This is a genomic window from Catellatospora sp. KI3 (assembly GCF_029948125.1).
GTDB lineage: Bacteria > Actinomycetota > Actinomycetes > Mycobacteriales > Micromonosporaceae > Catellatospora.
In genome coordinates, this window is record NZ_JASAMB010000001.1 from 684769 (window position 1) to 742439 (window position 57671).

Consider the following 57671-nt stretch of genomic DNA (forward strand, 5'->3'; position numbering starts at 1 on the left):
CCTGGACCCGGCCCGCATGCGGGCCTACTGTCCGCACTCCCCCATGGTCGGAATCGGCTGGTTGGAGGACTGGCGGCTGACCTTTGCCGGTGAGGACACCGTCGGCTGGGAGGGCGCGGTCACCACGATCGTCGAGTCCCCCGGCGACCGGGTCTTCGTCGCGCTGTACGACGTGCACCCGTGGGACGAGGCCGCGCTCGACGAGGTCGAGGGCGCCAACGCGGGCACGTACGCCAAGCTGCACGTGCGGGTGGCGACCCTGGACGGCGACATCCTCGCCTGGGTCTACGTCTTCCGGGGGTACGAGGGCGGCCTGCCGACCGCCTGGTACCTGTCGGAGATCGCCAACGCGGCGGAGAAGGCGGGCGCCCCGGACGACTACGTCGCCGGGCTGCGGTCCCGCCCGACCCGCACCGTCCGGCCCTAGAGCTCCCGCTCGTACACGTTGGCCTGGTACACCGGCCGCATGCCCACGCCGGTGTAGAGCCTGATCGCCTCGGTCGGGTTGGCCAGGTCCACACCCAGGCCCGCCCGGCTGCGGCCGTTGGCGAGGTAGCGGGCGAACGCCGCCGCCAGCAGCGCCCGGCCCACGCCCCGCCGGCGGTGCTCGCGCCGTACCGCGAGGTGCTTCACCCAGCCCTCGTCGGCGGCCTCGCCCGACTCGGCGGACTGCAGCACACCCGCGATCCGGCCGTCGACCTCCGCCGCGAACCACTCGTCGAACCGCACCGGGTGCCCGTCGACGAACCGCTCCCGCCAGCGCGGGTAGCCGCTCGGCTGGTAGTCGGGGGTGTCGCGGAACGCCGCGTCGAACACCTCGAAGAACTCCGGCAGGTCCGCCTCGGTCACCGTGCGCACGGCCACCCCGGGCACCGGATCGCCGACCGGGGCGGGCAGATCAACACCCATCCGGGCGTACTGCTTGACGAAGGCGAAACCCGCCGCGGTGATGGAGTCGATCAACTCGTGCTCGGACGGGATCGACGCCGTGCGCACCGAGGCCGCCCCCTGCGCGCGGGCGGCGGCCACGGCGCGGGCCAGCAGCGGGCGCTGGGCGGGCAGGCCGCCTTCAGGGTGTACGTACACCTCGGCGAACTCGCGGCCGCCGCCGCTGCCCGGATCGAGGTACGCCCAGCCCGCGACGGCACCGTTCGGCGCGACCGCCACCTCGCTGTACGCCCCGGACATGCCGTCGGCGACGTCCTCGGACGTGAAGTCGGCGAAGCCGATCGCGGACATGTCGCTGGCGTGCACCAGCGCCAGCAGATCCGCCGCGTCATCGGCGGTGGTGGGCCGCCACATCCAGCCCTCGGGCAGTCGCTCGTCGCTCACGCCGCCATCCTGACCCCCACCCCACCCCTCAGCCAACCGTTTTCCACCCACCCACCCACCCGCCCGCTCACCCGCTAACCTGCCCACCTGCTCACCCGCCCACCCGCTAACCTGCCCACCCGCTCACCCGCTCACCCGCCCACCCGCTAACCTGCCCACCTGCTCACCCGCCCACCTGGCGCTCGCTCACGCTCCCGCTCGCCCGCCAGCCGCTCGCCCGCCCACCAGCCGCTCGCTCGACGGCCCGCTCACCCGGGCGTCTGGCCTTGATCAGCGTTTGCGGTCGGAACGTGGCGCCAGACCGCACTTCGTGACCGCGGACGGCGATCATCGCGAGCGAACGAACGCGCCCACTAGCCTGCCCGCCGTCCGGCCCACTGGCGGTGATCAGCGTTCGCGGTCAGAACGTCACGCCGAACCATGCTTCCCGACACCGAACGGTGATCATCGCAAGGAGATCACCGCCTGCGGGCGCTTCCTCGGGCGCACATCGCCGCCCGCCCGCCGGAGATGATCACGGCGCCAGGGTTGCGACACGCCGTCGAACCCGGCCATAAGTTCATGTTCAACGGGTGGCGGGGTGGGGGGCCTGGTGGCCGGGGGGTGGGGGGGTTAGTGGGGGAAGGTTGTGGTGATGGTGGTGCGGAGGAGGGTGGTGAGGTCGGTGCGGTCGGGGGTGGAGAGGGCGGCGAGGGACTGGCCGGAGATGCGGTCGGCGACGGCGTCGGCCCAGGCGCGGCGGCGCAGCAGCGGGCCGATCGGCGGGTACGGCGGCTGCCAGCCGAACGCGACCGCGGCCGCCTCCCCCTCCGGCCCGGCGACCAGTGCCTGCACCGGGCTCAGTCCGGCCGCCCGCACCCCGAGCAGCAGCGCCCCGGCCCGGTGCTCGCGCAGCAGGTGCAGCGCCACGGCGGCGCGGGCGCCCGGACCGTCGTCGGGCACCGGCATCGCCCGCCAGGCGGCGAACAGCGGCAGCCCCGACGCGTCCGCGGCCAGCACCGCCTTCTCGGCCAGCTCCACCAGCCGGTCGATCTTCGGTGCGTCGTCCAGGTGCTCCGAGCCCCACCGGCAGCACTCGGCCAGCATGTGCGCGGCGACCTCGCGCGGCGACAGGGCGCGCCGGGCCGCGTCCCACCCGTCCCGGACCGCCTCCGGGGCGATCAGCCCCAGCGCCGCGGCGACCGTGTCGGGGCGTACGTCGCCCAGCGCGCCGCCCCGGCCCGCCACGTAGCTGGCCCAGCCGGTGAGGCCGAGTTCGCGGGCGCGGCGCAGCGTACGCGGGCACTCCAGGAAGGCGCCGCCCAGGCGGTTCACCGCCGGAGCGATCATCGCGGCGGTCTGCGTGGTGGTGGCGGTCGATGTCACATGTGGATTGTGCCGTGTCATACCACCGCGCGGCATCCGCGCACACCCCCGGGCGACAGGCCCTGTGGACAACCCGTCCCCTGTGGATAACTCGTCGGCGGATGCGGCCGCCGCACGTAACCTGAGGCGATTCCCGATTCCAGAAGGGGGCGCACGATGCGTCAGGACATGTACTTCTCGGCCGATGTGGAGGCCGACGGCCCGATCCCGGGGCCGTTCTCGATGGTGAGCGTGGGGCTGGCCGTGGCCGGAACCAGGGCACACGCCTTCAGCCGGGCCGATCCGACCGCGGCCACGTTCTACCGAGAGCTGAAGCCCGTCAGCGACGACTTCGTGCCGGAGGCCATGGCGGTGTCGGGGCTCGACCGCGCCGCGCTGGTGCGCGACGGAGCCGACCCGGCCACCGCGATGCGGGAGCTGACCGATTGGGTCAAGGAGACCGCCGCGGGCGCCAAACCGATCTTCGTGGCGTACCCGGCGAGCTTCGACTGGATGTTCGTCTACTGGTACCTGATCCGCTTCACCGGCGGCAGCGTCTTCGGCCACTCCGGCTGCCTGGACGTGAAGACGGCGTACGCGGTCAGGGCCGACGTGCCGTTCAGCCGGGCCGTCAAGGGCCAGATGCCCCGGCACCTGCTCTCGCGCCGCCCGCACACGCACAACGCGCTCGACGACGCGATCGAGCAGGCCGACCTGTTCGCGAACGTGATGGAGTGGCGGCCCGAGGCGGCGGGGCGGCCCTAGACCTCCACCGTCGCCCCGGCGGCCAGCCGGGCGTAGTCGGCGCCGGAGCGCGCGGTCAGGTGGGCGTCGGTCAGCGCCAGCCCCTGCTCGTTGTAGAGGCAGTCGTGCAGCGCGTACGCCTGCTGCGGCTTGACCGCCCGGACGAAGTCGATCGACTCGCTCAGCTTGAGCCAGGGGCCCGACACCGGCACGAACAGCGTCCGTACGTTCGCGTCGGCGGGCACGTCGAACGAGTCGCCCGGATGGTAGAGCGTCTCGTTGACCAGGAACCCCAGGTTCGGCACCCGTGGGATGTCGGGGTGGATCACGGCATGCCAGCCGCCGTACGCCTTCACCAGCACGGTCGCGGCGGTGAAGGCGTGCCCGGAGGTCACCGGCACCGCGGCGCCCTCCCACTGCGCCGCGAACTTGTCCACCACGTCCGGGTGGGCGTAGATCTGCGCCGACGGCCGCTTGGCCAGCGCCTCGGCGAGCTGGTCGGCGTCGACGTGGTCGGCGTGCTCGTGCGTGATCAGCACGGCGTCGACCCCGTCCAGCGCCTTCTCGGACTCGCTCCACACGCCGGGATCGATCACCACGACCGCGTCGTCGTGCTCGATGCGCAGGCACGAGTGGGAGTACTTGGTGACGCGCATGGATGTCCACCCTTCCGATCCCCGACCGTATTCCTACCGTGACCAGTCTGCCGGAACCTGAGGGGTCATGAGACGCGTCCGCTCAGGCATGAAGAAGACGTTCCCAGTATTGACGCTGGTCGGCCTGCTCGCGCTCGCCGGATGCTCTTCGTCCGACAGCGCCAGCGACAGCGAGAAGCCGGCCTACGACGGCGCCGCCGCACCGATGGCCCCCGGCGACGCCCAGCGCGGCCTCAACTCGGCGGAGGGCGGCAAGGGCACCGGCAACGGCTACACGACCGCGCCCGAGGGCGTCACCGCGACCGGCGGCCCGGTCGACGCCCGGTCGATCATCTACCGGGGCGACATCACGGTGCGGGTCGAGAAGGTCGCCGAGGCCGCCGACCGGCTCAAGGCCCTGGTCGGCACGGCCGGGGGCTTCCTCGGCGCCGACAAGCGCACCGCCGACTCCGGCGAGGCGCAGGCCTGGCTCACCATCCGGGTGCCCGCCAAGGAGTTCTCGTCCGTGCTGGAGCAGGTGGCCAAGCTCGGCACCGAGGTCAACCGGAACACGAACACCGAGGACGTGACCGAGGCGGTCGTCGACCTGGACACGCGCATCGCCGCGCAGAAGGCCAGCGTCGACTCGGTGCGCCGCATGTTCACGCAGGCCAAGGCCCTGTCCGAGGTGGTGCTGCTGGAGCGGGAGCTCAGCAACCGCCAGGCCGAGCTCGCCTCGCTGGAGGCGAAGAAGCGCAACCTCGACAACCTGGTCAGCCTGTCCACCATCAACGTGGTGCTGATCGGCCCGGACGCCCCCGCGCCCGAGCCGCCGAAGAAGAAGGCTCCCGGGTTCCTGGGCGGGCTGGAGTCGGGCTGGGACGCGTTCGTGAGCACCGTGCAGCTCGCGCTGGCGGTGCTGGGCTTCCTGCTGCCGTTCCTGGTGGCGCTGGCGATCCCGGTCACGCTGCTGGTGCTGTGGCGGCGGCGCCGCCGCCCCACCCCCACCCCGCCCGCCGCGTAGCGAGATGAGGAAGGGCCCCTTCGTCGACTCGCGTGGCGAGGCGAGCAGCAGCGCGGCTCGCTTCACGTGGGAGAAGGGGCCCTCTCAACCCCGGTTCGCCGGCGATCAGGAGCGGCGGGATCGCGGCTGCGGGTCGGGGACCGGGTCGTCCTCGTCGATCATGTCGAGGGCGGCCTGCTCCTCCAGGACGGTCTCCTGCAGGGTCGGCTCCGGGTGTTCCGGGCCGGCGAAGGCGGTGCCCCGGGCCTGGCCGTCGTCGCTGCCGCCGAAGACCCGGTCCGCCTCGACGGGCTCGTCCGGCACCTCGCCGCCGGCATCGGCACCGGCCGCCGCCTCGGTGCCGGGCGACCAGCGCCAGGCCGCGGGCTCGGCGGCGGCCACCTCGGCCCGGCGGCGGGGCAGGGCGTCGGGGCGGTGGTCGCGTACCCAGGCGATCAGGTGTTCGCGGACCAGGCAGCGCAGGTCCCACAGCCGGGGCGCGTCCCCGGCGCTGACCAGCGCGCGCAGCCGCACCAGCCCGCCCACCGCGTCGGTCACCTGCAGCACGCACACCCGCCCGTCCCACAGGTCGCTGCCCTCGACCACGCGGCGCAGCTCGTCGCGCAGCGGCGGCACCGGCGCGGTCCAGTCGACGTCGAACTCGACCGCGCCGAGCACCTCGGCCTTGGTGCGGGTCCAGTTCTGGTACGGCTTGGTGGTGAAGTACGACGTCGGCAGGATCAGCCGCCGGTCGTCCCAGATCTGCAGCACCACGTGGCTGAGCGTGATCTCCTCGACCCGCGCCCACTCGCCCTCGACCACCACGACGTCGTCGAGCCGGATCGCGTCGCTGAACGCCAGTTGCAGCCCGGCGATGACGTTGCCGAGCACGCTCTGCGCGGCCAGCGCCGCCACGATGCCGATGACGCCCGCCGACGCGAGCAGGCTGGCTCCGACGGTACGGACCTGCGGGAACGTCATCAGGACCAGGCCGAGGGTGACCACCACGATGGCGGCGATGGTGACCCGGCGCAGCAGCAGGATCTGGGTGCGCACCCGCCGGGCCTGCCGGTTGTCCGGTACGTCGATGCGGTAGCGAACCTCGATCGCGTCCTCGAGCGCCAGCAGCACCGTCGCGGTCAGCCACGCTCCGGCGAGGATCACCCCGATGCCCATCACGTGCAGCAGCTCGGGCTTCATGTCGAAGTCGAACCACAGCGGGGTGGCCTGCAGCGCTATCCGCAGCGCCAGCAGCGCCGCGAAGACCTGGAACGCCCGGTGCGAGTGTGACGCGAGTTCGGCCATGGCTACGGAGCGGCGGCCGAGCCGTACCACGATCCGGTGGATGATCTCGACGGCGGCCAGCGCGACCAGCGGCGCGGCGAGGACTATGGCGAGCGGCCAGGGAACATGCTGCACGGCGGGCTCCTTCCCCGCCCAGCCTGGCGCAAACAGTTAAGAAGGGCCCCATCTTCTACGGAAACCGATAAGAAGGGGCCCTTCCTTGCGCGCTGAGCGCTAGAACGACGGCGACGCCAGGGCGGCGAGCGCCGTGTGCACCATGGTGCGCACGCCGTAGCCGATGGCGCGCTCGTCGACGTCGAAGCGCGACTGGTGGATGTCGAGCACCTCGGTCGAGCCGGGGATGCCGGTGCCCAGGCGGATCATCGCGCCGGGCACGTGCTCGAGGTAGTACGCGAAGTCCTCGCCGCCCATGCTGATCTCGGCCTCGACGACGCGCTCGGCGCCCAGCGCCGCTCCGGCGGCGCCCGCGACCACGGCCGCGGCCATCCGGTCGTTGATCACCGGCGGCACGCCCCGGATGTAGTTCACGTGCACGTCTGCCCCGGTGCCGGCCACGACGTCGTGAATGAGGCCGGTGACCAGGTCGGGTGCCTCGCGCCACGCGTCGCGGTTGAGCACCCGGATGGTGCCCTTGGCCGAGCCCTCGTTCGGGATGGCGTTGGACGCCTCACCGGCGCGGATGGCGCCGAAGACGAGCGACAGCCCGGCGCGGGGGTCGACCCGGCGGCCCAGCAGCGCGGGCACCTCGGTCACGACCTTGGCCAGCGCGTACACCAGGTCGGCGGTCAGGTGCGGGCGGGCGGTGTGGCCGCCCCGGCCGCTGAGCTTGACCTCGACCACGTCGCAGGCTGCCGTGAACGGACCCGAGCGCACCCCGACCAGCCCGACGGGCAGCTGCGGGGCGCAGTGCAGCGCGTAGATCGCGGCGACGTCCTTGAGCGCTCCGGCGGAGACCATGTCGGGCGCGCCCGAGGTGATCGACTCCTCCGCCGGCTGGAAGATCAGCCGCACCCGGCCGCCGATGCCGCCCTGCGCCTCCAGCTGCGCCAGCGCCAGCCCGACGCCGAGCAGCACCGTGGTGTGCACGTCGTGGCCGCAGGCGTGGGTGACGTTGGGCACCGTCGACCGGTACGGCACGTCCTTGACGTCCTGCAGCGGCAGCGCGTCCAGGTCGGCGCGCAGCGCGATGACGCGGTCCCCCTCGCCGATGTCGCACATGACGCCGTTGCCCCGGGGCAGGAACTTCGGCTGCAGCCCGGCCGCGGACAGCTCGCGGGCGACCAGCGACGCGGTCTCGAACTCCTGGTGGGAAAGCTCCGGGTGCGCGTGGATGTGACGTCGTACGGCGACAAGATCGGCCCCCCGGGCGGCGAGCCAGCGGTCGAGCTGGCCGGGCAGGGGGTCGTCGTCAGGCACGAACGACGTCAATGAGCCGCCCTTGGGCAGCGTCAGCGCACTCGTCACGGCAGATTCTCGATCTCGGTCGATGGAAAAAACATCGTCAACCTTAGCCCCGGCACGGTGACTCTGCGCAACTGCTGTTTAGTAGCAACGGCGTTGCACAGAGTCACGTTCGGGCAGCTAGCGCCCGTTCCGGGACTGTCTGGCGCATCAGTTGCATGCGTCTTCACCTCTAACAACGTGTGACGACGCGCCGAGAAACGCACCGGAAGAGACTCACATCACCCCTCGTGAGTACGTCAGACATCCGGTGCGCGGACGATGTACTTCTTACCTGCCGTTCACATTCGGCCGGGGTAACCCGGTGGGATTAGCCCGGCCGGACGATGATCACCCGGCCGGACGGCGCCGCTCAGAACGTCTCGCGCGGCTGGTACACGCCCCAGACCTTGCGCAGGGTGTGGCAGACCTCGCCCACGGTCGCCCGCAGGCGCAGCGCCTCCCGCATCGGGTAGAGCACGTTCTCGCTGCCCATGGCGGCCGCGCGGAGCTTGTCCAGGGCCGCCTCGACGGCCGGGTTGTCGCGCTCGGCGCGCAGCGCCGCCAGCCGGGCCGCCTGCGCCTGCCCGATCGACGGGTCGACGCGCAGCGGCTCGTACGGCTCCTCGACGTCGACGGTGAACCGGTTGACGCCGACCACCACCCGCTCGCCCGAGTCGACCTCCAGCGCGGTGCGGTACGCCGAGGACTCGATCTCGCGCTTCTGGAACCCCGCCTCGATGGCGTCGACGGCCGAGCCGTACTCGAAGACGCGTTTGATCAGCGCCTGGGCCTCCCGCTCGATCTCGTCCGTCATCGCCTCCACCACGTACGAGCCGGCGAACGGGTCCACGGTCGCGGTCAGGTCGGTCTCGTACGCGAGCACCTGCTGCGTGCGCAGGGCCAGGCGGGCCGCCTTCTCGGTCGGCAGCGCGATCGCCTCGTCGTAGCTGTTGGTGTGCAGCGACTGGGTGCCGCCGAGCACCGCGCCCAGGCCCTGCACCGCGACCCGGACCAGGTTGACCTCGGGCTGCTGGGCGGTCAGCTGCACGCCTGCGGTCTGGGTGTGGAAGCGCAGCATCCACGACTTGGGGTCCTTGGCGCCGAACTCCTCGCGCATGACCTTCGCCCAGATGCGGCGGGCGGCGCGGAACTTCGCCACCTCCTCCAGCAGCGTGGTGCGGGCGACGAAGAAGAACGAGAGCCGGGGCGCGAAGTCGTCCACGTTGAGGCCCGCGGCGACCGCGGTGCGGACGTACTCGATGCCGTCGGCCAGGGTGAACGCGATCTCCTGCACGGGCGTGGCCCCGGCCTCGGCCATGTGGTAGCCGGAGATCGAGATCGTGTTCCACTTGGGGATCTCGGCGCGGCAGTAGGCGAACGTGTCCGCGACCAGCCGCAGCGACGGCTTGGGCGGGAAGATGTACGTCCCCCGGGCGATGTACTCCTTGAGGATGTCGTTCTGGATGGTGCCGTTCAGCTTGTCGCCCGGCACCCCCTGCTCCTCGGCGACCAGCTGGTAGAGCAGCAGCAGCACGCTGCCCGGCGCGTTGATCGTCATCGAGGTGGAGACCTTGTCCAGCGGGATGTCGCGGAACAGGACCCGCATGTCCTCGATCGAGTCGATCGCGACGCCGACCTTGCCGACCTCGCCGTAGGCGATCGGCTCGTCGGAGTCGTACCCCATCTGGGTGGGCAGGTCGAAGGCGACGGACAGGCCCATGGTGCCGGCGCCGAGCAGCTGGTGGTAGCGAGCGTTCGACTCGGCCGCCGTGCCGAACCCGGCGTACTGCCGCATGGTCCACGGGCGCGAGGTGTACATGGTCGGGTAGACGCCCCTGGTGAAGGGGTACTCGCCCGGCCGCTCGCCGCCCTCGGGCCCGTATACGGACGCGATCGGGAAGCCGGATTCGGTGAGCCGCTCTGAACGCTCGTTCATACCGGCGATGTTAAGTGGGCGGGGTGCCGGTCGGGGTGAGGGATTGCGCACATCACGTACACCCAGCGTAGTGCCATCGAAACTCGCTGGTGAATTTCCAGCGCAGTGTGCGCCCTCGGCTTTCCCTTCCGCGCGGAGTGGGACAGGATAGGAGGGCGCGTGCGCTCGTACCGAAAAGACGAATCCCCTCTCCCTTGGCGGCTCAGCAGTGACCACCCATGCATCCACCTGGAGCGGCAGCCCCACCCCCGGCCGGGCGGCTCCGGGCACCGTCATCGGCGGGCGCTACTCCCTGCGCACCGCCATCGGGCACGGCGGAATGGGCACGGTGTGGCGTGCCGCCGACACCGTGCTGCGCCGCGAGGTGGCGGTCAAGGAGGTCGTGCTGCCGCCGGGCCTGGCCGCCAGCGACGCCGCCTCGATGTACGAGCGGACCCTGCGCGAGGCCCGCGCCGCCGCCAGCCTGTCGCACCCCAGCGTGGTCCAGGTCTTCGACGTGGTGACCGAGAACGGCCGCCCCTGGATCGTGATGGAGCTGCTCGACGCCCGCGGCCTGGCCGACATGGTGATCGAGGACGGCCCGCTGGCGCCCCGCGCGGTCGCCAAGATCGGTATCGCCCTGCTCGGCGCGCTGGAGGTCGCGCACGCCGCCGGAGTGCTGCACCGCGACGTGAAGCCGGCCAACGTGCTGATCACCACCGACGGCCGCTGCGTGCTCACCGACTTCGGCGTGGCCAAGCTGCCGACCGACGTGCAGCTGACCACCCCCGGCATGGTGCTCGGCTCGCCGCACTTCATCTCCCCTGAGCGCGCGCTCGGCCACCGCTTCGGCCCGCCCAGCGACCTGTTCTCCCTGGGCGTGACCATGTACACCGCCGTCGAGGGCCGCCCGCCGTTCGACAAGGGCGACCCGCTGGCCACCATGCACGCCGTGGTCGAGGAGGAGCCGGTGCCGCCGCAGCGCTGCGGCCCGCTGCGCGACGTGCTCTACGGCCTGATGGAGAAGAACCCCGACCGCCGCTGGGACGTCGCCCGCGCCCGCGCCGAGCTGCGCGACCTGCTGGCCGGGTCGCTGGCGCAGAACCCGACCCCGCAGCACGTGACCGACCCGTACGCGGTGGTCGCGCCGCAGCCGTCCACCACCGCCTGGGTCCAGCCGCAGCAGCCCGCCGCCCCGGCCAAGCCCATCGGCGGCCGGGCGATGCTGCACACCGGCGAGACCCCCACCAGCCGCGGCGCCCGCCGCGCGGCCGAGCCGTCGCCGGTCGACGTGCCGACCGGCGCGCACCCGTCCGCGGTCCCGACGGGCGCCATGCGCACCGTCACCCCGAGCGCCAGCCCAGCCGCCGCGGCCGGGCTGCTGGACCAGGTCAAGAACGCGCCCAAGAAGCTGCGCCTGGCCGTCGGCGCCGGGCTGGCCAGCGTGGTGCTGATCGCCACCGTCGCCTGGGCCGTGCTCGGCGGCGAGGACGAGCAGCCCCCGGTCAACACCGGCAACGGCACGCCCGCCCCCACCACGGCCGCCTCAGCCGCCGTCCCCGACGGCATGCAGCGGGTGACCTTCAAGGGCGTGACCGTGCTGGTCCCGGCGGGTTGGAAGGCGAGCAAGCCCAAGACCGCCAGCTACATCGACTACCTGGACCCCGCCGACAAGGAACGCTGGCTGCGCATCAACGTGTACGACGGCCGCTCGCCCCGCTCGGAGCTGACCGGCGCGGAGAACACTTTCAAGACCAGCTCCAGCAAGTGCGTGAAGGACAGCTACCAGCGGATCTCGCTCACCGACGAGAAGCTGGGCGAGCTCGACGCGGCGCAGCTTGAGTTCCAGTGCACGCCGCCGGGCAAGGACCAGCGGCACGCGGTGTGGCGCATCGGCCTGTCCGGCAAGACGGCCTACCACGTGTATCTGTCCACCTGGGAGAGTTCGTTCGCGCAGGACAGGGGCATCTTCGACACGGCGGTCGGATCGTTCACTCTCGCCACGACCTGACGCTTTTGTTCGGCAAACGGGTGTTGCGCGTGTTATGAAACTCCGATGAGCGACAACCTCGCCGAACGCGCCCGTAACTGGATCTCGGAAGACCCTGACCCCGACTCGCGTAAAGAGCTGCAACAGCTGCTCGACGCGCTGCCCGCGACCGAGGCCGAACTCGCCGACCGGTTCAGCGGCCCGCTCACCTTCGGCACCGCCGGGCTGCGCGGACCGCTGCGGGCCGGCCCCAACGGCATGAACCTGGCCGTGGTGCGCCAGGCCGCCGCCGGGCTGTGCGCCTGGCTCAGCCGCCACGAGCCCGGCGAGCTGCTGCTCATCGGGTACGACGCCCGTCGCGGGTCGCACGAGTTCGCCAAGGAGACCGCCCGCGTCGCCACCGGCCTCGGCCTGCGCGCGGCCCTGCTGCCCCGCCCCCTGCCCACCCCCGTGCTGGCGTACGCCGTGCGGCGCCTGTCCGCCGTCGCCGGGGTGATGGTCACCGCGTCGCACAACCCGCCGCAGGACAACGGGTACAAGGTGTACCTGGGCGAGCGGCTGGGCGGCGCGCTGGGCGCCGGGGCGCAGATCGTGCCGCCGGTCGACACCGAGATCGAGGCGGCGATCCGCGCGGTCGGGCCGCTGTCGCAGGTGCCCCTCGGCAGTGACGGCGAGGTGCTCGGCGAGTCCATCGTCGAGCAGTACGTCGCCGCCGCGGCCGGGGTGGTCAGCTCTGACGAGCCCAAGGAGCTGGTGGTGGCGTACACACCGCTGCACGGCGTGGGCGGCGCGGTGCTGCGGGCCGCGTTCGAGCAGGCCGGGTTCGACGCTCCGGCCGTGGTCGCCGCGCAGGCCGAACCCGACGGCGCGTTCCCGACCGTGGCGTTCCCCAACCCGGAGGAGCCCGGCGCCATGGACCTGGTGTTCGCGCTGGCCCGGGACCGGGGCGCCGACATCGCCATCGCCAACGACCCGGACGCCGACCGGTGCGCGGTCGCCGTCCCGGTCCCGAACGGCAACGGCAACGGCAACGGCAACGGCAACGGGCGCAACGGCAACGGCTGGCGCATGCTGCGCGGCGACGAGGTGGGCGTGCTGCTCGCCGACCACCTGATGCGCTCGGGGCGCGGCGGCACGTACGCGACGACCATCGTGTCCTCGTCGATGCTCAAGGCGATGGCCGCCAAGCGCGGGCTCGGCTACAACGAGACGCTGACCGGGTTCAAATGGATCGCGCGGGCCGCAGAGGACCTGGGCTACGGCTACGAGGAGGCGCTGGGCTACTGCGTCGCCCCGGACCTGGTCCGCGACAAGGACGGCATCACCGCGGCGCTGCTGGTGGCGGAGCTCGCCGCCGGGCTGAAGGCGGAGCTGCGTACGCTGCCCGACCGGCTCGACGAGCTGGCCGCCGAGTTCGGCCTGCACACCACCGACCAGCTCTCGGTGCGGGTGGACGACCTGGCCGAGATCGAGCAGATGATGGCGCACCTGCGCGCCAAGCTGCCCGCGTCGCTGCTGGACGAGCCGGTGCTGTCGACCGAGGACCTGCTCGACCGCGAGGGCCCGCAGCGCTCCGACGTGGTGATCCTGCGGACCGACTCCGCCCGGGTGGTGGTGCGCCCGTCGGGCACCGAGCCGAAGCTGAAGGCGTACCTGGAGGTGGTCGAGCCGGTGGTCGACGGCGACGTGGCCGCCGGCCGCGAACGCGCCGCCGCGACGGTCCGCGCCCTGCGCACCGAGGTTGCCGCCGCCCTCGGCATCTGGTCCGTCAGCCCCTGACCTGGGGAAGGAAGGGACCCTTCTTATCGCTTCGCGTAGAACAAGGGACCCCTCTTAACGTGCCCGCAGCGCCACGACGCTCGCGTTAAGAAGGGGCCCTTCTACCTCGGAAAGCGATAAGAAGGGTCCCTTCCTTCGCACTAACCCGGGGGGTCGACGGGCCAGACGGTCACGCCGCCGGTACGGTCGCCGGGGCCGATCAGGTCGGTCACCAGGCGGCGGAGCACGTCGGCGCGGGGTTCGCCGTCGGGTAGGACGAGCGCCCCGGCGCGCCAGAAGCGCAGGTCTGCGCGCAGGCCGTCGCGCATGCGGCCGGTGACCTTCGGCGGCTTCGCACCCTCGGCGACCGCGGCGAGCAGCAGGTCGGTCGGGCGCTGCGGGGGGCCGAAGGCGGCCGTGCCGGGTTCGCGGCCGGGGCCGATGAAGTAGCCGCCGGGGAAGGCGTACCGCTGGCCGGACTGTGCCCACCAGCGCATGCCCTCGCTGTGCTTGGCGCTGGTCACGGGGATGGTGACCAGGGTGCGGCCGGGCGGGACGTACCGCTGCCAGGTGCCCTCGGTGATGAACTTCGGCACGGCCGGACCGCGTACGGTCAGCAGCGGCAGCGGCACCAGCGGCACGAGGGCCAGCACGACCAGAGCGGCGCCGAGGCGGCGCGGGGCGAGGCCGCCGGCCTGCCGGGGCAGCGACCGCACCAGCTCCACGGTCAGCGCGAGCAGCGCGCCGAGCACCGGCAGCAGCACCAGCCCGAACCGCACCGGGACGACGGACTCCAGCAGCGGCAGGACGCCCAGCGGCCGCCACAGGCCGGGCAGCGCGGTGCGCTCGCCCCCGGCGAACACCTGCTTGCCGAGGGCGAAGAGGGCGAAGACGGCGGCGGTGAGCAGCAGCGCGCGGACCAGCACCCGCTGCCAGAGCCGGGCCACCACCGCCAGCGCCAGCAGCACCAGCAGCGGCCAGCCGAAGAAGGTGTTCTGCTCGGCGTCGTTGGGGGCGAGCACCTTGGTGAGGTCCGGGTTGCCGCCCAGCGACAGGCGCGGGAACGCGGTGAAGCTGGCCAGGTCGGCGCCGAAGGCCGAGGCGCCGGGCGGCAGGCCGCGGAAGCTCTCCGGGCCGAAGAACTGCCGGTACAGGGGGTACGCCAGCAGCACGCCGCCCACGGCCGCCGCCACCAGCGCACCGCGCAGCACGGGCCGCAGCCCGGCCCGGCGGGCGTCGGCGTCGTAGGCCGCGTACGCGGCGAGGAAGACGGCGCAGCCCAGCGCCGTGTAGAGCAGCACCTCCTCGTTGACGAAGGCCTGCGCGACCACGAGCAGCCCGAGGACGGCCCCGTTGCGCAGCGCCCGGCCCGGCTCGCGCAGCCGCAGCGCCGCGTGGACGAGCAGCGGCACCAGGAACTGGGCGGTCCAGTTCGGGTGCCCGTTGGCCTGGCTGATCATGCCGGGGCCGAAGCCGCACAGCGCCCCGCCGACCGCCGCCGCCAGCGGGCTGGTGACCAGGTGGCGGCGGAAGAACCAGAACCAGGCCGCGGCGGTACCGGCCAGACCGGCTACCACCAGCACGGAGAACGAGATCTGGGTACCCCACAGCAGCGTGATCGGGGCCAGGGGCAGGCCCAGCCCCAGGATGACCGTGTTGGCCATCAGGTTCACGCCGTACGGGGTGTTCATGTCCGCGGTGAGGAACGGGTCGGTGCCGTCGCGCAACACGCCGACGGCGTGCTGGAGCACGAACTGGAAGAAGACGTGGTCCTGGGGGTTGGCGACGAGTACCGCCCGCGCCCCGTCCCGCCACAGTCCGAACGTCACGAAACCGGCCATGACCAGGTACGCCGTTGCCGCGAGCGCCCCGGCGCGGTCGACGCGGCGGGGCGCTCGAACCCTGGCCGGGTGCTCGGACGGGGTGGTCGGACGGGGCGGAGCGTGCGGCGACTCCCGAATTTCGGTCTTCACGACGGTCGAATGTACGGCATTTATGTACTCTGTCCTGATTAGCCCTAGGCAAATGGGACATAGAAGAAGAATGCTCACATTGGACGGGACTGGACGGGACATGACGTCGTACGCCACCGAGGGGCAGCTCAGCGGCGACCAGCGGATCCAGGCGGCGGTGCTGGAGAGCCTGGCCGAGGCGGTCAACCACCGACGCTGGTTCGCCGGGTTCGCCGTGCCGTACCTCGGCGAGCATCCGATCGAGATCGGCAGCGGACTCGGCGACTACGCCGCCGAGTGGCTGCCGCACGTGCGGCGGTTCACCGCCACCGAGGCCGACCCCGACCGGCTCATCGAGCTGAAGTCGCGGTACGCCGACGACGTGCGGGTGGAGGCCCGGCAGATGCTGCTGCCCACCGACGAGCGCGGCGACCACACCGCCCTGGTCAGCTACAACGTGCTGGAGCACATCGAGGACGACGTCGAGGCGCTGCGCAGCATGGCCCGGCTGGTCCGGCCCGGCGCGCCGCTGGTGCTGGTGGTCCCAGCGTTCCCGATCGCGATGAGCCGCGTCGACGTGGCCACCGGCCACTGGCGCCGCTACACCCGCCGCACCCTCACCGAGGTGGCGCTCGCCGCGGGCCTGTCCGTCGAGCACACCCGGTACGTCAACTCGCTCGGCTTCATCTGCTACTTCCTGACCGCCCGGGTGCTGGGCATGGCCCCCCAGGGCGGCGCCATGATGCGCGTGTACGACTCCGTCGTCACCCCGGTCACCCGGGCCCTCGAAGCCCGCCTGCGCCCCCCGTTCGGCCAGTCCGTCCTGGCCGTCCTCCGCCGTCCCCACTGACCCGCCCCCGCCCTTGCCACGGCGGGGGCGGGGCCGGGGTCAGAAGCGCGGCATGCCGCCGAACTGGCGGTCGCCGGCGTCGCCGAGGCCGGGGACGATGAACATATGCTCGTTGAGGTGGCTGTCGATGGAGGCGGTCACCAGGCGCAGCGGCAGGCCGGAGCGCTCCAGGCGCTCTACCCCGGCGGGGGCGGCCAGGACGCAGAGCACCACGATGTCGGTGCAGCCGCGGTCGGCCAGCAGCCGGCAGCAGTGCTCCAGCGAGCCGCCGGTGGCCAGCATCGGGTCCAGGACCAGGACCGGGATGCCGGTCAGGTCGGCGGGCAGCGACTCCATGTAGGCGCGCGGCTCGAAGGTGTGCTCGTCGCGGGCGAGGCCGACGAAGCCCATCGAGGACTCGGGCAGCAGCGCGAGCGCGGCGTCGGCCATGCCGAGCCCCGCCCGCAGCACGGGCACGATCAGGGGCGGATTGGCGATGCGGGTGCCGACCGCGGTCTCCACCGGCGTCTGCACCGGGAAGGTCTCGGCCGCGAAGGTGCGTGAGGCCTCGTACGCCAGCATGGTCGTGAGCTCGTGCAACGCGGCCCGGAAGCTGGCCGAGTCGGTACGGGCGTCGCGCATGGCGGTGAGGCGGGACTGGGCCAACGGGTGATCTACGACGAGTACGTCCACGAGCCAAGAAGTTACCCGCCCGCGACGGCCTCCAGTGGGCTGACTCGCGACCGCCGCCGCACGGCCTCGTGGTACACGCCGAGCACCGTGTCGGCGTAGCGCTGCGGGCAGTGCGCCGCGGCGGCGGCGCGGGCGGCGGCGCCGAGGCGGTGCGCGGCCCGCCGGTCGCGCAGCAGCCCGAGCACCGCGTCGGCGAACGAGTCCGGCTCGGGTTCGGCGAGCACCGTGCTGCCCGCCAGCACCCCGTGGCGGTGCAGGGACGGATCGGCCAGCACCGCGGCCAGCCCGGCCAGCGCGGCCTCCTGCAGCACGAGGGCCTGCGTGTCGGTACGCGACGGGAACGCGAACACGTCGGCGGCCGCGTACGCCTGGGCCACCACCTGCGGCGGCTGCTGGCCGGCGCAGACGATCCGGGCGGCGGCCGCGGGGCCGACCGAGCGGAGCAGGCGGTTGAGCCAGCGGCGCTCGTACACCGCGCCGATCAGCACCAGGCGCGCGGACGGCAGCCGGTCGAGGATCCGCGCGAACGCCGCGATGAGCAGGTCGACGCCCTTCTCCCGGTTGACCCGGCCGACGAACAGCACCAGCGGGTCGCTCGGGCCGATGCCGTACCCGGTGCGGAACGCCATCGCCTCGGCGGGCGTGGCGGCGCGCGGGGCGACGCCGGTGGGCGCGAGCACGATCCGCTCGGCGGGCACGGGCAGCTCGACCCGGTCCAGCACCGCCCGGGTCGGCACCACCACCGCCCCCGCGTCGCCGAGCAGCAGCCGGTTGCCCGCGGTGAGGGTGGCGGTCCGGCAGCCCGGCAGCGGCCTGGGCTCGCCCAGCCGACCGGCGTACACGCGCAGCAGCAGGCGCAGCGCCCAGCGGGGCACCTTGTACGCGTCGGCGTACGCGTGCAGGTCGGTGTGGTAGGTCTGCACCAGCGCCGCGCCGGTGCGCCGGGCGACCAGCACGCCGAGCAGCCCGGCCGGGCCGGGGGTGTGCGCGTGCACGACCTCGGGGCGGTGCGCGGCCAGCTCGGCGACCAGCCGTTCGCGTACCCCCCGGGTGTTCATCGGCCAGCGGGCCAGGCGCAGGTCGGCGACGCCGCACGCCAGCGCGGGCAGCCGCAGCAGCCCCGGCTCGGTGCGCTGTTCCCGGTGGCGCGGCACGACGAGCAGGCTGTCGTGCCCGGCGGCGAGCTGCGCCGCGTGCAGGGTCCGCAGCGAGGTGACGACGCCGTCACGACGCGGCAGGTACGTGTCGGTGAAGTGCATGATGCGCACTCGAATACGGTCAGTGACCTGCCCGAACACCGCATGTAAGGCAGGTGTCGGCGGCATTAAGAGCCGCTGAGGTACTGGCGTTCGGGCGTGCCGATCCGGGCTGCGCCGTCCGGACGGGCGCGCCCCCCGCCCGCCTTGGCATCGACACTGGCCTATCCAGAGGACGAATCACGCGAAACACTGCTCCAGATAGGCCACTGTCGATGCCAAGTGGGGCCGGGTCACCCCGTGGCCAGCCCGAGTGGCGGGGGTCTCCGTTCCACCAGATGGACAAGATCGATGAGAGGGCGTCCGCGTAGACTTCGGCTCATGACGGCCACCATGACACCGTTGTCCGAGGTGACGCGCTCCGATGCGGCGCTGCGGATGTTCCTGCACGGGCTGCCCGGCGTCGACCAGGTCGGCGCGCAGGCCCGCGCCGCCGCGCTCGGTACCCGCTCGATCAAGACCACGGCCAAGGCCTGGGCGATCGACCTCTCGATCCGGATGGTGGACCTGACCACCCTGGAGGGCGCCGACACCCCCGGCAAGGTCCGCGCCCTGTGCGCGAAGGCCCGCCAGCCCGACCCGAGCGACCCGGGCTGCCCGCCGGTGGCCGCGATCTGCGTGTACCCGGCGATGGTCCCGGTCGCCGCCGAGGCGCTGCGCGGCAGCGGCATCCACCTGGCCAGCGTCGCGACCGCGTTCCCGTCGGGGCAGGCCCCGCTGAGCGTGAAGCTCGACGACACCCGGGCCGCCGTCGCCGCCGGTGCCGACGAGATCGACATGGTGATCAGCCGGGGCGCCTTCCTGGCCGGTCGCTACCTGGAGGTCTTCGAGGAGATCGCGGCCGTGAAGGAGGCGTGCGGCGACGCGCACCTCAAGGTCATCCTGGAGACGGGCGAGCTGGTCACTTACGACAACGTGCGCCGGGCCTCGTGGCTGGCGATGCTCGCGGGCGGCGACTTCATCAAGACGTCCACGGGCAAGGTGCAGCCCGCGGCCACCCTGCCGGTCACGCTGATCATGCTGGAGGCGGTGCGCGACTTCCTGGCCGCCACCGGCCGCAAGGTCGGCGTGAAGCCCGCGGGCGGCATCCGCACCACCAAGGACGCCATCAAGTACCTGGTCATGGTCAACGAGACGGTCGGCGACGGCTGGCTCGACCCGGACTGGTTCCGCTTCGGCGCCTCCACCCTGCTCAACGACCTGCTGATGCAGCGCACCAAGCTCGCCACCGGCCACTACGCCGGCCCCGACTACTTCACGCTGGACTAGACATGAGCGCATTTGAGTACGCGCCCGCGCCCGAGTCGCGCTCGATCGTCAACCTGCAGTCCTCGTACGGGCTGTTCATCGACGGTGAGTTCGTCGACGGCGACGACCGGCGCAAGACCATCTCCCCCGCCACCGAGGAGGTGCTGGCCGAGGTCACCTGGGCGGGCACCGCGGACGTCGACCGGGCCGTCAAGGCCGCCCGGCGCGCGTACACGAAGGTGTGGGGGCCGATGCCGGGCGCGGAGCGGGCCAAGTACCTGTTCCGGATCGCGCGGATCATCGCCGAGCGCAGCCGCGAGCTGGCCGTGCTGGAGTCGCTGAACAACGGCAAGCCGATCAAGGAGTCGCGCGACGTCGACGTGCCGCTGGCCTCGGCGCACTTCTTCTACTACGCGGGCTGGGCCGACAAGCTGCCGTACGCGGGCTTCGGCGCGGACCCGCGGCCGCTGGGCGTGGCCGGGCAGGTCATCCCGTGGAACTTCCCGCTGCTGATGCTGGCGTGGAAGATCGCCCCGGCGCTGGCCGCCGGCAACACGGTGGTGCTCAAGCCCGCCGAGACCACCCCGCTGACCGCGCTGCTGTTCGCCGAGATCTGCCAGCAGGCGGACCTGCCGCCGGGCGTGGTCAACATCGTCACCGGCGCGGGCGAGACCGGCGCCGCCATCGTGAACCACCCCGACGTGGACAAGGTCGCCTTCACCGGCTCGACCGAGGTCGGCCGGATCATCGCGCGCGCGGTGGCCGGTACCAGCAAGAAGGTCACCCTGGAGCTGGGCGGCAAGGCCGCGAACATCGTGTTCGAGGACGCCGCGATCGACCAGGCCGTCGAGGGCATCGTCAACGGCATCTTCTTCAACCAGGGCCATGTCTGCTGCGCGGGCTCGCGCCTGCTGGTGCAGGAGTCCGTCGCCGACCAGCTGCTGGAGTCCCTGAAGCGGCGCATGGCGACCCTGCGCGTGGGCGACCCGCTGGACAAGAACACCGACATCGGCGCGATCAACTCCGCCGAGCAGCTCAGCCGGATCAAGACGCTGGCCGACGTGGGCGAAGGCGAGGGCGCCGACCGCTGGTCGCCGCCGTGCCAGCTGCCCGACCGGGGCTTCTGGTTCGCCCCGACCATCTTCACCGGCGTGTCCCAGGCGCACCGGATCGCCCGCGAGGAGATCTTCGGGCCGGTGCTGTCGGTGCTGACGTTCCGCACCCCCGCCGAGGCGGTGGAGAAGGCCAACAACACGCCGTACGGGCTGTCGGCAGGGATCTGGACCGAGAAGGGCTCGCGCATCCTCGCCATCGCCGACCAGCTGCGCGCCGGCGTCGTGTGGGCCAACACCTTCAACAAGTTCGACCCGACCTCGCCGTTCGGCGGGTACAAGGAGTCCGGTTACGGCCGCGAGGGCGGCCGCCACGGCCTGGAGGCGTACCTTGCCCAGTAAGAAGAAGGACTCCGCCCCGAAGTCGGCCGAGGCCGCGGCCGCGGCCGTGCCGGAGGAGCCGCAGCGCACCCGCCTCGCGGTACGCAAGACGTACAAGCTCTACGTCGGCGGGGCGTTCCCGCGCAGCGAGTCCGGCCGCACCTACGTCGTCGCCGACAGCAAGGGAAACTTCGTGGCCAACGCCGCCCAGGCCTCCCGCAAGGACGCCCGTGACGCCGTGCTCGCCGCCCGCGCCGCGTTCGGCAAGTGGTCCGGCGCCACCGCGTACAACCGGGGCCAGGTCGTCTACCGCGTCGCCGAGATGCTGGAGAGCCGCCGCGACGAGTTCGTGTCGCTGGAGGTGCCCGCCGCCGAGGTGGACGCCGCCGTCGACCGCCTCGTCTGGTACGCGGGCTGGACCGACAAGATCGCCCAGGTGCTGGGCGGGGCGAACCCGGTCGCCGGGCCGTACTTCAACCTGTCCTCGCCCGAGCCCAGCGGCATCGTCGCGATCGTCGCGCCGCGCAAGCCGACCCTGCTCGGCCTGGTCAGCGTCATCGCACCGGTCATCGCCACCGGCAACACCTGCATCGTGATCTCGGACGCGCCGCGGGTCGCCATCACGCTGGCCGAGGTGCTCGCCACCTCCGACCTGCCCGGCGGCGTGGTCAACATCCTGACCGGCTCGGCCGCCGAGATCGGGCCGTGGCTGGCCTCCCACGCCGACGTCAACGGCGTCGACCTGACCGGCCTGGCCGACGCCAAGCTGGCGGTCACCCTGGAGCAGGCCGCCGCCGAGACCCTCAAGCGGGTACGGCGCCCCGCAGCGGCGCTCGACTGGAGCGGTGACCCGGGGCTGGTGCCGATGACCGCGTTCCTCGAGACGAAGACGGTCTGGCACCCCAAGGGCCTCTAGGCTGAGTGGAAAGGAAGGGCCCCTTCTTATCGTTATCCGATGCAGAAGGGGCCCTTCTTAACTTCTGGCCGGAAGGGCTGGCGCGTGGCGGAGGACAGTGGACAGGTGCTGGCGCGGGCGCGGGTGATCGCCGACGAGGTGCTGTTCCCGGCCGCGTCGGGCGTGGACCGGGCCGACCGCGTACCGGCCACGCTGCTGGACCTGCTCGCCGACGCCGGCTGCTACGGCATGGCCGCGCCCGCCGACGCGGGCGGGCTCGGCCTGTCCTGGCCGGAGGCCGCCGCACTGGTCGAGACCCTGGCCGACGGCTGCCTCACCACCGCCTTCGTATGGCTGCAGCACCACAGCCCGGTCCGCGCCGTCGCCGACAGCCCCCACCCCGAACTGCGCGACCGCTGGCTCGCCCCGCTGGCCCGGGGCGAGCGCCGAGCCGGCATCGCCCTGGCCGGGCTGCGCGTGCCGGACGCCCCGATGCGGGTGACGCCGGTCGACGGCGGCTACCTGCTCGACGGGCGGGCGCCCTGGGTCACCGGGTGGGGCATGATCGACACGCTGTACACGGCCGCCCTGGACGCCTCCGGCGACGTGCACTTCCTGCTCGTCGACGCGGTGGCCTCCGCCACGCTCCAGGTGCGCCCGCTGGAACTCGTGGCGGTGCGCGCCAGCGCCACCTGCGACGTCCACTTCGAGCGCCATTTCGTGCCCGCCGACCGGCTGGTCGACGTCGTGCCGTACGCGGACTGGTCCCGGGCGGACTCCTCCGGCTCGGCCACGAACGGGTTCCTGGCGATCGGGGTGGCCGCTCGGTGCGTACGGCTGCTGCCGCCCGGTGCTGTCGCCGAGACGCTGTCCGCGCAGGTCGATGCGGCCCGGGGCGGGTTGCTGGGCGCGGACTCGGCGAGCAACCCGGCGGCACGGGCCGAGGCGTCCGCAGTGGCCGCACGGGCGGCTGCGGCGCTGGCGGTGCAGACCGGGGCACGGGCCGTACTGCTGGAGCACGATGCGCAGCGGCTGGCCCGCGAGTCGGTGTTCCTGCTGGTCTTCGGCAACCGGCCCGCGATCCGCGACGCCCTGCTGACGAGACTCACCCACCCCTGACCCCGCCGCACCGCCGCACCGCCGCACCGCCGCACCGCCGCACCGCCGCACCGCCTTGCATAGACGTTGGCCTATTACGAAGAAGATGATCAAGTTTTTTTCCTCGTAATAGGCCAACGTCAATGAACGGGCGGGGGCGGCCGCTGAGGGGCGGAGGACTCGGGTGGGTGCGGGCGGCCGGTGGGCCCGGCGCGCGGCCGGACGGGGCTGCTGCGGAGTGACCCAGGTCATCGGGCACGATGGTGGTTGTGGCGAGACCGTTCGATCCCCGGCTGATCCGATACGTCCCGTCCACGCGTGCCGGGCTGGCGCAGCTCGGCGTGCTGGGCGTGGCCACCGCGGCCGCCGTGGTGGTAGCCGCCGCCGCGCTCGCGCGGGCCCTGGCCGCCGCGGTCGAGCTGCGCCTGGACCAGCCCGCGCTGGCCGTGTTCCTGCTGGCGCTCGCCGCGCGCGCCGGACTCACCAGCGCGCTGGGCGTGGTCGCCGCGCGCATGTCGGCCACGGTCAAGGCGAGCCTGCGCGGCGATCTGCTGGGCGCGGTCGGGCGGCGCGGCCCGACCTGGCTGGCCGGGCAGCGCGCCGGCGAGCTGGCCACGCTGGCCGGGCGCGGCCTGGACGCCCTGGACGGCTACTTCACCGGGTACCTGCCGCAGCTGGTGCTCGGCCTGACCGTGCCGGTGGCGGTGCTGGGCACCCTGCTGCTGACCGACCTGCCGTCGGCGCTGATCGTGCTGGTGACGCTGCCGCTGATCCCGGTGTTCGGGGCGCTGGTGGGCTGGCAGACCCGGACCGCGACCGACCGGCAGTGGCACCGGCTGCAGCTGCTCGGCGGGCACTTCCTGGACATGGTGTCGGGGCTGCCGACGCTGCGGGCGTTCGGCGGGGCGCGGGCGCAGGTGGGGGCGGTGCGGCGGATGGCCGACCGGCACCGCGCGGCGACCATGCGTACGCTGCGGCTGGCCTTCCTGTCCGCGCTGGTGCTGGAGCTGGTCGGGACGATCTCGGTGGCGCTGGTCGCGGTGCCGGTGGGCCTGCGGCTGCTGGACGGCCGGATGACGCTGGCCACGGCGCTGCTGGTGCTGCTGCTGACGCCGGAGGCGTACGCCCCGCTGCGTGCCGCGGGGACGAGGTTCCACGCCAGCATGGAGGGTCTGACCACACTGGACCAGGCGTTCACGCTGCTCGCGGCGCCGTCGGCCGAGCCGGGGCGCACCACTGCCCCGGCGGCCAGGCCGGTCGGCCTGATCGAGCTGCGCGGGGTCACGGTCACCTTCGAACGGGGCGACGGCCGGCGGGTAACCGCGCTGCGCGACGTCGACCTGGTGCTGCGGCCGGGCGAGCGGGTGGCCCTGGTCGGCCCCAGCGGCGGCGGCAAGAGCACGCTGCTGAACGTGCTGCTCGGCTTCGTCGTCCCCGACCGGGGCCAGGTGCTGGTGGACGGGGTCGACCTGGCCGGGCTGGACCTGGACGCCTGGCGCCGCCGCCTGGGCTGGGTGCCGCAGCGCGCGCACCTGTTCGCGGCGAGTCTGGCCGACAACATCGCGCTCGGCGACCCGGACGCCCCGCGCGCCGACGTCGAGCGCGCCGCCCGCGCGGCCGCGCTCGGCCCGGTGCTGGACGCGCTGCCGCAGGGCCTGGACACGGTGCTGGGCGAGCGCGGGCACGGCCTGTCCAGCGGCGAGCGGCAGCGGCTGGCGCTGGCCCGGGCGTTCCTGCGCGACGCGCCGCTGCTGCTGCTGGACGAGCCGACAGCCCGGCTGGACGCCGCGAGCGAGCAGGCGGTGGTCGAGGCCACCGCGTCGCTGGTACGCGGACGGACCGCGCTGCTGGTGGCGCACCGCCCCGCGCTGCTGGCGGTGGCGACCAGGACGCTGCACGTCGACGACGGCCGGGTCCGGCCGCTGGAAACCCAGGAGCCGGTGGCGGTATGAGACCGATCCTCGCCTTCGCCGCACCGCTGCGGTGGCGCCTGCTCGGCGCCGGACTGCTCGCCGCGCTGACCGAGGCCGCCGGGCTGGGGCTGATGGCCACCGCCACCTGGCTGCTGTGCACCGCCGCGGGCCAGCCGCCGCTGATCGCGCTGAGCGTGGCCATCGTGGTGGTGCGGACGCTGGCCATCGGCCGGGGCGTGCTGCGCTACGTCGAGCGCCTGGCGAGCCACGACGCCGTGCTGCGGATGGTGACCGAGGTGCGGGCACGGATCTTCGCGGCGCTGGCGGACCGGCCCGCCGCCGCGCCCGCGCTGCGCCGGGGCGACCTGCTCAGCCGCATGGTCTCCGATGTCGACGCGGTGCAGGACCTGATGGTCCGGGTGCTGCTGCCGATGGCGTCGGCCGGGCTGGTGGGCGCCGCGGCCGTGGCCGCCGCCGCGTTCGCCGACCCGCTGGTGGCCCTGGTGCTGGCGGTCGGCCTGCTGCTGGGCGGGGCCGCCCTGCCCGCCGCGGCCGCCCGGCTGGCGGCCCGGGCCGGGGCCCGCCTGGCCCCGCTGCGCGCCCGGTACGCCGTGGACACGATCGACCTGGTGCACGGGGCCGCCGACCTCGCCGCGTACGGCGCCCGCGACCGGTTCGAGGCCCGGGGCGCCGCGCACGCCGCCGAGCTGGCCGCGACCGAGCGGGAACTGGCCCGCCGGGCGTTCGCACTCGACGCGGCCGCCACCGTGCTCAGCGCCGCCACCGCCGTCGCGGTGCTGGTCACCGGCCTGGCGCGCGGCGTCGACGGGGTGTGGCTGGCCGCGCTGACCGTGGCCGCGCTGGCCGCCGGCGAGCTGTCGCTGTCCCTGCTGGCGGCCGCCCGCAAGGGCGCGGAGATCCGGGGCAGCCTGCACCGGCTCGCCGAGCTGCTGACCGCGGGCGGGTCCGGTGAACCGGCCGCCGAGCCCGCCGGGCGCCCGGTGCCCGACGGCCCGCTGACGCTGCGGCTGACCGGGGCGTCCGTCCGGTATCCGGGCGCGGCGGCACCGGCGCTGTCGGACGTCGACCTGGAGCTGCCGCCGGGGCGGCACACCGCGATCGTCGGCCCGTCCGGGTCGGGCAAGAGCACCCTGCTGGGCCTGCTGACGGGCGCGCTGGCGCCGGACTCGGGCCGGGTCGAGGCCGACGGCGCGCCGATCGGCGAGTACGACGCGCAGCGCTGGCACACCGCCGTGACCGGCCTGCTCGCCGACGCGTACCTGTTCCACGCCTCGGTCCGCGACAACCTGCTGCTGGGCCGCCCGGACGCGACCGACGAGGAGCTGCGGGCCGCGTGCGGGATTGCCGGCCTGGGCGAGTGGGTAGCCGTACACGGGTTGGACGTGCGGGTGGGCGAGGACGGCGCCGAGCTGTCCGGCGGGCAGCGGCAGCGGCTCGCGCTGGCCCGCGCGGTCCTGGCCGAGCCACGGGTGCTGCTGCTCGACGAGCCGACCGAAGGGCTGGATCCGGCGCGCGCCGACGCGGTCCTCGCCGCGGTGCGGGCGCACCGGCGCGGGCGTACCACGGTCGTGGTGACCCACCGGCTCGCCGGGCTCGACACGTTCGACGAGGTCGTGGTGCTGGACGCGGGCCGGTTGCAGGAACGCGGAACGCAGGGTTGGGTGCGGGCGCACGGCGGCTGACACGAACCACTAGGGTGTGCGGAGAGTCACCGACCCGGCAGGGTCGGTCAGTCGAACGTCGGAGGTCAGCGGTGGCGGACACGCTCTGGGATGAGTACGAGGTCTCCCCGGTCGAGATTGCACTCCCCGGCGGGAAGGTCGGCCTGACGCTGCGGGCGTATCGCCCGGCGAGCGCGCTGACCCCGACCGACGTCAGCGACCGCGAGGACGACGACGACGTCTTCGACCACAAGCTGCGGCGCCCCATCGGCCTGGACGGCGAGGAGGAGCTGCCGGAGTTCCAGTGGACCAAGGAGGCCCTCGACGAGGTCGCCGCCGCCCCGGCCGAGGACGAGGTGGCCGAGCGCGTCGTGGAGGCGGCCGAGGAGGAGGCGGACGAGGAGTCCGCCGACGCGGCCGAGCCGGGCGACGAGGAGGTGCCGGTCTTCCTCTCGCACAAGGGCAAGCTGCTGCTGTTCGCCTCCGCCAAGGGCCTGGCCGACTTCGTACGCTCCAACGCCCCGCACGACCTCAAGCAGCTCGACGGCTGGGCCAAGCTCGCCAAGAAGATCAAGGCCGAGGACGTGGTCGCCGGCGACGATGACGCGTTCGAGCTGGACCTGGTGGTGGAGAACCTGCGCGGCGGCCCCGACGCCTGGGACCCCGAGCTGCTGCTGCGCGCTGGTGAGATCGCCCGCGACATCAGCTACGCTCTGCGGCTCAAGCCGGTGATCGTGTCGCTGGCGCCCGGTTCGCCGCTCGACGACCTCGACGAGGCGCTGCGCGCCACCGAAGAGGGGGGCCTCGGCTCCTTCTTCGCCAAGCGCAAGCTCCGCAAAATCGGGGCAGAGCAGGCATCCATCGGCTGGCGCTCGATTATCGGAAAGATCTCAGGCGCTGTGGACTGGCGCGACTGACCTGTAACCAGGCAACATCAGTCTTTGGCACACGAGGAGTCTTCGGGAGGAGGACGAGTCCGTGGCGCTCGTGCGGGTGTACTGCGGTATCGCTTCGACTGCTCCGGCGGTCGAGGATGACACGCTGGCGGCCGTCAACCGGCTGACGGTGGCGGTCGTCGACGATTCCGGCAGGCTGCTGGAGTTCTGCGTCATCAACGACGACCCCTCCGGCTATGCCCAGGTGACGTCGATGCTGGCGGAGCGGTTCGGCGGCTCGACGATGGTGACGGTGGCGGTCGACAGCGATGACCACCAGGTCATCTCGCTGCTGGCCACGTCCGGCCGGGCCATCGCCTATACCGACGACGAGAGCGCGGACGAGTTCGCCGACCGGTTCGCCGACGACGACTCCCTGGACGAGGTCAACGCCTCCGCCGACGAGCGGCGCGCCGTGGGCCTGGCCCGCGCGCTGCAGGCCGGTGCGCTGTCGGCCGTGGTCGGCCCGCCGCCGCGCGAGTTCGTCGCCTTCAAGCCGGTGCTGGCCGCGCACGCGGCGCTGGCCGTGGGCCGGCACGCGGCCGCGGTGGCGCTGCGCGAGGTGCTGCGCGAGCTGTACCCGGCCGCCCTGCGGGCGTACCCGGACCCGGCCGAGCCGGTGGCGCTGGCGGTGCTGGAGGCGCTGCCCGAGCCCGGCCTGCTGGCCACCCAGCCCGGCAGCCGTCGCGAGAACGGCACCACCGCCGAGAGCGTCGCCGCGCGACTGGTCTCCGACGGGGTCTGCGACTCCACCACCGCGCTGGAGGCCGTGATGGCCCTGCGGGTGGCCATCGCCGAGACGCCGCGCCGCAACGGCGTCGGCAAGCCGCTGCTGGCCGCGGTCGCCGACGCGGTGCGCTCCAGCGTCGCCGCGGTGCGCGCCAGTGACGCCGCCCGCGCGGCCCTGATCGAGACGCTGACCGAGCGGTCGGTGCCGGTGGCCCCGCAGCAGCAGACCCTCGGCCGCCGCAGCGGCGTCCCCGTCACCTCGGCGCCGCCCGCCACGGCGGCCGCCGCCACCGGAGCACGCCGCCGGGCGCAGCCGATGCCGGTCAACCCGACTCCGACGACCCCGCACCCGATGCAGGCCCCGCCGGTCGCGCCGATGCCCGTCGCCGCGGCGCCGACCGCGCCCGCGCCGGTGGAACGGCCCTCGTGGAGCCCGAGCACCCCGCCGGTGCCGCCCGGCTTCGAGCCGACGCCGCTCACCGGCACCCCGATGGTGACCCCGGTCGCCGCGCAGCAGCCGGTCCCGGCCCCGCCCGTCCAGGCCCCGCCGGTGCAGGCGCCGCCGGTGCAGGCCCCGCCGCAGCGGCAGGTCCCCACGCCGATCCCGTCCCAGCGCGCCACCCGTACGCCCGCCGACAGCGGGAAGCCGTTCGTGCCGACGCTGACCAACGCCGCGATCAGCAACGAGCGGGCGGCCCGCGGGTTCAACCCGCCGCCGCAGCCCTCCGCCACCGACGTGCCCATGGACGTGACCGGCTTCGAGCCCTCCTACGGCGACTACGCCGAGGAGTACGGCGACGACCCGCTGGGCATGAACCCGCCGGTGCGCCAGCCCGCCCCGGCCCGCCAGCCGGAATCGCTGCGCCAGTCCGAGCCGCTGCGCCAGTCCGAGCCGATGCGGCAGCCCGCGCCGATGCCGCCCGCGGCACCGGCCGGCTCCCGCGCCAACTGGCCGCTCAACAACGAGCACGACGAGCTCGCCCGCCCCGCCGACCGGGTCACCCCGCCGTGGCTGGACGACGACCTGGTGCTGCCCGAGGCGCCGTCGCTGCGCCTGGTCGAGCCCGCCGCCCGGCGCGGCTCCCGTGACGAGGACGCCCCGCCGCTGCGGCTGGTCGACGACAGCGCGCTGACCGGTGCCCGGCTGCCCAAGCCGCAGCGGTCCGAGCGGGCCTCCAGCCCGGCCAGCGGCGAGGACGACGACCTGCTGATCTTCGCCTCGGTCTCGTCGGCCTGGTTCAACGGTCCGAGCACCGAGGACGAGCCCACCTGGGGGTCGGCCGCCGACACCGGTTGGCGCGCCGCCGAGCAGGCGGCCCGGCCGTCGGTCGGCAACGACACCACCGCGGGCCTGCCCCGCCGGGTGCCGTCGGCCAACCTGGTGCCGGGTTCGACGCCGGAGCGGGAGGAGCGGCCGCTGCGCATCGTCCGCGACGCCGCCGGCATCGCCGCCCACACCAGCAACTACTTCCGCGGCTGGCGCCGGGGCAACCAGGAGATCGGCGGCTTCGCCGTCGGCGGGCGCCCCGGCCGCGAGTCGGCCAACGGCTGGGACTTCAGCCGCGAGCACGAGCGCGATGACCGCGACGACCGGGACGACCGCGAGTACGGCTACCGCGCCGCGAACTACCGGTAGAGATCACCACCGCAACCGCCCGCCGTGCTCCACGGCGGGCGGTTGTCGTTTGACCACCATCAGTGAGCTGCTCAAACATGTGTCTTATCCCATAGCGCAGGACTTGACCTTGCACCGTGCGGGCGAGCACCATACCTGAGCGGCAGTGGCTTCACGTTCTCGCCGCACGCAACTCTGCTCGGCGGAAAGGCACGCGATGTACAACGCCACAGGCGGACTGAACCGGCGCTCGGCCCTCAAGGGCGGTCTCGGAATGGTCGCCGCAGCGCTGGTGGCCGCGTGCTCGGACCCCGTCGCCTCCGACGCGGGCGAGACCGGCGAGATCGTCATCGGGGCCAGCCTCGAGCTCACCGGCACCGGCTCGGTCCTGGGCAAGCTCCAGGAGCAGGCGCTCAAGGTCGGCGTCGACGAGATCAACGCGGTCGGCATCCCGTACGGCGAGGGCCGGCTCTACATCCGTACCGTGGTCAAGGACAACGGCGGCAACCCGGCCACGGCCATGCAGAACGCCAAGGACCTGATCGAGAACGACAAGGTCAGCGCGATCGTGGGCGGCGTGACCGTGGAGACCGCCCGTGCCATGATCCCGGTGGTCGAGACCGCCAAGGTGCCGCTGCTGTGCCTCAACAGCGGTGACGAGATCTCGGTGCCGCTGCCGCAGCGCAAGTTCGTCTACCAGCTCGGCCCGAACCCGTCCGACACCTCCGCCGTGATGGCCCGCGACCTGCGCCGCCAGGGTCTCGCCAAGGTCGCCGTGCTGGCCAGCGGCGACGGGCACGGCGAGGCGGGCGTGCACGCGCTGCCCCGTGCGCTGACCGCCACCGGCCGCACCCTGGTCGACACGGTCCGGCTGCCCAAGTCCGGGCGGGCCTTCGACGCCGCCGCGCAGCGCATCGTCGACGGCGAGCCCGACGCGGTGATCGTGTGGGCGCAGGCCCCGATCAGCGCCGCGGCCGCCGCCGCACTGCGCAACGCCGGGTTCTCCGGCAAGATCTTCCTGGACCCGGGCGCGGGCGCCGACGAGACCCTCAACGGGCCCAACGGCGGGGCGCTGGACGGCGCCTACATCGTGCACTCCACCGTGCTCGCCGGGGCGCCCACGATGGCCACCACGCCGTCCGGCCGGGCCGCCCGCGCGTTCATCTTCCGCTACATCCAGGAGTACGGGGCGTTCTCCGGCTTCGCGCCGTACGCCGCCGACGCGCTGACCCTGCTGGCCACCGCCGCCCGGCGAGCCGTCAGTACCGACCCGCAGCGGCTGCGCGGGCGCCTGGAGGGCGGCCCGATCGAGGGCGTCTGCGGCGCGTACGCCTTCCAGCCGATCTCGCACGGCGGCATCGAGCCCGACGCGCTGACGGTCTTCGTGGCGCGCCAGAGCGCCTGGGTCCGGCTCAGCTAGCCCTCCCGCGCCGCAACGCCTCCTGCGCGCCCTGAACCGGCCCTAAGGGGCCTCCCCAGTCACGGCCCACTCCGTCTGCCCCGACGCGGCCCGGCTCCGGCGCGGCCTCGCCCGCCTGCGTCACACTTCGACTCGATCCGACCCGCTGCGACTTGCCGAACCGACCCCTAAACCCCCTTGATCACTCAACTTGCCGGGCAGTCGGGGGATTGACCGGTCAAGATACGCCCGCTTGCCCGGCAACTTGGCTGCGGCTGGGCCCGGGCGGGGGGTGTGGGGTGTGCGGGCGGAACGCCGAATGGCCCGTCGTCCACAGGGACGCGGGCCGATCGGCTTGCGAGTCAGGTCAGGCGGGTGCGCCGGTGCGGGTGCGCCGCATCGAGAGCACGTACTCGACCAGGGAGATCAGCACCTGCTTGGTCGACTCGCGGTTACGCGCGTCGCAGCTGACCACCGGCACGTCGGACTGGATCGCGAGCGCGTCCCGTACGTCCTGAGCCTGGTGGTACTGCTGACCATCGAAGCAGTTGATCGCGATCAGGTACGGCAGCTTGCGGTGTTCGAAGAAGTCGATCGCCGCGAAGCAGTCCGCCAACCGGCGGGTGTCGACCATCACGACGGCGCCGATGGCACCCCGGACCAGCTCGTCCCACATGAACCAGAAACGCGTCTGGCCGGGGGTGCCGAACAGGTACAGGATGAGGTCCCGGTCGATAGAGATACGACCGAAGTCCATCGCCACCGTGGTGGTGGTCTTGTTGGGAATCTGGCGCGTGTCATCCACGCCGACACCCGCCGAAGTCATGATCGCTTCAGTGGTCAGCGGCGTGATCTCCGAAACGGAACCTACCAGCGTCGTCTTGCCGACGCCGAAGCCGCCGGCGATGACGATCTTCGCCGATGTCACCCGTCCGCCCGCGCCGTTCGCGGCGGGGCGGTGTGACATGTCAGAGCCTCCGAAGTCCACTGAGTACCCTCTCCAGCAGTTCAGTGCCTACCGAGTCGTTGCTCTCGAACGACGTCGGCTCATATACAGCGACGAGGCCGTCTGCCGCCATGTCCGCGATGAGGACGCGAGCGACGCCGAGCGGCAGTCGCATCCTGGCCGCGATCTCAGCGAGCGACTGCACTTTGCCGTCGCACAGGGACGCTATGTGTTGGTGTTCCCGGCCGTGGCCGCCGCGACCGGTCGCGTTGGCGGAGCGACCACGTACGGTCGTCTCCACCAGCGCCTCGATCGCGATCTCCAATCGCGGCCGGGTGCGGCCACGGGTAACGGCGTACGGCCGTACCAACGCGCCGGTCGGTTCATCTCTGTCGGGCATTGTCGCCGTTCACCCCCTTCCCCATTGCCGTCCCCGGACCATCCGGGACGGGTTGCGCCTCAGCCCAGCACGCCGGCCGCGCTGCGCGGAGCCGGCGTGAGCGCGTCGCCCACCCGGTCCACCAGCAGAGCCATCTCGTACCCGACCTGACCGACGTCGCAGCTGCGCGAAGCGAGCACCGCGAACGACGAGCCATCCGAGATCGACATCAGGAAAAGGAACCCGTTGTCCATCTCTACGACAGTTTGCAACACCGCGCCGCCCTCGAAGCACCGGGCGGCGCCCTGAGTGAGGCTCACCAGACCGGACGAGATGGCCGCGAGCTGGTCAGCCCGGTCACGGGGCAGATCCCGGGAGGCCGCGAGCAGCAGGCCGTCCGCGGAAACCGCGACCGCATGGGCGACGCCCGGCACCCGGTCGGCGAAGTTGGCCAACAGCCAACCAAGATCCTGCGTAGTGGTCATGCCTCCTGCTCCTTGCCAGACTGGCTTCCGGTCTCTGTGGAGCCCGGAATCACATCATCGTCCTTGTGCTGGGTACGGCCGCGCTGCACCCCGCGGTGGTACGCGGAGAGCAACCCGCGCACGCCTTCCGGCGTACGGCGCTGCACCGTGGTCGTGCTCTTCTCGACCCCACCCGGCACCAGCTGTGCCATCGGGGTTCGCTTGGGCAGGCCCGCCGGGGTGGCCTCGTCGGCCTGCGGGGCGCGGTTCGCGATGGCGCTGGCCGCGGCCCAGCCGTCGTCGGCAGCGGTCTGCCACGTCGGCCGGTAGGGCTGGGGGATGTCGTACCCGCTGGGGGTACGTCCGCCGACCGTGCTGCCCATGCTCACGTCCCTGCTCGCCGGGCTGTCAGTGCTCGGCGTGGTGCTAGTGCCACCGATCTTCGGTCCACCGTTGCCCAGCTGGACGTCGAGGTCCACGGCCGGGAACTGTGCGGTGATCGTAGTGTCTTGCGGCACCGCTGCGGGAGAGGCAGTTTTGTGGTCCTGAGCTGGGGTGTCGACAGCCGTGCGGCGAGTGCTGAACCAGGCCGACTCCAGCTCCCGGAAGATCGGCAGCTCCATGGTCTCGTCCGCGAACGGAACGCGGGTGTCGACCACCGGGTACTCGGCCGGGATCCGGGGCATCTCCGTGGTGAAGTCGGCCGCGCTGGCGGCGACCTCCTCGCGGCTGACCGGGGGCCAGGCGGGCGGCGCCGCGGGCGCGGGCACGTCCACCGGGGGCGCCGACATGGGCGCCGCCGAGACGGGGGCCGCGGAGACCGGGACCGCCGACACGGGCACCGCCGAGATCGGCATGCCGGGGCTGCTGTACGGGCTGGCGGAGACCGGCGCGTCCGGCGTCGCGGTCGACGGCGCGGCGTTCCAGCTGGGCTGGTTCCACGACGGCGCCTCCGGGGTGGACGGCACCTGCCGCGGGATCTGCGGCTGCGCGTACGCCTCCGGCCGCAGCGGCTCGGCCTCGGCGGCCAGGTCGCTGTTGCGGCGCGGCAGCGGCTCACCGCTGCGCGGACCGGTCTCCGTGCCCGCGCCGGTGAGGTCCGACCAGGCCGGCATGCCGGCTCGGGACGGGGCACCGGTGGTGGCCGGAGGAGTGGTCACCGGCGGCGCCGCCGGGGCGTCGAACAGGCCGCCGCGGCCGTTGCTGCCGCCGTTGACCGTCGGCCGGGCACTCGGCGCACCGGCGCCGCTCTCCAGCGCCAGCGGCGTGCCGAAGTTGCTCCGCTGCGGCGGGACCGTCGGCTGCTGGCGCGTCTGCGGCGCGGTGCCCGCGAAGGCGGGCAGCTCCCGCGACCCGGTCGCCGGCGCCCCCGGACCCCGGCCGCCGGCCAGTGCGCGGGGCACCAGGACGGCGGTGGGCAGCGTTACGTCGGCGATGATGCCGCGGTCGGCGGACAGGCGCAGCTCGACCTTGACCCCGTGGCGGGCGGCGAGCCGCGCGACCACGACCAGGCCCATCATCCGGGAGACCGCCACGTCGACCATCGGCGGCGTGGCCAGCTTCTCGTTGATCTCGGCGAGCATGTCGGGCGAGATGCCGATGCCGTGGTCCTCGACGTACAGCACCGCGCGGTCGCCGACCCGGCGGGCCTCGACCATGACGGTCGAGTCCGGCGGCGAGAATGCGGTCGCGTTGTCGAAGAGCTCGGCGATGAGGTGCACCAGGTCGTTGACCGCGTGCGCGGCGACCTCGATGTCCCGGTCGATGACGCCGAACTCGATGCGGGTGTAGTGCTCGACCTCGGACTGGGCGGCGCGGAGCACGTCCAGCAGGGCGGCCGGTTCACGCTGCACACGGGTCGAGTCGGCACCGGCGAGCACCAGGAGGTTCTCGTCGTTACGGCGCATTCGGGTGGCCAGGTGGTCCAGCTGGAAGAGCTCGGCCAGCCGGTCCGGGTCCTCCTCACCGCGCTCGAGGCGGTCCAGGTGACCGATGAGCCGGTCGACCAGGATCTGCGAACGGCGGGCGAGGTTGACGAACATCGTCGCGACGGAGGACCGCAGGGCGGCCTGCTCGGCGGCGGTGCGGACGGCTTCCAGGTGGACCGCGTTGAACGCCTCGGTCACCTGGCCGAACTCGTCCTTGCTGCGCACCGGCAGCGGCTCGGCGATCTGGTTGGCCACCTGCACCGGCGACAGCTGCGAGGACAGCTGCGGGTCGCGCAGTCGGGCGACCGCCTGGGGCAGGCCGTACTGCGCGATGCTGAGGGCGCCGTGGCGCAGTTCGCGCAGCGACCGCGCCATCGAGCGGGCCACGAGCCAGGCGAAGAGGATCGCCAGCAGCAGCATGCCCAGCAGCAGACCGGTCTGCACGAGGACCTGCTGGGTGACCTCGTCACGCAGGTCGCCCGCGGTGGCCTCGACGTCGGAGTCGAGCTGGCGCTCGACCTTGCGCAGCAGGCCGCCGTGGTCGTGCAGCGCGACGTCCCACTCGGCCGCGGTGAAGCTCAGCGTGGAGATCTTGTCGCCCGAGAGCGCCTCCAGCTCACCCTGGAACTTGACCGCCTTGCGCAGCGCCGTGCCGGTGACCTGGGTGGCGTAGAGGTCGAGGTCCGCCTCGGTGGCGACCGACTCGAACGACTGCTGCGCCTGCTCCTGGCCGGTCATCGTGGCGATGAAGTTGCGTCGCAGGTCGGGCGTGAACTCGGCGAGCGCGAACGCCCGGTGCACGATCACGCGCTCCTGCGAGAGGAACTCCTTGGTGGTGGCGACGGCCGCGGCGGCCCGCAGGCTGTCACCGAGCTCACCGCCACCGGCGATCTGGGCCGCGCGGTCGCGGATCTTCAGCAGGTCGCCGATGAGCACCTGGTAGCGCAGGGCTGCGGTCGACAGCGGGACCTTGCCGTCCCTGACCTGGGCGCGCACGGAGGGCAGGTTCTGCAGGCCCTCGTCGATGCCCTCGAGCAGGTCGCGGAGGCTGGCGTCGACGTCGACCAGCGCGCCGCGCTGCTGCGAGTAGGGCCGCTTCGCCTCTTCCACCTGCTTGGCGATCAGCTCGTACGACGCGGCGGCGGTCTTGCGGGTGGACTCGTCCCGCGCGCCCAGCAGCATGGTCGCGGTCGCGCGCTCGTTCTGGAGCTCGTCGACCAGGGTGCCCGACTCCTTCACCAGGACCGAGAGGATCCGGGTGCGGTCGGCACTCGTGGCCGTATCCAGGTTGTCCAGCAGACCGTTGGTACCCACGACGATGGTCGCCAGCGTGGGAACGATCATGATCAGGCCCAGCTTGGACCAGATCGGCATGTCTCGGAGTCGGCTCACTGGCCGCCGGAGACGCGAAAGGACCGCGTTCTGCGTTCCTGGCCGCTTACTCACGTCACCGCCCTCCTGTCGGTACCGCCATAGGGACCCGCGATCAGCGGATGGCGCGGGGGTCGCGCCGGGCACCGTACACAATCCATTCCTGTAGAGGAACGGACCCCCGAGATTCCATCACGCCCGGTGAAAAGAGGAAAGCCCAGGCTGCCCAGAATCCGACACCGGATGGGATGCTCTTGCAGCCCAGGTAGCCAGTTCAGCCCGCAGTTTCCTTGGAGTCACGCAGCGTGAGCGTCCAAAGCGCCCGAGTTATCCTTCTTGCCGGCCCATCCGGGTCGGGAAAGTCGTACATAGCGCGGCAGACGGGGCTGCCGGTGCTGTGCCTCGACGATTTTTACAAAGACGGCACCGACCCCACACTCCCCCGAGTGAACGATGCCGTGGACTGGGAGTCCCCGCTTTCATGGGATGCCGACGCCGCTATGACGGCCGTCACCCAGTTGGCTACCACCGGTCGGACGATGACCCCGGCGTACGACATAAGCCTCAGCAGGCGCGTCGGCGAGCACGAGTTCCGGCTGGACGGGGCGCCGCTGTTCTTCGCCGAGGGGATCTTCGCGGCCGACATCGTCGGCGCCTGCGCCCAGGCGGGGCTGCTGGCCGACGCGCTCGCGCTGCACCGCCCCCGCACCGTCACCTTCGCCCGCCGCCTGGTCCGCGACCTGGCCGAGAACCGCAAGCCGCCCATGGTGCTGGTGCGCCGGGGGCTGCGGCTGTGGCGCGAGGACCCGGTCGTCCTCGGCCGGCAGCGGGACCTCGGCTGCCGGCCGACCAGCGCGTCGGCGCTGCAGCGCCGGGTTCAGTACCTGCTCACAGCAGCTTCGCGTAAGCCGGCTTGATCACTTCGTTGATGAGCGCCAGCCGCTCGTCGAACGGGATGAACGCGCTCTTCATCGCGTTGACGGTGAGCCACTGCAGCTCCGGCCAGCCCCAGCCGAACGCGTCCACCAGCAGCGCCATCTCCCGGGACATGCTGGTGCCGCTCATCAGCCGGTTGTCGGTGTTGAGGGTGACCCGGAAGCGCAGGTCGCGCAGCAGGCCGATGGGGTGCTCGGCGATGGACGTGGCCGCGCCGGTCTGCACGTTCGACGACGGGCACAGCTCCAGCGGGATGCGCTTGTCGCGCACGTACCCGGCCAGCCGGCCCAGGGTCCGGGTGTGCGGGTCGATGTCGTCGACGATGCGCACCCCGTGCCCCAGCCGGTCCGCGCCGCACCACTGCAGCGCCTGCCAGATCGAGGGCAGCCCGAACGCCTCGCCCGCGTGGATGGTGAAGTGGAAGTTCTCCCGCTTGAGGTACTCGAACGCGTCCAGGTGCCGGGTGGGCGGGTAGCCCGCCTCGGCACCGGCGATGTCGAACCCGACCACCCCGGCGTCGCGGTACGCCGTGGACAGCTCGGCGATCTCCATCGAGCGGGCGGCGTGCCGCATCGCGGTCAGCAGGGTGCCGATCCGGATCGGGGTGCCCCGCTCGGCCGCCGCCGCGCTGCCCTCGGCGAACCCCTCGAGCACCGCCTCGACCACCTGCGGCAGGGTCAGCCCCGCCGTCAGGTGCTGCTCCGGGGCGTAGCGCACCTCGGCGTAGACCACCCCGTCGGCGGCCAGGTCAAGGGCGCACTCGCGGGCCACCCGGCGCAGCGCCGGCGCGGTCTGCATCACCGCCACGGTGTGCGCGAACGTCTCCAGGTAGCGCTCGAGGGAGCCGCTGTCGGCGGCCTCCACGAACCACCGCCCCAGCGCCTCGGGTTCGGTGGCGGGCAGCTCGTGCCCGATCTCGGCGGCCAGCTCGACGATGGTGGCCGGACGCAGCCCGCCGTCGAGGTGGTCGTGCAGCAGCGCCTTCGGCGCCCGTACGATCTCGTCATAGCTCGGTGTCACATGCATCAAGATATTGCCTATGCTCACCGATGACCTGATAGGCGCTCTGCGCTGCCCCCTGTGCGCCGCACCACTCGCCCGCGCCGAGACCGCCCTCCGCTGCCCCGCAGCCCACTCCTTCGACCTCTCCCGCCACGGCTACGCCCACCTCGGCACCGGCCGCAAGCTCCCCGAGGGCGACACCCCCGCCATGGTCGCCGCCCGCACCCGCACCCTCCCCACCCTCTACGGCCCCCTCGCCGAGGCCGTCGATCATGAACTTATGGACGTGTTCGGCGGCGTGTTCCCACCCTGGCACCGTGATCAGCAGAGCGAGGGGGCGCCGCTGGTGGTGGATCTGGGGGCGGGGACGGGGTTCTATCTCGCGCGGGTGCTGGAGGGGTGGGGCGAGGCGGGCGGGTTGGCGTTCGACGTGAGCAAGGCGGCGCTGCGGCAGGCGGCGAAGGCGCACCCGCGGGCGGGGGCGGTGCTGGCCGACACCTGGGGCACGCTGCCGCTGGCGGACGGGTGCGCCGACCTCGTCCTGAACGTGTTCGCGCCGCGCAACGGCGACGAGATGCGGCGCGTCCTGGGCGACGGCGGACTGCTGCTGGTGGCCACCCCGACCGGCGACCACCTGGGCGAATTGCGCGCGGCGCTGCCGCTGCTGAAGGTCGACGAGGCCAAGGAGCGGCGGCTGCCCGCCTCGCTGCCGCAGTTCCGGCAGACGGGCGCGCGCACGGTCCGCTGGACCATGGACCTCAGCCGCGAGCAGGCGCTGGACCTCGTCGGCATGGGCCCCAGCGCCCACCACGTCGACCTCAGCGGACTCGGCGGGCAGCTGCCCGACCGCATGGAGGTCACCGCCGGCGTCTTCCTGTCTACGTGGACAGGTCGACCTCTTCCCAGCCGCCCGGCGGGTCGTGGAACTCGCCGGTGAAGACCACCGCCCACTCCAGCGCCCAGCGCCGCTGCCCGATCGCGTTGGCGTTCAGCTCGCCGGGCACCGGCTGCCCGGCCGCCTCCAGCTGCTGGAACGACCAGTCCAGGCAGTAGTGCAGGTCCAGCGCCGCGGCGACCACGGTGGGGTCGCGCGGCGCGGCCAGCGTACGCGCGCGCCACTGCTCGAAGCTCTCCCCGCCCAGCAGGTCCGGGAAGGCCTCCATCAGCCGGACCGGGGGCAGCAGCGGGTCGAGCGCCTTGATGACGCCCAGCGTCCAGGCCAGCCCCGCCAGCGCGTCCAGGTGCAGCGCGAACGACTGCCGGTCGCCGATCTCCTCGGTGATCCAGTCCCACTCCGGCTGGGTCACGTCGGGCAGCAGCTTGTTCTCGTCGAGCCAGGTGACCGCCGCCTGGCCGGGCATGCCGAAGCAGCGCTCCAGCACCACGTGCAGGATCGCGGCGCGGGCCTCCAGCTCGCCGGTGGGGCGCAGCTCGACCTGGTCCTCCGGCTCCCAGACCAGCGGGAACGTATCGGGTGGGCACGGCACGCCGAGCCGGTGCAGCTCCTGGAAGCTGGCGGCGCGCACCGCGAGCGGATCGGGTGCGGGGACGGCCACGGTCAGCCGATCCGGTCGATGATCAGCGGACGGGTCGCGGCCGGGCCGTCGGCGATGGTGAACGACCGCTCGGCCTCGGCCAGGGCGGCCGGGATGCGGGCCGGGTCGTCGGCGCGCAGCTCGTACAGCACGTCGCCGGGGCGCACCTTGTCGCCGGGGCGGCGGTGCAGCACCACGCCCGCGGCGGCACTGACCGGGTCCTCCTTGCGGGCGCGGCCCGCGCCCAGGCGCCAGGCGGCCAGGCCGATGCCCATCGCGTCGATGTACGACACCGTGCCCGTCACCTCGGCGCGCACCAGTTCGACCTCCCTGGCCACCGGCAGGGGCGCGCCGGGGTCGCCGCCCTGGGCCCGGATCATCGCGCGCCACGAGTCCATGGCCCGGCCGTCGTGCAGCGCATCGGCCGGGTCGACGTCGGACAGCCCGACCGCGTCCAGCATCTCCCGGGCCAGCGCCAGGGTCAGCTCGACCACGTCGGCGGGGCCGCCGCCGGCCAGCACGTCCAGCGACTCCTGCACCTCGACCGCGTTGCCGATCGCCAGGCCCAGCGGCACGTTCATGTCGGTGAGCAGCGCGACCGTGTCGACGCCGGAGGCGCGGCCCAGTTCGACCATGGTCCGGGCCAGCTCGCGGGCGTCGTCTACGGACTTCATGAACGCGCCGGTGCCGACCTTGACGTCGAGCACCAGCGCACCCGTACCCTCGGCGATCTTCTTGCTCATGATCGAGCTGGCGATCAGCGGGATGGCCTCGACGGTGCCGGTGACGTCGCGCAGCGCGTACAGCTTGCGGTCGGCCGGGGCCAGCCCCTCGCCCGCCTGGCAGATGACCGCACCGACGGCTTCGAGCTGGGACAGGAACTCCTCGTTGCTCAGCGCCGCGCGCCAGCCCGGGATCGACTCCAGCTTGTCCAGCGTGCCGCCGGTGTGGCCCAGGCCCCGCCCGGACAGCTGCGGCACCGCCGCGCCGCACGCGGCGACCAGCGGCGTCAGCGGCAGCGTGATCTTGTCACCGACGCCGCCGGTGGAGTGCTTGTCCACGGTCGGCCGGGACACCCGGGACAGGTCCAGCCGCTCGCCCGAGGCGATCATCGCCGCCGTCCAGCGGGCGATCTCGGCGTCGGTCATGCCGCGCAGCAGGATCGCCATGGCCAGCGCCGACATCTGCTCGTCGGCGACATGCCCGCGTGTGTACGCGTCCACGACCCAGTCGATCTGCGCGTCGGTCAGCACCCCGCCGTCGCGCTTGGCCCGGATCACGTCCACGGCCGCGAAGCCACTCATGCAGAAAACCTCATTCGATTCCGTGTACGGCGGCCAGCTCCGCCGGCCCGAAGCCGCGCGGCAGCAGTTCCGCCATGGTCACCGGGCCGCCCTCGGCGTCGATCAGCATGCGCGGGCCGCCCTGCTCCCACAGCAGCTGGCGGCAGCGCCCGCACGGCAGCAGCGGATCGCCGTCGCCGTTGACGCACGCCATCGCGACCAGCCGGCCGCCCCCGGTCGCGTGCAGCTGCGACACCATGCCGCACTCGGCGCACAGCACCACGCCGTACGCCGCGTTCTCGACGTTGCAGCCGACCACGACCCGGCCGTCGTCTACCAGCCCCGCCGCCCCCACCGGGAACTTCGAGTACGGCGCGTACGCCCGGTGCATCACCGCCACCGCGGCCGCCCGCAGCCCGTCCCAGTCGATCTCCATCACCCGCAACCCCCTTCCGCAGGGTTAAGAAGGGGCCCTTCTACATCGGAGAACGATAAGAAGGGTCCCTTCCTTACTCCTCTGGGCTAACGATGGGCGTCAGCCCTTGACGTAGGGTTTGCCGTCGGCGGCAGGGGCGCGCACGCGGCCCACCAGCCCGGTCACCGCGAAGATGGTGGCCACGTACGGCAGCATGTTCAGGAACTGGCTCGGGATGGGGCTGCTGATGCCGATCAGGAACGACGTCAGCGCCCCGAAGAAGCCGAAGAACAGCGAGGCCAGCAGCGCCCCGACCGGGTTCCAGCGCCCGAAGATCATGGCCGCCAGCGCGATGAAGCCCGCCCCGCTCACCATGTACTTGCTGAACCCCGTGGTCGACTGCAGCGAGAAGTACGCCCCGCCGAACCCGGCCACCGCACCCGCGATCAGCACGTTGAGGTAGCGCAGCCCCAGCACCCGGATGCCGACCGTGTCGGCGGCCGCCGGGTGCTCGCCGACCGCGCGGGTCCGCAGGCCCCAGCGGGTGCGGAACAGCGTCAGCGTCACCACGGCCACCGCGATCAGCGAGCCGTAGCTGAAGATCGTGCCGTTGAACAGCGCCGGTCCGAGCACGGGGATCTCCGACAGCCCCGGGACCGGCCAGGTCGGCACCCGCTCGGGGAAGTTGTACGCATCCGTGTCGGGCCGCATGACCTGCTCGTAGAAGAAGGCGGTCAGGCCGCCCGCGAACACGTTCAGCACGATGCCGACCACGACCTGGTCCACCAGGTACCGGATGGCGAAGACGGCCAGGATCGCCGACAGCAGCGCGCCGCCGACCATCGCCGCGACCAGGCCCAGCCAGAAGCTGCCGGTCACCGTGCCGAACAGCGAGCCGAAGAAGGCTCCGGTGAGCAGCTGGCCCTCGATCGCGACGTTGACCACGCCGGTCCGCTCGCACAGCACGCCGCCCAGCGAGCCGAAGATGAACGGGATGGCCGCCGTGAACGTGATCGCCGCGACCGAGCCCAGCGGCATGATGTGCGACACCGGCGAGACCGACATCTGCCAGCACAGCGCGGAGACGATGAAGGCCAGCAGCGCCGTGCCGACCAGCAGGCCGAAGTGGCGGCCGGTGACCAGCAGGGCGACCCCCGCCGCGACCGCGATCAGGCCGAACAGGATCGCCCCGACGTTGCCGGGGATGTCGATGCCCTTGCCGTCGACCGTCTCGCCGTAGGCGAAGCGGGCCGCCTCGCCGGTGGCCAGCAGGCCGAACACGATCGTGGCGAGCAGGCCGAGGCCGGTCATCACCGCGCCGGTCTTGCGGGCCCGGGTCCAGTAACCCGTCGGCACCGCCAGCTCGGCGTCCAGAACGGAGGTCGTCATGTCAGCCCTTCGCGACCATGGCCTGCGCGGCGGCAGCCGGCGACCTGCGGAGTCGGTAGATCGTCTTCACCAGCGCGGGGGCCGCGACGAAGAGCACGATCAGCGCCTGGATGACGACGACCAGCTCCTGCGATACACCGCTGAAGTTCTGCATGGTGTTGCCACCCGCCTGCAGCGCGCCGAACAGCAGGCCCGCACCGACCACGCCCCACGGCCGCACCCGGCCCAGCAGCGCGACCAGGATGCCGTTGAAGCCGATCTGGCCGAGCATGTCGCCGGTGAGCGCGGGGGCGGTGCCCAGCGCGACGGAGGTGCCGCCCAGGCCGGCCAGCGCACCCGCCAGGGCCATGGTCAGCGCCAGCGTGGTGCCGACGCCGATGCCCGCGGTGGCGGCCGCGCTCGGGTTGTGGCCGACCGCGCGCAGCTCGAAGCCGAACCGGCTCCGCTTGAGCAGCCAGGCCACCCCGGCCGCGGCCAGCACGGCCAGGATGATGCCCAGGTTGGCCCGCAGCAGCGGGTCGGGGATCAGCTTGGGCAGGTAGCCGGAGGCGGCGATGGGCTTGCTGATCGCGTCCGGGCGGTTCGGGTCCTTGATCCCCTCCTGGAGGATGTACCAGCCCAGGAAGAGCGCCGCGATGTAGTTCAGCATGATCGTCAGGATCACCTCGTGCGCGCCGGTGCGCGCCTTGAGGATGCCGACGAGGTAGCCGTAGAGGCCGCCGAGCAGGGCACCGGCGATCAGGCCGAGCGGCACCTGCAGCCACGGGGTGGTCGACAGCGCCAGGCCGACGGTGCCGCCGCCGATCGCGCCCATGATCGCCTGGCCCTGGCCGCCGATGTTGAACAGGCCCGCCCGGAACGGCACCGCCACCGCGAGCCCCGTGAAGATCAGCGGCGCGGCGTACGTCAGCGTCTCGGTGATCGGGTAGAACACCTGCTGCCAGGGCGCCATGTCCCAGTACCAGCGGTTGGCGGTGTCGGGGTTGACGACCGAGCCCTTGAACATGTCGCCGTACGCGGTGCTGACGAAGTCCCAGCTCTCGGCGAGCGTCTTGCCGGGCTGGTAGAAGAAGTAGCTCCACTGCTCGCGCAGCTCGGCGTTACCGATGATCATGAGGATGCCGCCGCAGAACAGCGCCAGCACGATCGCCAGGATCGTCACCGTCACGTTGTTGTCGGCCCACAGCTCCTCGCGCAGCACCTGCCCGAACGAGCGCCGGGCCGGTTCGGGCGCGCGGCGGTGGCCCACCGCCGGCTCGCCGGCCCGCACCGCGTACTGGTCGAACGGCGGCTTCTCCACCGACGGGCTCTTGTCCGGCGAGCTGGCGGTCGCCTGGGGCTCCGCGCCGACCGGCCCGGCCGACTCGATCGGTTCGTGCGATGTCATGCGGTCACCTCTGCGCCGGGGGTGGGTGAGCTGGGGTCGATGCCGGCCATCAGCAGGCCCAGGGTCTCGCGCGGCGTGTCCGGCGAGACCACGGCCAGCACCCGGCCGCGGTACATCACGGCGATCCGGTCCGACAGGGCCACCACCTCGTCGAGCTCGCTGGAGACCACCAGCACGCCCGCGCCCCGGTCCCGCTCGGCCACGATCCGCGCGTGGATGAACTCGATCGAGCCCACGTCCACGCCGCGGGTCGGCTGCGCCGCGATCAGCAGCTTCAGCGGCCGCGACATCTCCCGGGCGACGATCACCTTCTGCTGGTTGCCGCCCGACAGCGAACCCACCGGGTGCTCGGCCGACTGGGTGCGCACGTCGAACTCGGCGATCTTCTGCTGCGCCGACGCGTCGATCGCGTCGAGGTCGAGGGCGAACCGGCCGCCGTACGGCGCCTGGCGGTACAGGTCCAGCACCAGGTTCTCCGCCACGGAGAACTCCTTGACCAGGCCGTCCACGCTGCGGTCCTCGGGCACGTAGCCGACGCCCGCGGCCAGCACCTCACGCGGCCGCCGGCCGGTGATGTCCTGGCCCTCCAGGGTCACCGTGCCCGCCAGCGCGGGGCGCAGCCCCATGACCGCCTCGATCAGCTCGGACTGCCCGTTGCCCTGCACGCCCGCGATGCCCAGCACCTCGCCGCCGCGCACCACCAGCTCGACGCCGTCGACGGCGCGGTGGTTGCGGGCGTCGGCGACGACCAGGCCGGAGATCTCCAGTACGGGAGCCCCGACGGTCGCCTCCTCCTTCGGCACCTCCAGCACCACGCTGCGGCCGACCATCAGCTCGGCCAGCTCCGACTCCGGCGCGGTGGGCTCGGCCGTGCCGACGGTCCGGCCGCGGCGGATCACGGTGATCCGGTCGGCCACCGCCTTGACCTCGCGCAGCTTGTGCGTGATGAACACGATCGACTTGCCCGCCGCCTTCAGGCCGCGCATGACCTGCAGCAGCTCGTCGGTCTCCTGCGGGGTGAGCACCGCGGTCGGCTCGTCGAGGATGAGCAGGTCGACCTCGCGGGTCAGCGCCTTGACGATCTCGACGCGCTGCTGGATGCCGATGGGCAGGTCCTCGATGATCGCGTCCGGGTCGAGCGGCAGCCCGTACCGCTGGGAGACCTCGCGGACGAGGTAGGCCGCCTTGTGGCGGTCGATCAGGCCGCCCTTGACCGGCTCGGTGCCCAGCATGATGTTCTCCGCGACGGAGAAGACGGGGACCAGCATGAAGTGCTGGTGCACCATGCCGATGCCGACCTTGATGGCGTCGCCCGGCCCCTTGATGCGTACGGGTGCGCCGTCGACGAGGATCTCGCCCTCGTCCGGCTGCAGCAGTCCGTACAGCACGTTCATCAGGGTGGACTTGCCCGCACCGTTCTCGCCGAGCAGGGCGTGGATCTCGCCGGGCTCCACGGTGAGGCTGATGTTGTCGTTAGCGACGAGGTCACCGAAGCGCTTGGTGATGCCGCGCAGTTCGAGTCTCAGCTCCGACCTCCGAAAGTCCAAGCACCCCGGCGCGAGTGCCCGCTCATTATGTGGGCGCCGGCGGGGGTGGTCCACTTCCCCCTTCGGCGGTGTGAAGGGAATGATCCGGCCGCCACCCGCTCCGCCTCTCGGCGGTTCAGGCGGCGGCCGGATCTGTCGTGCAGGGGTGGCCGCCCGCTACGGCGATGATCTCACCGGGCGCTGCGGCCGGGTGTCACTTCGGCTGGGCCGGGGACTCCACCTTGATGGTGCCCGCGATGATGTCGGCCTTCAGCTTGTCGATCTCGGCCTTCAGGGCCGGGTCGATCTTGCTGTCGAAGTCGTGGTACGGGGCCAGCGAGACACCGTTGTTCTCCAGGGTGCCCAGGAAGCCGCCGGTCAGCAGGGTGCCCGGGGTGGCAGCCGACTTGGCCAGCGCGTCCTTGACGCCGTCCTTGGAGTTCTTCACGACGGTGGTCAGCATGACCGAGCCGTACTTGGTGGTCTCGAAGCCGTCGGCGTCGACCCAGATCACGACGTACTTGCTGCCCGCGTTGGCGGCGGTGCCGAGGCCCGCGCCACCGGCGACCGGGAAGATCACGTCGGCGCCCTGGGCGGCCAGCGTGTCCGACTTCTGCTTGCCCTTCTCCTGGCTCACGAAGTCGTCGGCGAACAGGCCGTCCTGCTTGGCCTTGTCCCAGCCCAGCAGCTGGACGTTCTTGCCCTTGGCCTTGTTGTACGCGGCCACACCGTCGGCGAAGCCGTCCATGAAGATGGTCACCGGCGGGATCTTCATGCCGCCGTAGGTGCCCACCTTGCCCGACTTCGAGTAGCCCGCGGCCAGGTAGCCGGCGAGGTACGCCGCCTGCTGGGTCTCGAACTGGATCGGGTAGACGTTGGCCAGGCCCTGGTTGCCGGCGTCGACGATGGCGAACTGCACCTTCGGGTTCGCGGTGGCGACCTTCTTGGTGGCGTCGCCCATCAGACCACCGACGGCCTGCACGTACTGGCAGCCCTTGGTGACCGACTGGGTCAGGTTCGGGTCGTAGTCGGCCATGGTGGTCGACGGGGTGTAGCCAGCCTTGATCGCCGGGTTGGCGCTCTCCGCAGCCTGCATACCCGCCCACGACGAGGCGTTGAACGAGTGGTCGTCGATGCCGCCGGTGTCGGTCACCATGCAGGCGGCGAACTTGGCGGCAGCCGCGGACGTGGAGCCGGCGTTCGGCTCCTCAGTCGGCTTGCTGCACGCGGCGGCGGCCAGAGCCAGGCCGGCCGCGGCGACGAGCGCGACAATCTTCATCCCACGCACAGGGCGCAAGACGGTCTCCTCTCCCATAAAGACACCGCGCGACGAACGAACACCCGGATCCCAGGCGACGGCACGGTGAACCTCGTCTGGCAACGTACCTGTCACGCCGCCGTTCGAACGACAATCGTGCAGGGTTGTTGACCGCTCGTTACCCCCGCGTGACCTCGACGTGTAAAGAATCACGAAAATGCTTCGACCAGGGCGCATGGGAACCAGACACGCGGTCATGAACGAGGCGTTTCCCGCCGGCGCTCCTGGCTGACGGCTCAGCACGCCGCTGGCGTACCCTCAGCGTTCGTGGAGGCTCTTCGTCTGATTCTGCGGTACGTGCACCTCGTCGGCTTCGCCCTGCTGCTGGGCGGCGCGGTGGTCCAGTACCTGTCCGGCAAGATCCGCGTCAACTCCGTCATGGTCTGGGGCGCGAGCATCCAGCTGCTGTCGGGCATCGCGCTCAGCGCGCCACTGGGCCGCGAGGTCCAGCCCGACCCGACCAAGCTCGCCGTCAAGGGCGTCATCGCGCTGCTGATCTTCATCATGGTCATCGTGCCGTTCGTGAAGAAGCGCGAGAGCGTCAACCCCGGCCACTTCTTCGCCATCATCGGCCTGACCCTGGTCAACGCCGGCGTGGCCGTCTTCTGGCACTGACCCGTCGATGACGCGGGCGCCTGCCGGCGCCCGCGTCATCGACGCGCCGCCCCGCTGTCGGGTGCGCCGTCCCGCTGTCGGGGCGTCGTGCAGTTTCGGGGAAAGTGCACGAATGCGGCCGTTGATTCCGGCACTTTCCCCGAACTTGCATGATCAAGTCGCGAAGCGCGGGCGCGGAGCGAACGGCGGTGCGGGCGCGGGCCGGTCACCGGCGGCGGCCGCGTAGGGCCGCGCGCAGCTCGGCGACGAGCTCGTCGAACTCCTCCGCCAGCCGCGCCGCCGTCACGGTCAGCACCGTCCACCCCGCGTCGTCAGGCACCGGCACCCGCGGCCGCCGCTGCGCCTCATCCGGCTCGCAGACGATCCCGACCCGCTGCTGCGGCCAGGCCAGCTCCAGCGAGGGCGCCGGGCCGTCCCCGGTCTCGACCACGTAGTGCAGCACCGGCGCGGGCAGGTTCGCCAGCGCGAGCCTGACCCGCAGTCGGCTCTCCAACGGCGAACGCGACGCCGGATCGGTCAGCTTCGCCGCCTTCAGCAGCCGGTTCCACCCCGGCGTGCCGATCCGGGCATTGGCGTACTCCACCAGCGCGCCCGAGCTCACCACCCGCCGCGTCGTCAGCACGTCCATCAGCGCCACCGCGTCGGGCAGGTCGAGCCAGCGGGCCAGGTCCCAGCAGGTGCGCTGCGGCGTGGTCACCCGGATCCCGTCGGTACGCCGGGTGATGTCCTTATCCGGCACCGCCCCCCGGTGCACCAGCAGCCCCGCCATCGGCCCGAACCGGCCCGCGGTCAACACCTCCACCGGCCCCTCCGCCTCGTACGGCGCCCCGTACAGGCTCGCCGCGGAGCGGCCCGCGATGACCCCGTCCTCGGGCAGCAGGAAGTCGACCACGGCGAGGCAGCGCAGGCGGTGCGTGATGGTGAGCGCCCGGTCGGCGTACACCCCCCGGAACAGCGGCTGCCACGCGGTGCTGCGCAACTGCGCCGGCGTGAGCAGCCCCGAACGGACCGCATCAGCCCCCCGGAAGATCCGGCGGGTCAGCTCATCAGGACGTAGCGGCGGCTTGGGCACCGCGCCAGCGTAGGCACCCCCCGCCACCGTCGATCAAGCAACACGCTGTATTGCTGGCGCCCGCCTTCGGCGGGCGCGGCACGCTCGCCTTTCAGGCGGCGTCTTCCCTCGTCGCTGCTGGGCCTTCGGCTCGGTCACGCTCCTCAGTCCAGACGCCGCCGGCGAGCGTGCGGGGGGTGGAGGGCCAGTGCCGCCGACTGGCCGGTGGGGCTGTGTCCGCCGGACCTCCGACCGCCCGTCGCATCTGCCTGACCCGCTTCGCGGCGTGGGGCGGTGGTCAAGATCGCCATGAGCGGTAAGAACGGCCCATCTCAGCCCACCTTCTGACCCGCGACACCGATCATGACCACACAAGCCCCGAAGATCGCGACCCGAGGTCAGTCTCCGGGCCCCACCAGAGGCCGAACCCCATATTCCGACCCCCACGACGATCACGCCACAGCCAGCGCCCTCAAGATCGCCCCCAGTGGTCAGAACAGCCCGTTTCAGCCGACCTTCCGACCCGCGACGCCAATCATGACCGACAGGCCCTCGAAGATCGCGACCCGAGGTCACTTTCCGGGTGCCGCCAGAGGCCGAACCCCAGATTACGACCCACCACGACGATCACGCCGCAGCCAGAGCCATCAAGATCGCCGCCAGCGGCCACTCCCGACCCGATCCGAACCTCTCCGCCCGTCTCGAAGCGCCGCAACCACCGACCGCACGCTCGCCGGCGGCGTCTGGACTGAGGAGCGTGACCGAGCCGGAGGCTCGGCAGCGACGAGGGAAGACGCCGCCTGGAAGGCGAGCGTGCCGCGTCCGCGAAGGCGGGCGCCAGAATTACAGCTCGCCGGCGGCGTCTGAACTGAGGAGCGTGACCGAGCCGAAGGCTCGGCAGCGACGAGGGAAGACGCCGCCTGAAAGGCGAGCGTGCCGCGCCCGCGAAGGCGGGCGCCATATTACGGCTAGTGGTGGCACACGGGGTCGAACCGCGCGCCACCACCGCCTGCTGCGGGCATGTCGGCCGGGGTGGGGTGGCGGCCGATCATGCGGTTATGGATCATGCCAGGTTGATCAGGCCAGGCGCCAGACCCCGAAGCCGGGTCCGTCGCCGGGCAGGGTGACCGCACCGTCGGCGTCGACCGTGAGCTCGGTCGGGCCGTACAGCGGGGGCAGGGTGGTGCCGGGGGTGAGTTCGAGCGGGAGCGGCACCGGGTCACCCGGGTCGCGGCGGGCCGCGACCAGTAGTGACTCGGCTTCGGTCTCGCGGAGGTAGACGAGGGTGTCGGCGTCGGCGTGCAGCCAGCGCAGGCCGCCGTCGCGCAGCGCGGCCTCGGCGGCGCGTAGCCCCATGAGCTGCCGGTACGCCGCGAGCGTCGGCTCGTCGCGGTCGTCGGGCCGCCGCCACGGCATCGGGGTGCGCGCGTTCTCGCCGTTCCAGCCGGTGAGGCCGAATTCGCTGCCCGCGTACAGCATGGGCACGCCGGGGTAGGTGGCCAGCAGCCCGACCGCGACCAGGTGCCGGTCCCGCGAGCCGGTGATGGTCCGGATGCGCGGGGTGTCGTGCGAGTCGACGATGGTCCAGGAGTTGAGCAGGGTGCGCCAGGAGACCCGGCCCGCGAAGGCGCGCATCGTGGCGTACGCGGCGGTCCCGGGTCGTCGCGGCACGTCGCCCGGCATGTCGAAGAACGCGGTCAGTTCGGTGTCGCCGCCGCGCAGCCAGGTCCACACGGGCCGGGTGAAGCCGAGGTAGTTCATGGTCCCGTGCCAGCCGTCGCGGTCCATGTCCGCGGTGGGGTCGTGGGTGTACTCGGCGAGCAGCACCGCGTCGGCGGGCAGCGCGGCGCGCAGGGTCCGGGCCACGTCGTGGCCGTCGTCCTGCCCGGCGCGGCGGCCGGTCTGGTGGGCGACGTCGACCCGCCACCCGTCGAAGTGCTCCAGCCAGCGCCGGAGTACCGCCGCCATCCGGTCGCGCACGAGCGGGCTGGACCAGTCGAGCTTGGGCAGCCGGGGCTCGTCCCAGAACGACTCGTACCCGTGGTCGGGCAGCGGCTGGTCGGAGTGGAAGTAGTACATGCCGCGCTCGGGGGCGGCGGGGTCGGCCAGGGCGGCCCGGAACCACTCGTGCGCTGCGCCGGTGTGGTTGGTGGTGATGTCGCCGAGCAGCCGCATGCCGCGCTCGTGCACCGACTTGGCGAGCCGGGCCAGCGCGTCGTCGCCGCCGAGCAGCGGGTCGACGGCGTCGAAGGTCGAGGCGTCGTACCGGTGGTTGGAGCGGCCGGGGAAGATCGGGGTGAGGTAGACGGTGTCGGCGCCGACGGACCGGATGTGGTCCAGGTGCTCGGTGATGCCGTCGAGGTCGCCGCCGTAGAACTGCTCGGCGGTGCCGGGTCCGGTGCCCTGGGCCTCGTCGCGGTCCCAGTCGGCGGGCAGGGCCCAGTCGGGCAGCGTGCCGGGGTCCATCGGCCCGGCCGCCGCGGAGCGGGCGAAGCGGTCGGGGAAGATCTGGTACACCACGGACCGGGCCGCCCACGCGGGCGGCGGCTCGTACGACACGAGCCTGAAGTCGGTGTCGTCGGTGACCTCGTGCTCGACCACGCCCGCCGAGGTCAGCCAGTACGGCGCCCCGGCCGCCGGGGTGAGCCGGAACCGGTAGTTGGTGACGCCGTTGCGCGCCCGCAGGCTGACGCGCCACCACACGTCGGTGGGGCCGTAGCCGCCGAGGCAGGCGCCGGTGCGGTCGGGGTCGACCTCGGCCGCGTACACGACCGGTTCCCGGTCGAACGTCGCCCGCACCTGCACCGCGCCGACCTCGGCCGCCGCGGGCACCCGTACCCACACCGTGACGGTGTCGCCGAGCACGGGCTCCGGGTGGGACACGTAGAGGCCGGACCCGTCGTGGTGCGGCTGGTTCGCCAACGTCATCCGGCCTCTCCCTCCTACTGGGTGTCCGCGCTCAGCCCTTGGTCCCACCGGCGGTGAGGCCGGAGACCAGGTGCCGCTGCACATAGAGGAAAACGACCGCGGCGGGAACGGTGACGAGCACCGCGGCCGCGGTGAGGTACTCCCACTGCGGGTTGAACTGCGGCACGAACTGGCGCATGCCGTACGACAGGGTGAACCGGTCGTCGGTCTGGATGAACGCCGACGCGTACGCGAGCTCGCCCCACGCGGTGAGGAAGGTGTAGAAGGCGGTGACCGCGATGCCCGGCCGGGCCAGCGGCATGATCACCTTCCAGAACGTCATGAACGGCCCGCACCCGTCGATCGAGGCCGCCTCGTCCAGCGAGGTGGGGATCGAGTCGAAGTAGCCCTTGAGCATCCAGGCGCAGAACGGCACGGCGATGGTCAGGTACGCGATGATCAGCGACGCGTGGGTGTTGATCAGCCCGAACGTCGCCATGATCTGGTAGATCGGCACGATCAGGATCGCCACCGGGAACATCTGCGTCACCAGGAAGACCAGCATCAACTGGCGGCGGCCGGGGAAGTTGAACCGCGACAGCGCGTACCCGGCGGTGGCCGACATCAGGATGCCGAAGAACATCGTGCAGGCCGCCACCAGTACCGAGTTGAACACCCAGGACGGGAAGTTGGTCTGGGTGAGCACGTAGTCGTAGTTGGCCAGGGTGGGCTCCTTGACCAGCGTCAGCTCGGTGCTCTGGATCCACTCCTTGGGCTTGAACGACGCGGCCAGCACCCACACGATCGGGAAGATCGCGATCAGCGAGGCCAGCACCAGCGTGCCGTGCAGCCCGAGCGAGGCCAGCGGCTTGCGCTTGCTGCGGGGGCGGTTGTTCCGCACGGCCGCCGACGGCATGCGGTGGATCGTCGCCTCGCGCAGCGTCGAAGTACCAGTCTCGGACACGGTCACCACACCTCACCCTGCTTGCGCAGCATGCGCCGGTAGAACACGGAGAAGACGAGCAGGATCGAGAGGATCAGCACGCCGTACGTCGAGGCCAGCGAGTAGTTGCGGATGCCCTCGAAGGCGGCCCGGAACGAGCCGGTCACCAGGATCTCGGTCTGCCCCGCGGGCTGGCCCTGGGTGACCAGGAAGATCACCGGGAACATGTTGAAGGTCCAGATGGTGCCCAGCAGGATCACGGTCATGCTGACCGAGCGCAGGCCGGGCAGGGTGATGCTGACGAAGCGCTGCCACGGGCTGGCGCCGTCGATCTCGGCGGCCTCGTACTGCTCGGTGGGGATGGTCTGCATGCCGCCGAGCAGGGCCACCATCATGAACGGCACGCCGAGCCAGATGTTGGTGAGGATCGCCGTGAGCAGCGAGGTCTTCCAGTCGGAGAACCACTCGACCGGGTCCAGCCCGACCTTGGTCAGCAGCGCGTTGAACAGGCCGAACTTCTCGTTGAACATGAACTTCCAGGCGAACGCGGAGACGAACGCCGGCACCGCCCACGGCAGGATCAGCAGCACCCGGTAGACGCCGCGGCCCCACATCGGCCGGTTGAGCATCACGGCCAGGCCCAGGCCGATGGTGTAGTGGAACACCACGCAGCCGATGGTCCAGATCAGCGTGACGCCGAGCCACTGCCAGAACTGGCCGACCTTGCCCGACAGCACGTCCACGTAGTTGTCGAACCCGACCATGTGCCAGGCCTCGGGGTTGGCCTTGCAGCTCTCCGAGCCGGTGATCGACTTGGTGCAGATCTCGGCCAGCTGGTTGGCCTCGGTCAGGTTGGTGAAGGAGAGGAACACCCCGCGCACCAGCGGGTAGATGATCAGCACGCTGAGGACCACGACCACCGGCGCGACCATCGCCCAGGCGTACCAGTGCCGGTCCCAGCTGCGGCGCAGCCAGGAGGGTCGCTTGGCGGGGCGGTGGCTGCGGGAGGCCGGGCTGGTCGTGGTGGGCGGTGTCGCCGTCACTGTGCTCACGGAGGGCTCCGGATTTCGGGGGTGGAGATGCTGCGTAGGAGCGGGGGCGGCGGCCGACCCCGTCGGGTCGGCCGCCGCGTTCCATCAGGAGAGCGTGTAGTTCTTCACGACCTCGTTGAGGTACTTCTGGGCGACCGCGTCGAGCGAGGTCTTCGCGTCCTTGCCCTGGATCAGGGTCTCGGTCGCCATGGCGTCGAGCGGGCCGAAGAACTGGCCGCCCTCCGGGATCCACGGGCGGGCCGAGGCGGTCGCGATGACCGGGCCGAAGGCCGAGATGATCGGGTTCGACTTGACCGAGGCGATCTCGTACGCCGACTTGCGGGTCGGCAGCACGCCCAGCTTGTCGGCCAGGAAGGCCTGCGACTCAGCCGAGGACATGAACTTGACGAACTCGACCGCCGCGGCGGCCTTGTCCTGCGACATGCCGGAGTACAGCACGTAGTTGTGGCCGCCGACCGGCGCGCCGGCCTTCTTCGAGCCGGCCGGGACCGGGGCGATGCCCAGGTTCTCGATGCCGCCGAAGGTGGTGGCGCTGCGGACGTTGTTGACCTCCCACGGCCCGTTGATGATCATGGCGACCTTCTGCTCCTTGAACAGGGTCATCATGGTTCCGTAGCCGTCGGCCGCCGGGGGCTTGACCGCGGCACCGGACTTCACCAGGTCCTGCGCCACCTTGATGCCGGCCACGTTCTCAGCCGAGTTGACGACGATCTTCTTGCCGGCGGTGTCGACCAGGTCGCCGCCCTCGCCGTAGATGAAGGGCAGCAGGAAGTAGCCGCCCGGGTTGATGAACAGGCCGTCCTTGCCGGTCTTGGCCTTGATCGCCGCGGCGGCGGTCTTCACGTCGGCCCAGGTCTTGGGGGCCTCGGCGATACCCGCGTCGGTGAAGATCTTCTTGTTGTACAGCAGCGCGAGCGAGTCGGTGACCTGCGGGACGCCGAAGGTCTTGCCGTCGAACTTGTTCGAGCTCATCGGGGTCGGGAAGAAGTCCGACTCGTCGGCGAGCAGCGCGGAGCCGTCGAGGTTGTACAGGTAGCCCAGGGAGGCGAACTCGGGCACCCACGCCACCTCGGCGCGCAGGATGTCCGGGGCGCCGCTCTTGGCCGCGGCGGCCGTCTTGAACTTGTTCTGGGCCTCACCGAACGGGACCGACTGGTAGTTGATCTTGACGTTCGGGTAGGTCGTGTTGAACTTGGCGATCAGCTCCTTGAACGCCGGGCCCTCGTTCGCCGGGTCCGACGTGTCCCACCACGTCAGGTCGGCCTTGAGGTCCGCGGGGTTGTTCTTCGGGGCCTCGGGCGTGTCCTTGCCGCACGCCGCCGCCGCGAGGGCGAGAACGGCGGTGGCGACGACAGCGATCCCGCGGGCGGTGCGACGCATGTGCGCTCCTTGGGGGAATGTCTGGGTAGTCAGCGCCCGCGCGACAGGTTCGTCACACGGGCGGGGGGTGGTGCCAGCCGCGATACGCCGCGCTGGAAGATCTTCCAGAACCGCTGACGTACGACAGCACCCCGTTGCCGGGGTCATGCTTGCTGGTATGAAGTTTGTTGCCGGGAGGTTAGCAAGTCTTTGCAGCGATTGGAAGTCCTTTCAGTTCGGGACTCTCCAGATCACGCTCTCCTGCGTTAGAGTGCCGCCATGCGCGCACGACTCTCTGACATCGCCCAGCAGGCGGAGGTGAGCGAAGCCACCGTCTCCCGGGTGCTGAACGACCGGCCCGGCGTCTCCGCCGACACCCGGCAGGCCGTGCTGACCGCACTCGACGTGCTGGGCTACGAAAGGCCCGCTCGCCTGCGCAAACGTAGCGCGGGCCTGGTCGGCCTGGTCGTCCCCGAGCTGGACAACCCGATCTTCCCGGCGTTCGCCCAGATCATCGAGACGACCCTGGCCCAGCAGGGCTTCACCCCCGTCCTGTGCACCCAGACCCCCGGCGGCGTCACCGAGGACGAATACGTCGAGATGCTGCTCGACCGCCAGGTCAGCGGCATCGTCTTCGTCTCCGGCCTGCACGCCGACTCCACCAGCGACCCCGAGCGCTACCGCAAGCTGATCGCGCGCCCCCTGCCGATCGTGCTGGTCAACGGGTATGCCGAGGGCATCGAGGCCCCGTTCATCTCCTGCGACGACCGCGCCGCCGGCGAGCTCGCCGTGTCCCACCTGGTCGCGCTCGGGCACAAGAAGATCGGCCTGATCTCCGGCCCCGACCGCTACCTGCCCGTGCAGCGGAAGATCGAGGGCTACCGGTCGGCCATGCGGCGCCTGCTCGGCCTGACCGACACGCAGATCAACGAGATGATCTCGCTGTCGCTGTTCGGCGTGGAGGGCGGCGACGCGGCCGCCTCCCGCCTGCTCGACCGCGGCGTGACCGGCTTCGTCTGCGGCTCGGACCTGATGGCGCTGGGCGCGATCCGCGCCGTGCGCCAGCGGGGCCTGCAGGTGCCCACCGACGTCTCCGTGGTCGGCTACGACGACTCGCCCCTGATCGCGTTCACCGATCCGCCCATGACCACGCTGCGCCAGCCCGTCCGGGCGATGGCCGTGGCGGCCGTCCGGGCACTGGTCGATGAGATCAAGGGACACCCGGCCCCCCACTCGGAGTACATTTTCCGGCCGGAACTGGTCGTTCGGGGCTCAACCGCCGCCTACAGCGGGTGACATGAGGCCAGCGTGACGGCTGAAACTTTCTGAAAACTCTTGCTTGACTCTTGCGTAGCTTGCGCGACATCCTTCATTAGTCATTCTGTGCCGGGCCACATCGTCGTGGCCCCGCCGACCCGTGGAGAAGCACCACACCGCACCTCGCGCAGCCGCTCATGCGCAGCACCCCTGGAAAGGAACGCCAGTGACCACGCAGGCAAATGACGACTGGTGGCGTGACGCCGTCGTCTACCAGGTGTACCCGCGCAGCTTCGCCGACGGCGACGGCGACGGCACCGGTGATCTGCAGGGCGTACGGGGCAAGCTGCCGTACCTGCGCGAGCTGGGCATCGACGCGATCTGGCTCAGCCCGTTCTACACGTCCCCGCTGGCCGACGGCGGCTACGACGTCGCCGACTACCGCGACGTCGACCCCCGCTTCGGCACTCTGGCCGACTTCGACGCGATGGCCGCCGACGCGCACGCGCTCGGCATCCGCGTCATCGTCGACCTGGTCCCCAACCACTCCTCCGACCAGCACGCCTGGTTCCAGCAGGCGCTGGCGGCCGCCCCCGGCTCCCCCGAGCGCGAGCGGTACATGTTCCGCGAGGGCCTCGGCGAGAACGGCGAACTGCCCCCCAACGACTGGGAGTCCATCTTCGGCGGCCGCGCCTGGACCCGGGTCGCCGACGGCCACTGGTACCTGCACCTGTTCGCCCCCGAGCAGCCCGACCTCAACTGGGAGAACCCGGAGGTCCGCGCGGAGTTCCGCGACGTGCTGCGGTTCTGGCTGGACCGGGGCGTGGACGGCTTCCGGATCGACGTCGCCCACGGCATGATCAAGGAAGCGGGCCTGCCCTCGGTCGGCCGGACCAGCGACGACGGCGGGCGCCAGGTCGAGATGCTCGGCAGCGAGCGGCTGCCCTACTTCGACCAGGACGGCGTGCACGACATCTACCGCGAGTGGCGGCCGATCCTGGACGAGTACCCGGGCGGGCGGATGGCCGTGGCCGAGGCGTGGGTGGAGTCGCCGGAGCGGCTGGCCCGCTACATCGGCCGCGACGAGCTGCACCAGGCGTTCAACTTCGACTTCATGATGGCGGACTTCGACGCGGCGTCGTTCCGTACCATCATCGACAAGTCGCTTGCCGAGGCCGACCTGGTCGGCGCGCCCACCACCTGGGTGCTGTCCAACCACGACAAGTTCCGCCACGTCACCCGCTACGGCGACGGCAGCGTCGGCCTGCGCCGCGCCCGCGCCGCGACGCTGCTGATGCTGGCCCTGCCCGGCTCGGCGTACCTCTACAACGGCGAGGAGCTGGGCCTCAACGAGGTGCTGGACCTGCCCGACGAGCTGCGCGAGGACCCGTCGTTCAAGCGTACGGGCGAGAGCCGCGACGGCTGCCGCGTCCCGCTGCCGTGGGGCGGCACCGCCGAGGAG

45 protein-coding genes and 1 pseudogene (2 of these 46 only partly in view) are annotated in these 57671 nt (G+C 72.1%); 20 read left to right on the forward strand and 26 right to left on the reverse strand.

All coding sequences use genetic code 11. From position 1 onward, the window contains the following. Positions 1-427 carry the 3' portion of a gamma-glutamylcyclotransferase gene (locus QEZ54_RS03045; protein ID WP_281302873.1) on the forward strand. The gene continues 29 nt to the left of window position 1, outside the view, so the window shows 427 of its 456 coding nt (coding positions 30-456); the start codon falls outside the window, past its left edge; the stop codon is at positions 425-427. Here the strand turns inward: QEZ54_RS03045 and QEZ54_RS03050 are convergent. Together QEZ54_RS03050 and QEZ54_RS03055 are read right to left on the reverse strand one after the other, a co-directional pair. Beyond that, positions 424-1332 carry a GNAT family N-acetyltransferase gene (locus tag QEZ54_RS03050; protein ID WP_281302874.1) on the reverse strand — a complete coding sequence of 303 codons (909 nt, stop codon included), beginning with the start codon at positions 1330-1332 and terminating at the stop codon, positions 424-426. The genes QEZ54_RS03045 and QEZ54_RS03050 overlap by 4 nt on opposite strands. 612 nt (positions 1333-1944) lie before the next feature. Beyond that, positions 1945-2661 (reverse strand): hypothetical protein, encoded by a 717-nt coding sequence (locus tag QEZ54_RS03055; RefSeq protein ID WP_281303040.1) that lies wholly within the window; start codon positions 2659-2661, stop codon positions 1945-1947. A 192-nt stretch (positions 2662-2853) separates the two neighbouring features. On the opposite strand from QEZ54_RS03055, the gene QEZ54_RS03060 reads away from it, so the two are divergent. Beyond that, on the forward strand, positions 2854-3441 hold the full coding sequence (locus QEZ54_RS03060) for an exonuclease (RefSeq protein ID WP_281302875.1): 588 nt from the start codon (positions 2854-2856) through the stop codon (positions 3439-3441). On the opposite strand, the gene QEZ54_RS03065 is transcribed toward QEZ54_RS03060, so the two are convergent. Further along, on the reverse strand, positions 3438-4076 hold the full coding sequence (locus QEZ54_RS03065; protein WP_281302876.1) for an MBL fold metallo-hydrolase: 639 nt from the start codon (positions 4074-4076) through the stop codon (positions 3438-3440). The genes QEZ54_RS03060 and QEZ54_RS03065 overlap by 4 nt on opposite strands. Positions 4077-4143: 67 nt before the next feature. Between QEZ54_RS03065 and QEZ54_RS03070 the strand changes: the two genes are divergently transcribed. Beyond that, a complete protein-coding gene (locus tag QEZ54_RS03070; protein WP_281302877.1) occupies positions 4144-5079 on the forward strand; it encodes a DUF4349 domain-containing protein in 936 nt (311 codons plus the stop codon). 105 nt (positions 5080-5184) lie between these two features. On the opposite strand, the gene QEZ54_RS03075 is transcribed toward QEZ54_RS03070, so the two are convergent. The 3 genes from QEZ54_RS03075 to QEZ54_RS03085 all read right to left on the reverse strand — a co-directional run bounded on the left by QEZ54_RS03075 (position 5185) and on the right by QEZ54_RS03085 (position 9742). Continuing rightward, a complete protein-coding gene (locus tag QEZ54_RS03075; protein ID WP_281302878.1) occupies positions 5185-6477 on the reverse strand; it encodes a mechanosensitive ion channel domain-containing protein in 1293 nt (430 codons plus the stop codon). Between the two features lie 99 nt (positions 6478-6576). Next, on the reverse strand, positions 6577-7827 hold the full coding sequence (locus QEZ54_RS03080; RefSeq protein ID WP_281302879.1) for an amidohydrolase: 1251 nt from the start codon (positions 7825-7827) through the stop codon (positions 6577-6579). Positions 7828-8176: 349 nt separating this feature from the next. Further along, entirely contained in the window at positions 8177-9742 is a 1566-nt protein-coding gene (locus tag QEZ54_RS03085) for a methylmalonyl-CoA mutase family protein (protein ID WP_281302880.1), read from the reverse strand. Positions 9743-9950: 208 nt separating this feature from the next. Here QEZ54_RS03085 and QEZ54_RS03090 point away from each other — a divergent pair, with 208 nt between their 5' ends. Both QEZ54_RS03090 and QEZ54_RS03095 read left to right on the forward strand, forming a co-directional pair. Then, a complete protein-coding gene (locus QEZ54_RS03090) occupies positions 9951-11732 on the forward strand; it encodes a serine/threonine-protein kinase (protein ID WP_281302881.1) in 1782 nt (593 codons plus the stop codon). A 45-nt stretch (positions 11733-11777) separates the two neighbouring features. Continuing rightward, positions 11778-13490, forward strand: coding sequence for a phospho-sugar mutase (locus tag QEZ54_RS03095; RefSeq protein WP_281302882.1), 1713 nt, complete (start codon positions 11778-11780; stop codon positions 13488-13490). 140 nt (positions 13491-13630) lie between these two features. On the opposite strand, the gene QEZ54_RS03100 is transcribed toward QEZ54_RS03095, so the two are convergent. Further along, complete coding sequence (locus tag QEZ54_RS03100; RefSeq protein WP_281302883.1) at positions 13631-15442, reverse strand: hypothetical protein; 1812 nt, start codon at positions 15440-15442, stop codon at positions 13631-13633. Between the two features lie 100 nt (positions 15443-15542). On the opposite strand from QEZ54_RS03100, the gene QEZ54_RS03105 reads away from it, so the two are divergent. Further along, the gene (locus tag QEZ54_RS03105; RefSeq protein ID WP_281302884.1) at positions 15543-16271 is read left to right on the forward strand and encodes a class I SAM-dependent methyltransferase; all 729 of its coding nucleotides are present in this window, start codon (positions 15543-15545) and stop codon (positions 16269-16271) included. A 39-nt stretch (positions 16272-16310) separates the two neighbouring features. Here the strand turns inward: QEZ54_RS03105 and upp are convergent, their stop codons facing one another. After that, on the reverse strand, positions 16311-16943 hold the full coding sequence (upp, locus tag QEZ54_RS03110; RefSeq protein ID WP_281302885.1) for a uracil phosphoribosyltransferase: 633 nt from the start codon (positions 16941-16943) through the stop codon (positions 16311-16313). Positions 16944-16954: 11 nt separating this feature from the next. Then, positions 16955-18202 carry a glycosyltransferase gene (locus QEZ54_RS03115; protein ID WP_281303041.1) on the reverse strand — a complete coding sequence of 416 codons (1248 nt, stop codon included), beginning with the start codon at positions 18200-18202 and terminating at the stop codon, positions 16955-16957. 318 nt (positions 18203-18520) lie between these two features. Between QEZ54_RS03115 and deoC the strand changes: the two genes are divergently transcribed. From deoC to QEZ54_RS03160, 9 genes are all read left to right on the forward strand, one after another. Further along, on the forward strand, positions 18521-19468 hold the full coding sequence (deoC, locus tag QEZ54_RS03120; RefSeq protein WP_281302886.1) for a deoxyribose-phosphate aldolase: 948 nt from the start codon (positions 18521-18523) through the stop codon (positions 19466-19468). Positions 19469-19470: 2 nt separating this feature from the next. After that, complete coding sequence (locus tag QEZ54_RS03125; protein ID WP_281302887.1) at positions 19471-20901, forward strand: aldehyde dehydrogenase family protein; 1431 nt, start codon at positions 19471-19473, stop codon at positions 20899-20901. A gap of 46 nt (positions 20902-20947) precedes the next feature. Beyond that, positions 20948-21796: an aldehyde dehydrogenase family protein gene (locus tag QEZ54_RS03130; protein WP_281303042.1), complete on the forward strand. Its 849-nt coding sequence runs from the start codon at positions 20948-20950 to the stop codon at positions 21794-21796. An 84-nt stretch (positions 21797-21880) separates the two neighbouring features. Then, positions 21881-22894, forward strand: coding sequence for an acyl-CoA dehydrogenase family protein (locus QEZ54_RS03135; protein ID WP_281302888.1), 1014 nt, complete (start codon positions 21881-21883; stop codon positions 22892-22894). Between the two features lie 239 nt (positions 22895-23133). Further along, positions 23134-24825 (forward strand): thiol reductant ABC exporter subunit CydD, encoded by a 1692-nt coding sequence (gene cydD, locus QEZ54_RS03140; protein WP_281302889.1) that lies wholly within the window; start codon positions 23134-23136, stop codon positions 24823-24825. Continuing rightward, positions 24822-26489 (forward strand): thiol reductant ABC exporter subunit CydC, encoded by a 1668-nt coding sequence (gene cydC, locus QEZ54_RS03145; protein WP_281302890.1) that lies wholly within the window; start codon positions 24822-24824, stop codon positions 26487-26489. Before cydD ends, cydC begins: the two co-directional genes overlap by 4 nt. A gap of 71 nt (positions 26490-26560) precedes the next feature. Beyond that, the gene (locus QEZ54_RS03150; RefSeq protein WP_281302891.1) at positions 26561-27385 is read left to right on the forward strand and encodes a DNA primase; all 825 of its coding nucleotides are present in this window, start codon (positions 26561-26563) and stop codon (positions 27383-27385) included. 61 nt (positions 27386-27446) lie between these two features. Continuing rightward, positions 27447-29768, forward strand: coding sequence for a transposase (locus tag QEZ54_RS03155; protein WP_281302892.1), 2322 nt, complete (start codon positions 27447-27449; stop codon positions 29766-29768). 196 nt (positions 29769-29964) lie between these two features. Beyond that, a complete protein-coding gene (locus tag QEZ54_RS03160; protein WP_281302893.1) occupies positions 29965-31167 on the forward strand; it encodes an ABC transporter substrate-binding protein in 1203 nt (400 codons plus the stop codon). Between the two features lie 346 nt (positions 31168-31513). Here QEZ54_RS03160 and QEZ54_RS03165 read toward each other — a convergent pair whose 3' ends face one another. The 4 genes from QEZ54_RS03165 to QEZ54_RS03180 are packed head-to-tail and all read right to left on the reverse strand — an operon-like array spanning position 31514 to position 36309. Continuing rightward, a complete protein-coding gene (locus tag QEZ54_RS03165; RefSeq protein WP_281302894.1) occupies positions 31514-32113 on the reverse strand; it encodes an ATP/GTP-binding protein in 600 nt (199 codons plus the stop codon). A gap of 1 nt (position 32114) precedes the next feature. Then, positions 32115-32492: a DUF742 domain-containing protein gene (locus tag QEZ54_RS03170; protein ID WP_217394522.1), complete on the reverse strand. Its 378-nt coding sequence runs from the start codon at positions 32490-32492 to the stop codon at positions 32115-32117. A gap of 59 nt (positions 32493-32551) precedes the next feature. Then, the gene (locus tag QEZ54_RS03175) at positions 32552-32956 is read right to left on the reverse strand and encodes a roadblock/LC7 domain-containing protein (RefSeq protein ID WP_120318037.1); all 405 of its coding nucleotides are present in this window, start codon (positions 32954-32956) and stop codon (positions 32552-32554) included. Beyond that, on the reverse strand, positions 32953-36309 hold the full coding sequence (locus tag QEZ54_RS03180; RefSeq protein ID WP_281302895.1) for a nitrate- and nitrite sensing domain-containing protein: 3357 nt from the start codon (positions 36307-36309) through the stop codon (positions 32953-32955). The genes QEZ54_RS03175 and QEZ54_RS03180 overlap by 4 nt, the downstream gene beginning before the upstream one ends. A 230-nt stretch (positions 36310-36539) precedes the next feature. Between QEZ54_RS03180 and QEZ54_RS03185 the strand changes: the two genes are divergently transcribed. Next, entirely contained in the window at positions 36540-37151 is a 612-nt protein-coding gene (locus QEZ54_RS03185) for an ATP-binding protein (RefSeq protein ID WP_348650502.1), read from the forward strand. On the opposite strand, the gene QEZ54_RS03190 is transcribed toward QEZ54_RS03185, so the two are convergent. Further along, entirely contained in the window at positions 37123-38190 is a 1068-nt protein-coding gene (locus QEZ54_RS03190) for an adenosine deaminase (protein ID WP_281302897.1), read from the reverse strand. The two genes, QEZ54_RS03185 and QEZ54_RS03190, sit on opposite strands and share 29 nt — an antisense overlap. A 19-nt stretch (positions 38191-38209) precedes the next feature. Here QEZ54_RS03190 and QEZ54_RS03195 point away from each other — a divergent pair, with 19 nt between their 5' ends. Continuing rightward, on the forward strand, positions 38210-39109 hold the full coding sequence (locus QEZ54_RS03195) for a putative RNA methyltransferase (RefSeq protein ID WP_281302898.1): 900 nt from the start codon (positions 38210-38212) through the stop codon (positions 39107-39109). Here QEZ54_RS03195 and QEZ54_RS03200 read toward each other — a convergent pair. From QEZ54_RS03200 to QEZ54_RS03230, 7 genes and pseudogenes are all read right to left on the reverse strand, one after another. After that, positions 39051-39728, reverse strand: a complete 678-nt coding sequence (locus QEZ54_RS03200; protein ID WP_281302899.1) for a DUF4272 domain-containing protein — start codon at positions 39726-39728, stop codon at positions 39051-39053. The two genes, QEZ54_RS03195 and QEZ54_RS03200, sit on opposite strands and share 59 nt — an antisense overlap. A gap of 2 nt (positions 39729-39730) precedes the next feature. Continuing rightward, positions 39731-41011, reverse strand: a complete 1281-nt coding sequence (locus tag QEZ54_RS03205; protein WP_281302900.1) for a thymidine phosphorylase — start codon at positions 41009-41011, stop codon at positions 39731-39733. Positions 41012-41030: 19 nt separating this feature from the next. Beyond that, positions 41031-41426, reverse strand: a pseudogene (locus tag QEZ54_RS03210) (cytidine deaminase); the annotation flags it as partial. Between the two features lie 99 nt (positions 41427-41525). Beyond that, a complete protein-coding gene (locus QEZ54_RS03215) occupies positions 41526-42794 on the reverse strand; it encodes an ABC transporter permease (protein ID WP_281302901.1) in 1269 nt (422 codons plus the stop codon). A 1-nt stretch (position 42795) separates the two neighbouring features. Beyond that, entirely contained in the window at positions 42796-44181 is a 1386-nt protein-coding gene (locus QEZ54_RS03220) for an ABC transporter permease (RefSeq protein ID WP_281302902.1), read from the reverse strand. Continuing rightward, the gene (locus QEZ54_RS03225; RefSeq protein ID WP_281302903.1) at positions 44178-45728 is read right to left on the reverse strand and encodes an ABC transporter ATP-binding protein; all 1551 of its coding nucleotides are present in this window, start codon (positions 45726-45728) and stop codon (positions 44178-44180) included. The genes QEZ54_RS03220 and QEZ54_RS03225 overlap by 4 nt, the downstream gene beginning before the upstream one ends. A 193-nt stretch (positions 45729-45921) precedes the next feature. Then, positions 45922-46986: a BMP family ABC transporter substrate-binding protein gene (locus QEZ54_RS03230; RefSeq protein ID WP_281302904.1), complete on the reverse strand. Its 1065-nt coding sequence runs from the start codon at positions 46984-46986 to the stop codon at positions 45922-45924. A 306-nt stretch (positions 46987-47292) separates the two neighbouring features. Between QEZ54_RS03230 and QEZ54_RS03235 the strand changes: the two genes are divergently transcribed. Next, on the forward strand, positions 47293-47640 hold the full coding sequence (locus QEZ54_RS03235) for a hypothetical protein (RefSeq protein WP_281302905.1): 348 nt from the start codon (positions 47293-47295) through the stop codon (positions 47638-47640). Between the two features lie 205 nt (positions 47641-47845). On the opposite strand, the gene QEZ54_RS03240 is transcribed toward QEZ54_RS03235, so the two are convergent. From QEZ54_RS03240 to QEZ54_RS03260, 5 genes are all read right to left on the reverse strand, one after another. Next, complete coding sequence (locus QEZ54_RS03240) at positions 47846-48712, reverse strand: hypothetical protein (protein ID WP_281302906.1); 867 nt, start codon at positions 48710-48712, stop codon at positions 47846-47848. Between the two features lie 1056 nt (positions 48713-49768). Then, entirely contained in the window at positions 49769-51619 is a 1851-nt protein-coding gene (locus tag QEZ54_RS03245) for a glycoside hydrolase family 13 protein (protein ID WP_281302907.1), read from the reverse strand. Between the two features lie 31 nt (positions 51620-51650). Further along, entirely contained in the window at positions 51651-52514 is an 864-nt protein-coding gene (locus QEZ54_RS03250) for a carbohydrate ABC transporter permease (protein WP_348650507.1), read from the reverse strand. A gap of 50 nt (positions 52515-52564) precedes the next feature. Then, positions 52565-53473 carry a sugar ABC transporter permease gene (locus QEZ54_RS03255; protein WP_281303043.1) on the reverse strand — a complete coding sequence of 303 codons (909 nt, stop codon included), beginning with the start codon at positions 53471-53473 and terminating at the stop codon, positions 52565-52567. Positions 53474-53677: 204 nt separating this feature from the next. Continuing rightward, on the reverse strand, positions 53678-54973 hold the full coding sequence (locus QEZ54_RS03260; protein WP_281302908.1) for an extracellular solute-binding protein: 1296 nt from the start codon (positions 54971-54973) through the stop codon (positions 53678-53680). A gap of 258 nt (positions 54974-55231) precedes the next feature. Between QEZ54_RS03260 and QEZ54_RS03265 the strand changes: the two genes are divergently transcribed. Both QEZ54_RS03265 and QEZ54_RS03270 read left to right on the forward strand, forming a co-directional pair. Then, complete coding sequence (locus tag QEZ54_RS03265) at positions 55232-56248, forward strand: LacI family DNA-binding transcriptional regulator (RefSeq protein WP_281302909.1); 1017 nt, start codon at positions 55232-55234, stop codon at positions 56246-56248. A 187-nt stretch (positions 56249-56435) separates the two neighbouring features. Then, a protein-coding gene (locus tag QEZ54_RS03270) for a glycoside hydrolase family 13 protein (protein WP_281302910.1) crosses the window boundary here: on the forward strand, positions 56436-57671 show its 5' portion. Its footprint extends 363 nt past the window's final position; the window shows 1236 of its 1599 coding nt (coding positions 1-1236); the start codon lies at positions 56436-56438; the stop codon falls past the right edge of the window.

What these genes read in the sequence shown, in the direction of transcription:
- QEZ54_RS03220 (WP_281302902.1), bottom strand. Translation starts at nt 44,181, where the DNA reads ATGACATCGCACGAACCGATCGAGTCGGCCGGGCCGGTCGGCGCGGAG.
- QEZ54_RS03105 (WP_281302884.1), top strand. Translation starts at nt 15,543, where the DNA reads ATGACGTCGTACGCCACCGAGGGGCAGCTCAGCGGCGACCAGCGGATC.
- QEZ54_RS03165 (WP_281302894.1), bottom strand. Translation starts at nt 32,113, where the DNA reads ATGTCACACCGCCCCGCCGCGAACGGCGCGGGCGGACGGGTGACATCG.
- QEZ54_RS03095 (WP_281302882.1), top strand. Translation starts at nt 11,778, where the DNA reads ATGAGCGACAACCTCGCCGAACGCGCCCGTAACTGGATCTCGGAAGAC.
- QEZ54_RS03055 (WP_281303040.1), bottom strand. Translation starts at nt 2,661, where the DNA reads ATGATCGCTCCGGCGGTGAACCGCCTGGGCGGCGCCTTCCTGGAGTGC.
- QEZ54_RS03250 (WP_348650507.1), bottom strand. Translation starts at nt 52,514, where the DNA reads ATGCCGTCGGCGGCCGTGCGGAACAACCGCCCCCGCAGCAAGCGCAAG.
- QEZ54_RS03195 (WP_281302898.1), top strand. Translation starts at nt 38,210, where the DNA reads ATGCTCACCGATGACCTGATAGGCGCTCTGCGCTGCCCCCTGTGCGCC.
- QEZ54_RS03260 (WP_281302908.1), bottom strand. Translation starts at nt 54,973, where the DNA reads ATGCGTCGCACCGCCCGCGGGATCGCTGTCGTCGCCACCGCCGTTCTC.
- QEZ54_RS03245 (WP_281302907.1), bottom strand. Translation starts at nt 51,619, where the DNA reads ATGACGTTGGCGAACCAGCCGCACCACGACGGGTCCGGCCTCTACGTG.
- QEZ54_RS03115 (WP_281303041.1), bottom strand. Translation starts at nt 18,202, where the DNA reads ATGCACTTCACCGACACGTACCTGCCGCGTCGTGACGGCGTCGTCACC.
- QEZ54_RS03255 (WP_281303043.1), bottom strand. Translation starts at nt 53,473, where the DNA reads ATGGTCGCGCCGGTGGTCGTGGTCCTCAGCGTGCTGATCATCTACCCG.
- QEZ54_RS03065 (WP_281302876.1), bottom strand. Translation starts at nt 4,076, where the DNA reads ATGCGCGTCACCAAGTACTCCCACTCGTGCCTGCGCATCGAGCACGAC.
- QEZ54_RS03060 (WP_281302875.1), top strand. Translation starts at nt 2,854, where the DNA reads ATGCGTCAGGACATGTACTTCTCGGCCGATGTGGAGGCCGACGGCCCG.
- QEZ54_RS03160 (WP_281302893.1), top strand. Translation starts at nt 29,965, where the DNA reads ATGTACAACGCCACAGGCGGACTGAACCGGCGCTCGGCCCTCAAGGGC.
- cydD (WP_281302889.1), top strand. Translation starts at nt 23,134, where the DNA reads ATGGTGGTTGTGGCGAGACCGTTCGATCCCCGGCTGATCCGATACGTC.
- QEZ54_RS03170 (WP_217394522.1), bottom strand. Translation starts at nt 32,492, where the DNA reads ATGCCCGACAGAGATGAACCGACCGGCGCGTTGGTACGGCCGTACGCC.
- QEZ54_RS03175 (WP_120318037.1), bottom strand. Translation starts at nt 32,956, where the DNA reads ATGACCACTACGCAGGATCTTGGTTGGCTGTTGGCCAACTTCGCCGAC.
- QEZ54_RS03265 (WP_281302909.1), top strand. Translation starts at nt 55,232, where the DNA reads ATGCGCGCACGACTCTCTGACATCGCCCAGCAGGCGGAGGTGAGCGAA.
- QEZ54_RS03205 (WP_281302900.1), bottom strand. Translation starts at nt 41,011, where the DNA reads ATGAGTGGCTTCGCGGCCGTGGACGTGATCCGGGCCAAGCGCGACGGC.
- QEZ54_RS03070 (WP_281302877.1), top strand. Translation starts at nt 4,144, where the DNA reads ATGAGACGCGTCCGCTCAGGCATGAAGAAGACGTTCCCAGTATTGACG.
- cydC (WP_281302890.1), top strand. Translation starts at nt 24,822, where the DNA reads ATGAGACCGATCCTCGCCTTCGCCGCACCGCTGCGGTGGCGCCTGCTC.
- QEZ54_RS03230 (WP_281302904.1), bottom strand. Translation starts at nt 46,986, where the DNA reads ATGAAGATTGTCGCGCTCGTCGCCGCGGCCGGCCTGGCTCTGGCCGCC.
- QEZ54_RS03125 (WP_281302887.1), top strand. Translation starts at nt 19,471, where the DNA reads ATGAGCGCATTTGAGTACGCGCCCGCGCCCGAGTCGCGCTCGATCGTC.
- QEZ54_RS03215 (WP_281302901.1), bottom strand. Translation starts at nt 42,794, where the DNA reads ATGACGACCTCCGTTCTGGACGCCGAGCTGGCGGTGCCGACGGGTTAC.
- deoC (WP_281302886.1), top strand. Translation starts at nt 18,521, where the DNA reads ATGACGGCCACCATGACACCGTTGTCCGAGGTGACGCGCTCCGATGCG.
- QEZ54_RS03085 (WP_281302880.1), bottom strand. Translation starts at nt 9,742, where the DNA reads ATGAACGAGCGTTCAGAGCGGCTCACCGAATCCGGCTTCCCGATCGCG.